The following is a 57,671-nucleotide window of genomic DNA, read 5'->3' on the forward strand; positions in this document are numbered from 1 at the left end:
GGTGGTTACAGAAGTATTCGGTGGAGCGGTAGTTCAGTCGGTTAGAATACCTGCCTGTCACGCAGGGGGTCGCGGGTTCGAGTCCCGTCCGTTCCGCCACTTATTAAAAGCCCTGAGCTAACGCTCAGGGCTTTTTTCTTATCTGTCATTTGATTGTTGCGAAATTAGCAAAAATCCTCTGCGTTTTACGATCTTTTTCGTCATAACAACTACAGCGATAATCTTCCTCAGTTTACGAACATAACGATTGAGGAATCATATGACTATCCCTGCACTGGGTCTGGGCACTTTTCGCCTGAAAGACGATGTTGTTATTGCATCTGTTAAAACCGCACTCGAGTTGGGCTATCGTGCTATTGATACGGCGCAGATTTATGATAACGAAGCTGCCGTAGGCCAGGCCATCGAAGAGAGTGGCGTACCGCGCGACGAACTTTTCGTCACCACTAAAATCTGGATTGAGAATCTCAGCAAAGACAAGCTGATCCCAAGCCTGAAGGAAAGTCTGAAAAAGCTGCGTACTGATTATGTTGATCTGACGCTGATCCACTGGCCATCTCCTGATGATGCCGTCTCTGTGGAAGAGTTTATGCAAGCGCTGCTGGAAGCAAAAGAGCAAGGCTTAACGCGTGAAATTGGCATCTCTAACTTCACCATCCCGTTGATGGAAAGGGCCATCGCCGCAGTGGGTAAAGAGAATATTGCTACCAACCAAATTGAACTCTCTCCTTACCTGCAAAACCGCAAAGTCGTGGACTGGGCGAAACAGCATAGTATTCACATCACCTCGTACATGACGCTGGCATATGGTAAGGCGCTGAAAGATGAAGTGATTGCGCGCATCGCTGAGAAACACAATGCGACAGCCGCACAGGTGATCCTGGCATGGGCGATGGGTGAGGGCTATGCCGTGATCCCGTCTTCAACCAAACGTGAAAACCTGGCAAGTAACCTGTTAGCGCGGGATCTCCAGCTTGATGATGAAGATAAAAACGCGATCGCTGCACTGGAATGCAACGATCGTCTTGTCAGCCCGGAAGGGTTAGCACCAGACTGGGATTAATAAAAACCCTCCCTCTGTACCTTTAAACCCTCACACAGCTCCTCCGGGAGCTGTTTTTATATGTTCGCTAAGGAAGTCGATAAAAGCGCGTATGCGCGTACTTACCGCTCTGTCACTGTAATACACTGCGCTAAAAGGCATCTCTACAGGTAAGCGTTTGTCAGCCATCAGTTCTACAAGCTGACCCGCAGCTATTTCCTTATCAATCATATAGTCTGATAAACAGGCGATCCCATTTCCTTCAAGACAAAGCTGTTTCAGCGTTTCTCCGCTATTAGACGAAAGTCCGCAGGTGATCTCATGAAGTTGTCCGTCATGACAGGCTACGGGCCAGGTGTTCAGCGAGACAGGTTCCGTAAAGCCCAGGCACAGGTGCTGCTTCAGCTCCTCAACGGTCTCCGGTTTGCCATGCTCTGCAATATATTGCGGTGACGCGATCATTTTGCGATAGCTGGTGAACAGAGGGCGAGCGCGTAAGCTTGAATCCGTCAGGGTTCCGGCGCGGATCGCCACATCCACTTTACGCTCAATAAGATTGATAAACGTTTCCGAGGAGACCAGAGACAGGGTCATCTCCGGGTAGCGCTCACGAAAGGGCTTAATCAGCGGCATCAAAAAATGAAGCACGACCGGCGTAGCCGCATCGATGCGCAGCAATCCGCGCGGAGTGCTACGCGTCTCCATTATTTCCGTCTCAGCTGCCGCCATCTCCTGCAAAACGGATTGTACGCGGCGAAAATAACGTTCGCCTTCTTCCGTCAGGCTGAGTTGCCGCGTTGTTCTGTTGAGCAGACTCACTCCGAGCTTCATCTCCAGCTTTTTCACCGAGCGGCTGATGGCGGAGTTCGCCTGCCCGAGCTGTTCGGCCGCACGGCTGAAGCTGCCGCTTTCAACAACGGCAACAAAGATAGTCAGCTCTTCCGATGTGGCTTTCATTATTGCATCATCCGCAAAATTCTATTGAGATTCTAACCATTTTTGTTATTTAAACACTGGCGCATACTGCCTGTCATCTTAATCCTGAAGAGATGGAGTATTTATGCCACTGGCGCTTCTTGCCCTGACGATCAGTGCCTTCGCAATTGGCACGACCGAATTTGTTATTGTAGGACTTGTTCCCACCATTGCTGAACAACTCGCCATTTCGCTGCCTTCTGCCGGGCTGCTGGTATCTATTTACGCGTTAGGCGTCGCTGTTGGGGCGCCTGTGCTGACCGCACTGACTGGGCGCTTTGCGCGTAAAAAACTGTTAGTTGCCCTGATGGTGCTCTTCACCGCCGGCAATATTCTGGCGTGGCAGGCTCCGGACTACACCACGCTGGTCATCGCCCGTTTGCTGACTGGCCTCGCGCACGGTGTCTTCTTCTCCATCGGTTCCACGATTGCAACCAGCCTGGTGCCAAAAGAGAAAGCGGCGTCAGCCATTGCGATTATGTTTGGCGGCTTAACCGTTGCGCTGGTCACCGGCGTGCCGTTAGGAACGTTTATTGGGCAACATTTTGGCTGGCGAGAAACCTTCCTCGCGGTATCGCTGTTGGGCGTGATTGCTCTGGTAGCCAGCCTGCTGCTGGTACCCTCCAGTATTCCGGGGCGCGCGAGCGCCAGCCTGAGCGATCAGGTTAAGGTTCTCACACACCCGCGCCTGCTGCTGATCTATGCCGTTACGGCTCTGGGTTATGGAGGTGTGTTCACTGCGTTCACTTTCCTTGCACCGATGATGCAGGAACTGGCTGGTTTTTCTCCGGGCGCAGTGAGCTGGATTTTACTGGGCTACGGTATCTCCGTCGCAATCGGCAATATCTGGGGCGGCAAACTTGCGGATAAGCATGGTGCGGTACCGGCGCTGAAATTCATTTTCGCCGCGCTGGTTGTCCTGCTGATGATTTTCCAGTTCACCGCGTCGATACAATACGCCGCGCTGGTAACCGTGTTGGTTATGGGAATATTCGCGTTTGGTAACGTACCGGGATTGCAGGTCTATGTTGTACAGAAAGCCGAACGCTATACGCCCAATGCGGTGGATGTCGCATCCGGCCTGAATATCGCCGCATTCAATATCGGCATCGCACTCGGATCGGTTATCGGCGGGCAGACGGTTGAACACGTTGGATTAACCCAAACGCCATGGATTGGTGCGGTAATTGTGCTTGTCGCTTTCCTCCTTATTGGTCTGAGTGGACGGCTTGATAAACCCGCTCGTGTCGCGCTTGGGTAAGTATCAGTAAGTGCTTGCTTACAAAACTGGAAAGCGGTTTCTCAGTAATTGCGTTGAAAGTGTGACCTAAAATCCCTATAACATTAGAACCAGTCCGTTTTCCGGGCTGGTTCATGTTACAGAGGCCGTTTCCAAAAGTGCGAAAAAATACCTATGCCATGCGTTATGTTGCCGGAATGCCCGCGGAGAGGATCTTGCCTCCGGGGTCGTTTGCGAGCCTGGGTCAGGCATTACCAGCGGGTACGCCATTAAGCAGTGACGAAAAAATTCGCGTACTGGTGTGGAACATCTTTAAACAACAGCGTGCGGAGTGGTTATCCGTACTTCAAAATTTTGGTAAAGATGCGCATCTGGTTCTGTTACAGGAGGCGCAAACCACGCCTGAGCTGGTCAGGTTTGCAACGACAAACTATCTTGCAGCCGATCAGGTGCCTGCCTTTGTTCTGCCACAGCATCCTTCTGGGGTGATGACCCTTTCAGCCGCACATCCGGTCTATTGCTGCCCGCTGCGTGAACGTGAGCCGATCCTGCGTCTGGCAAAATCGGCGCTGGTCACAGTCTATCCGTTGCCCGACACCCGTCTGCTGATGGTGGTAAACATTCATGCGGTGAACTTCAGCCTCGGTGTTGATGTGTACAGTAAGCAGTTACTTCCCATTGGCGATCAGATTGCTCATCACAGTGGGCCGATCATTATGGCAGGGGACTTCAATGCCTGGAGCCGTCCGCGTATGAACGCGTTGTACCGCTTCGCGCGTGAAATGTCGCTGCGTGAAGTTCGTTTTAACGATGACCAGCGCAAGAAAGCGTTTGGTCGTCCTCTCGATTTTGTCTTCTATCGGGGTTTAAGCGTGCACGACGCCTCCGTTCTGGTGACGCGCGCCTCCGATCATAATCCTCTACTAGTTGAATTCAGTCCCGGCAAACCTGATAAATAATGGTGCGTCAGGTCTGCCGTGGGGCAGGCCTGTGCGGGTGCTGCCCTTTATTTTTTAACCCATAAAAGGACAGCAACATGACAACAACACACTCCCATCATGACAACGTCGAAAAACAGTTTGGTTCGCAGGCAAGTGCCTACCTGAGCAGCGCCGTGCACGCCTCTGGCCGCGACCTGGTGCGTCTCGGCGAGCGGCTCGCCGCGTTTCCTGACGCGCACGTGCTGGACTTAGGCTGCGGGGCAGGGCATGCCAGTTTTACCGCCGCAGAGCAGGTTGCTCAGGTGACGGCGTATGACTTATCGAGCCAGATGCTCGATGTGGTCGCTGAAGCGGCGAAAGCGAAAGGACTGAATAACGTCACGACGCGCCAGGGCTACGCTGAATCATTACCCTTTGAGGATGCATCGTTTGAGGTTGTGATTAGCCGTTACTCTGCACACCACTGGCATGATGTGGGGCAGGCATTACGGGAAGTGAAACGCGTACTCAAACCGGGCGGAATCTTCATCATCATGGACGTGATGTCTCCCGGACATCCGGTACGAAATATCTGGCTCCAGACGGTTGAAGCGCTGCGTGATACCTCGCACGTGCAAAACTACTCCAGTGGAGAGTGGCTTACGTTTATCACCGAAGCCGGCTTGATTTCACGCTCATTGATAACCGACCGTTTGCCGCTGGAGTTTGCGTCATGGATTGCGCGGATGCGCACCCCCGAGGCATTAACTCAGGCGATCCGATTGTACCAGGAGAGCGCCTCTGCTGATGTGAAGGCGTACTTTGAGCTGCATGACGATGGTTCGTTTACTAGCGACACCATTATGGCTGAAGCGCAAAAAGCAGGATAAACAAAAAAGGCACCGAGGGGAATCGGTGCCTTTTTAACAAGCGAACGTACTATCAGGAATCTGGCGTAGCGCTGTTTTTCACAAACAACGTCAGCTGGTCGCCAGGTTGCAGGTTGTCAGTATCGTTGTTCCAGCGCATCACATCTTTGATGTTTACGCCGTGACGCTTAGCAATACTGGACAGCGAGTCGCCTTTACGTACGCGATAGGTAATGCTATCGCTGTTTTTAGCGAGACGCTGTGCGCTGCTACCTGCACCTACGTTCAGCGTTTGACCCACTTTCAGACCAGATCCGCGCAGATTATTCCACTGCTGGAGATCTTTCGCATTCACGCCAAGACGTGATGCAATACCTGAAAGCGTATCACCTGAACGCACCTTATAGCTGCGGCTGCTTACAGGCGACGTATCAGCGATCAGCGTGGACTGAACGGCTGCGATTTCACCCGAAGCTAAAGACTCTCGTAACTGTTCCGCATGTTTCTGCGGAACCATCACATAGCGTGGGCCACTAGCACCCAGCGTGGAGCCTTTAACACCTGCATTAAAGGTTTTAAGCTTACTTACCGACATACCCGTCATATCGGCAACCTGTTGAATATCAACCGGGCTGCTGAGGCGGACACGCGCCAGTGCACGACTTTCGTCTGGTGTTGGCAGTTGTACACCGTAACGTTTGCTGTTCTTGAGAATGTCACTCAGTGCCAGCATTTTCGGTACGTAAATCTTTGTTTCCTGTGGCAGTGAGAGCGACCAGAAGTCTGTGGATTTTCCACGCGCTTTATTCGCTTTCATTGCCTTCAGTACACGACCTTCACCACTGTTATACGCCGCGACAGTCAATAACCAGTCGCCGTCAAACATCTTGTTCAGACGTTGCATCATGTCGAGAGCGGCTGTCGTTGAAGCGACAACATCACGACGCGCATCGTAGTTGCGGGTCTGCTTTAAACCATAATTTCGCCCTGTGCTCGGAATGATCTGCCAGATGCCTGCTGCATTGGCGCCAGACGTCGCGTGCGGGTCAAAAGCGCTCTCCACTATGGGTAGTAGTACCAGTTCCATAGGCATGTTACGTTTCTTAACTTGCCCGGCTATCCAGTACATATACGGCTCTGCCCGTAATGTTACATCGTGGAGATAGCTCTTATTTCTCAAATACTTCTGTTTCTGTTCGCGAATCCGGCTGTTTTCCGAAATTCCCATCTTTAGCTCGTCGCCAATAGAGGCCCACAAGTCTTGTTCCTGCGCGAAGGATGTCCCATCGTCCAACCATCGCGCCTGACTCGTAAACTTCCCTGCTTCCCCTTGACCAGCCGCAGAAAGGCTCTGTGCGTGCTGTTGTACGTTGCTGCCGTTTTGTGACTGGCAACCTACAAGCAGGACAGAGGCGAGTAATATCGCTTTTGCCTTCATGTGTGTGTCAATAGTTGCTTAAAAGACGAGCGATGATAACGGCGAAATTTTGAAAAGGCAACCCGCAATTATCTGAAGTTATCTTTCTTTGACCTTAACCATGCAAATCGCGCTTCAGGTTGTAACAAATTTGTTTCTTGATTAATTTTATTAATTAAATCAACATCATCAGTTCTTAAAAATAAATTAATTTGTCGTTCATTTTTCAGAATTACGGGGAGTGTTTTTTGGTTTTTTGCACGTAACTCCTTCACTTTCAGGTAATAATCCTGAATCGCCCGATCCTCAGGCAGCACGCTTGCAGCAAACTTCATATTCCCTAATGTATACTCATGTGCGCAACAAATTACGGTGTCGGCTGGAAGCGCATTAATTTTTTGTAAAGATTGATACATCTGTTCTGGCGTGCCTTCAAACAGCCTTCCACAGCCGCCAGAAAACAGCGTGTCGCCACAAAAAAGATAAGGTTTGCTGTAGAAACAGAGATGACCGGAAGTGTGACCTGGCGTAGCAAATACGGAAAACTCCCACCCGAGGATGAGGATACTTTCGCCTTCTTCGACAAATTGCGTCGTACCCTTATCCTGTGTCTCTGCCGGTCCGTAGACGGGAAGATGAGGATAGCGCGCAAGGAGATCGGGAACACCGCCGACATGATCGTGATGGTGATGGGTAAGTAGGATCGCTTCAGGCTGCCAGCCGTTTTCTTTTATCGCGTGCAGGATCGGTGCGGATTCGCCTGGATCAACAATGATGCATCTGCGATCGTCGTCGACTAAAACCCAGATGTAATTGTCCTGAAAGGCGGAAATACTGATAAGATTCATGCATTACCTCTTATAGCGTGGCGGGTGTTTTGATGAAACCGGCAAGGATACCTCAGACTGTCGCACCACCGGAACGTTGGGCAGAGTTGCCCTGGGGTGAATATTATCGCGAGGCCTTAGAACTTCAGCTTAAACCCTGGCTCGCGAAAATGTATGGTTTTCACCTGCTTAAGATTGGCAATCTGAGCGCAGAAATCAATACCGAAAGCTGCGCTATCTCGCATCAGGTTAGCGTATCGCTTAATGGCTCCCCGGTTCAGGTGAAAGCGGATCCGCTGCATTTGCCGTTTGCGGAAAAATCCATTGATGCCTGTCTGCTCGCCCATACGCTGCCCTGGTGCAGCGATCCCCATCGTCTGCTGCGGGAAGCCGACCGCGTTTTGATTGATGACGGCTGGCTGATCCTGAGCGGTTTTAATCCGCTGAGTCTGATGGGGCTACGTAAACTGACGCCCGTTCTGCGCCGCACGCCGCCCTATAACAGCAGGATGTTTACCATGATGCGCCAGCTGGACTGGCTTTCACTGTTAAATTTCGAAGTGCTGAGCTATGGGGGTTTTCAGGTCATTCCCTGGACGCGTAAAGGCGGGGTCTTATTAAGCACCCATTTACCCGCGCTGGGCTGCATGCAATTTATTGTCGCGCGTAAGAGGACGATCCCCCTTACGCTCAACCCAATGAAGCAAAGCAAATCAAAAACGCGGATCCGCCAGACCGTGGGGGCCACGCGGCAGTACAAAAAACCGTGATCAGGATTCAGGTTGATAACCTGCATCCTCATGGGTTGGGTTGGATGCCGCCGCGCGAGCCAGCTCGTCACAGCGTTCGTTTTCAGGATGACCGGCGTGCCCCTTTACCCACTCCCATTTGATTTCGTGCTGACCGAGGGCGGCATCAAGACGCTTCCAGAGATCGACATTCTTGACCGGTTTTTTCTCTGCCGTTTTCCAGCCGCGTTTTTTCCAGTTGTGGATCCATTGGGTAATGCCCTGGCGGACATACTGGCTGTCGGTACTCAGCACCACGTCGCAATGTTCTTTTAACGCTTCCAGCGCCACGATGGCCGCCATCAACTCCATGCGGTTGTTGGTGGTCAGGAAATAGCCTTCACTAAAGGTTTTTTCATGCTGGCGATAGCGCATAATGGCACCATAGCCGCCGGGCCCTGGGTTACCGAGACAAGATCCATCGGTGAAAATTTCTACCTGTTTACGCATCTCTGGTAGACTTCCTGTATTTGAAACGTTCAGTAAAACGATAAGTCTGACATAAATGACCGCTATGAGCACTGCAATTACTCGCCAGATTGTTCTCGATACCGAAACCACCGGTATGAACCAGATTGGCGCCCACTACGAAGGGCATAAAATCATTGAGATTGGTGCCGTTGAAGTGGTGAACCGTCGCCTTACGGGCAACAACTTCCACGTTTACCTTAAACCCGATCGGCTGGTGGACCCGGAAGCGTTCGGCGTTCACGGAATTGCCGATGAGTTTTTGCTGGATAAGCCCACCTTTGCCGACGTCGCAGATGAATTTCTCGACTACATCAGAGGTGCGGAACTTGTCATTCATAACGCGTCGTTCGATATCGGCTTTATGGACTATGAGTTCAGCAAGCTCAACCGTGATATTCCGAAGACGAATACGTTCTGTAAAGTCACGGATAGCCTGGCGCTGGCAAGGAAGATGTTCCCCGGCAAGCGTAACAGCCTTGATGCCCTGTGCTCTCGCTATGAGATAGACAACACCAAGCGAACGCTGCACGGCGCGTTGCTCGATGCCCAGATCCTGGCCGATGTCTACCTGACCATGACCGGCGGGCAAACGTCGATGAAATTCAGTATGGAAAATGAATCCCAGCAGACGCGAGATGAAGGGGGAATTCAGCGCATTGTGCGTCAGGCGAATCGCTTACGGGTCGTTTTAGCCAGTGATGAAGAGTTGATGAATCACGAGTCTCGTCTTGATTTGGTGCAGAAGAAGGGCGGGAGCTGTCTGTGGCGCGCCTGAAAAGGTGCCGAAACGTTTGTTAATTCATCGTTTGGGTGATTTTTGCAGCAAACGATTCAAAAGTTAAGAAAAAGCGTTGACGAGTTCAGAGTCAAACCGTAATATTCGCCTCGTTCCCCACACGGGAACAGTGGAGCGGTAGTTCAGTCGGTTAGAATACCTGCCTGTCACGCAGGGGGTCGCGGGTTCGAGTCCCGTCCGTTCCGCCACTATTCAGGCCCACGTTACTTGTAACGTGGGCCTTTTTGTTTTTCCTCTTTCTCATGTTTTCCTTAATTTCTGCTCTGGCACATCTGCTGAAAATCATATTTATACCATTCTGTTTTTTGTATTTAATCAATTCTAATCCGCTTAAAAATAGTGTAGGTTAATTACATCATTTCCCTCCTCTTATAATTCTGTTTTCACGTCATTCTTAATAACCCTCTGGTGTTAACTATTCTTAATCCTGCGTAGATTCTCTCGTGGTTTTTTCCTACCTCTATAAAGAAACCAGTCATGCTATTTTTGAGCATCATGTCAATAGACTCTATGGGCGTGAATTATGTAAGGAAGGCATAAGAGCATGGCACTAAAGGATGTATTCACGCCGATGTGCATATGTCCTTAATTTAGCATTGAATTTCACCAAGGACTTTAAGTATGACTGAAAATAAGGTCATTTTAGCGGTCAACAACGGAGACGGTAAAACGCGGTTGTTGACAGCAGATGCAGGCCGTACGGTTAAGGTAAAGCTTATCCCCGGCAATAAATATTTGCTGAAAAATGTGAATGACGACTTTGCGCCAGAAAATATTACGCTTCAACGCGTTGGCAAAGCGTTACATATTATTCAGGAAGGCGACACACAGCCCAGCATTATTATTGAAAATTATTTTGACGGCGATTCGAAAAACCCAACCCTGATGGGTATGGCCGAAGATGGATTGCTTTATGCCTATATCCCTTTGTCTGGTGAAAGCTACGATAATGGCTATCTCATGGCTGAAGGTGGTCTGGCTCCGGTTGCCCTGGGCGGTGAACCGTTAGGCGCCGGTGGGCCTCTTTTGTCTGCCCCGGACGACGAAAATGACATGCTGTTTGGCATGTTAGGGTGGTTTGCGCTTGCGGCGGCAGGTGTTGGCGCTGCGTTTGCTCTGTCCGAACTGGACAAGGATGAAAGCGATAGCCAGCCCGCCCCCGAAAAACCGAGCATTGGCAAGGCTGTGGATGATGAAGGCTCGATTAAAGGACCGCTTAAGTCCGGAGACGTGACTGATGACTCAACGCCTTCATTAATCGGTAAAGGCAAGCCGGGCGATACCATCCATATCATCGATAATGATAAGGAAATTGGCTCCGTCATCGTCGACGACGAAGGCGAATGGAGCTATACGCCGGATAAGCCGCTGGGCGACGGTGAACATGACCTCTCCGTTGTGGTTGAAGATCCGGACGGCAACATGAGCCCGCCGTCTGACCCCATTACCATCGTGGTTGATACCGTTGCGCCAGATGCGCCAACGATTGAGCACATCATGGATAAAGTGGGTAAAGTCACCGGCGAGATCCTTGAAGACGCTTACACCGACGATCCAAAACCGGAGATGAGCGGTACCGGTGAAGCGGGCGCGACGATTACCATTTACGATAACGGTAAAAAGATCGGCGAAACCAGCGTTAACGACGACGGTCGTTGGTATTTCAAACCTTCAGAAAACCTGACTGACGGCAACCACAGCATCACGGTTAGCCAGACGGATAAAGCGGGTAACGTCAGCGAGCCTTCTGATGAACGTGATTTTATTGTTCTTACGGAACCTCCGGGGAAAGCAGAAACGCCGTCAGTTATTGACGACAACGGTCCGGTAACGGGTCCGCTTAAGCCGGGTGACGTGACGGATGACACTAAACCTTCATTCAGCGGTGAAGGCACGCCGGGCAATACCATCGTTATCAAGGATAACGACAAAGAGATCGGCTCCGTTATCGTCGATGACGAAGGGAAGTGGACCTACACGCCTGAGAAAGATCTCAGCGAGGGTGAGCATAACGTTGAGGTGATTGAAGAAGATCCGCTGGCTAATGTCGGCCAACCCTCCGATCCGATCCAGATCATTGTCGATACCACGCCGCCGGCAAGACCGGACAGGGTCGATGCTGAAGATAATACCGGTCCGATTACCGGCCAGCTGAAGGGCGGCGACGTCACTGACGAAACGCGTCCGGTATTCAGCGGTAAAGGTGAACCGGGCGACACCGTGACCATTTATGATGGTGATGAAGTTCTGGGCTCTACCGTCATCGATGACGAAGGCAACTGGTCGCTGAAACCGGAGAAACCGCTGGGCGAAGGCGATCACAGCATCACCGTTACGCAAACGGATAAGGCGGGCAATACCAGCGACCCCTCGGAAGCGCTGGAGTTTGAAGTTGACACTACCGCGCCTGATGCTTCAGCAGATGTTCTGAAAATTACCGCCGTAGCGGATGACGTAGGCGATCGTCAGGGCAACGTTGCCAGCGGTGAAATCACCGATGACAGCAAGCCGCTCATTAGCGGTATCGGCGAAGCGGGCAATACCGTCTATGTCTATACCACCGACGCCTCCGGTAAACACCTGATTGGTTCAGCGGTTGTGGGTAGCGATGGCACCTGGAGCCTGACGCCTGAAACCCCACTGACGGAAGGTTTGAACCAGCTGACGCTGGAGACACAGGATCCGGCGGGTAACCGCGTTGCGGGCGATGCACCGTCTTACGACATCAACCTCCTGATCCCGATCAGCACTCAGCCGTCCATCAACAGCGTGGTGGACAATTCAGAACCACACGTTGGCCCGCTGCAAAAAGGCGACGCCACCAACGATACCACGCCAACCCTGAGCGGCAGCGCTGCGCCGGGTGACATCGTGTCGATCCTCGACAACGGTAAGGTGATTGGCTCCGTCACGGCGGACAGCAACGGCAAGTGGACGTTCACTCCGGACGCCGCGCTGGCTTATGGCAAGCACACCTTCACCGTCACTGCGACTGACGCAGCGGGCAACTCGCGCACCAGCGGCAGCTTCCCGATCGTGATTGACACTGCGGCACCATCTCCGGCAGAAAATATCGTTATCAATGATAACGTGGGCGACAAGCAGGGACCGGTAGGTTCAGGCGACACCACAGACGATCAGTCCCCGACCCTGAGTGGCGAAGCCGAGCCGGGCAGCGTGGTGGACATCTATGATAACGACGAGAAGATCGGTTCCGTCATCGTTGATGACGAAGGTAAATGGTCCTATACGCCAGACAAACCGCTGGATAAAGGCGATCATGAGATCACCACTACCGTAACCGATCCGTCTGGCAACACCAGTGAACCGTCGCCGGGGATCTCCTTCACCGTCGACCCTGATCCAAACCAGGTTACCGTGGGTGAAGTGGTGGATGATCAGGGCCCGATCGTGGGCAACCTAAAGCCGGGCACCGTGACCGATGATGTTCGCCCTGAACTGAGCGGTAAAGGTAAGCCAGGCAGCACCGTGACCATTAAAGATGGCGACGACGTGCTGGGCTCCACCGTGGTGGATCCGGACGGCAACTGGACGTTCACGCCAGAGCAGGATCTGGCTGACGGCAATCACAGCCTGACCGTGGTGTCCAAAGATCCGGCGGGTAACGAGGTGACCTCACCGTCCTTCGATATCACCGTCGATGCGACCGCGCCGGAAAAACCTGTGCTGGGATCCGCAACGGATGACGTGGGCACTATTCGCGGCGATCTGAGCAACGGCAGCACCACCGACGACGCAAACCCAACCTTCAACGGCTCTGCAGAGCCGGGCAGCCGTGTCGATATTTACGACAACGGTGAGCATATTGGTTCGACGATTGCGGACGATAAAGGCGCCTGGCAGTTCACGCCAACTACGCCTCTGCCAGAAGGTGAGCACCATATCACCACTACCGCAACGGATGAAGCGGGCAACACCGGTCCGGAATCGGATGATTTTGTGCTGGTGACCGACTACACCCCACCTGTAGCAACCGGCGATGTGCTGAACATTACGTCCGTAATGGATGATGTCGGCGGCCGTCAGGGTAACGTGGCCAGCGGTGAAATCACCGATGACAGCAAACCGGTTATCAATGGTATTGGTGAAGCGGGAAGCACCGTCTTTGTTTACAGCACGGATGCTAACGGCAAACATCTGCTGGGCTCAGCCGTAGTCAACAGTGAAGGCACCTGGACGCTGGCGCTGGATACACCGCTGGTGGAAGGGCTTAATCAGCTGACGCTCGAAACGCAGGATGCCGTTGGTAACCGCGTGGCGGGTGAAGCACCGTCTTATGATATTACCGTTCTGATCCCGGTCAGCACCGAGCCGTCCATCAACAGCGTGGTGGACAACGCCGAGCCGCACGTCGGCCCAATGCAGAAAGGCGAAACCACCAACGACACCACCCCAACCCTGAGCGGCAGCGCTGCACCGGGCGACGTTGTGTCTATCCTCGACAACGGGAAAGTGATTGGCACCGTCAAGGCGGATAGCAGCGGTAAGTGGTCGTTCACCCCGGATACCGCGCTGGCGGATGGTCAGCACACCTTCACCGTCACGGCGACTGACGCAGCGGGCAACGCGCGCACCAGCGGTACCTTCCCGATCGTGATCGATACTGCGGCACCGTCTCCGGCAGAAAATATCGTTATCAATGATAACGTGGGCGACAAGCAGGGGCCGGTAGGCGACGGTGACACCACCGACGACCAGTCTCCAACCCTGAGCGGTGAAGCCGAGCCGGGCAGCGTGGTGGACATCTACGACAACGACGAGAAGATCGGTTCCGTCATCGTTGATGACGAAGGTAAATGGTCCTATACGCCAGACAAGCCTCTGGCTAAAGGCGATCATGAGATCACCACTACCGTGACCGATCCGTCTGGCAACACCAGCGAACCGTCACCGGGGATCTCCTTCACCGTCGATCCTGATCCAAACCAGGTCACCGTGGGCGAAGTGGTGGACGATCAGGGGCCGATCGTGGGTAACCTGAGGCCGGGCAACGTGACCGATGATGCGCGTCCGGAACTGGGCGGTAAAGGCAAGCCGGGCAGCACCGTAACCATCATGGATGGCGACGATGTACTGGGCTCCACCGTGGTGGATCCGGACGGCAACTGGACGTTCACCCCAGAGCAGGATCTGGCCGATGGCGATCACAGCCTGACCGTGATTTCCAAAGACCCGGCCGGAAACGACGTGACCTCTCCGTCCTTTGATATCTCTGTCGATACCGTGGCACCGGAAAAACCGGTTGTCGGCCTTGCGACAGATGACGTGGGTTCCAGCCGTGGCGATCTGAGCAGCGGCAGCACCACCGACGATGCGAACCCAACCTTCAAAGGTTCCGCAGAGCCGGGCAGCCGTGTCGATATCTATGATAACGGGGAGCTGATTGGTTCTACCGTGGTGGACGAAAATGGCGGCTGGCAATTTACGCCAACCACCGCGCTGCCAGAGGGTGAGCACCATATCACCACTACCGCAACCGATAAGGCCGGTAACACGGGTCCGGAATCAGATGATTTTGTACTGATCACCGACTACACCGCGCCTGACGCGAGCAAAGTGGCGATCACCGAAGTCTACGACGACGTGAACACCGCAGGCGTGATTGCCTCCGGCGAAGAAACCGACGATAACCGTCCGCTGATCAAGGGTACCGGCGCAGAGCCGGGCAACACCATCACCGTCTACAACGGCGACAAGGTGATTGGCACCGCGAAGGTGCAGGCCGACGGCACCTGGTCCCTGGAGCCGACCACGCCGCTGCCGGACGGCAGGTACACCCTGACGGCGAAAGAGACCGACGGCGTGGGCAACGTCTCCGGTCCGTCCGGCGAGTACATCATCAACGTGGCCACCGTGCCGCCGCAGGCACCGACGCTGGACACCGTCTATGACGACGTGGCACCGCACGCGGACTACCTGCAGAAGGGCGACGTCACCAACGACACCACTCCGACCCTGAGCGGCAGCAGCGGCGTGATCGGCGGCACCATCAGCATCTACGATAACGGCCGCCTGATCGGCACCGCCACCGTGGGCAGCAACGGCAGCTGGAGCTTCACGCCGGATACGGCGCTGGCTGACGGCAGCCACAGCTTCACCGCCACCGTCACCGACGGCGTGGGGCGCACCAGTGAGCCAACCGGCGGCTTCGGTATCGTTATCGATACAAAAGCACCGGACGCAGCCTCTGACCTGCTGGTCACCGACAACGTCGGTGCGTACCAGGGCCCGGTCGTGAGCGGCGACACCACCGATGACAACACCCCGACCCTGAGCGGCAGGGCCGAGCCGGGCAGCACGGTGAACATCATCGACAACGGCCAGGTTATCGGCTCCACGAAGGTGAACCCGGACGGTACATGGAGCTTCACCCCGGATCAGGCGCTCTCCAACGGCGAGCACGACCTGACCACCACCGTCACCGATCCGTCAGGCAACACCGGGCCGGAAGGGTCGCACGTGGTCATCACCGTTGACGTGGTCCCGGGCAAGGTGGAAATCACCGGCGTGACCGACGACGCCGGCAGCGTGACCGGCAGCCTGTCCCAGAACGCGGTCACCGACGACACCCGTCCGCAAATCAGCGGCACGGCGAAGGCGGGCAGCACCGTAACCATCATGGACGACAGCAACGTGCTGGGCACCACCACCGCGGGCGCGGACGGCGCCTGGAGCTTCACGCCGAGCGTGGATCTGGGCCGCGGCGAGCACACCTTCACCGCCACGGCGAAGGATCCGATGGGTAATGAGTCAGCCAGCAGCAGCTGGACCGTGACCATCGATACCGATGCGCCGGTGAAGCCGACCATCGACGCGGCGCTGGACGACGTGGGCAGCGTGCAGGCTAACCTGGCGAACGGCGGCACCACCGACGATCCGACCCCGACCCTGAGCGGCAAGGCGGAAGCGGGCAGCACCGTGAAGATCTACGATCAGAACGGCCTGCTGGGCGAAGTGACGGCGAAGGCCGACGGCACCTGGAGCTTCTCACCGACGGCGAAACTGCCGGAAGGTGAGCACCGCTTCCACGTGACGGCGACGGACAGGGCGGGTAATACCAGCGCAGCGTCCGACGATTTCGTGCTGAACCTGGACTACACCGCACCAGAAGCAAGCAAAGTGAGCATCACTGACGTGGTGGATGACTTTGGTTCTGTGACCGGCTCCGTGACGTCAGGCGGTAAGACTGACGATAACACGCCGCTGATCAAAGGCACTGGCGCGGAAGCGGGCAACACCATCACCGTGTACAACGGCGACAAGGTGATTGGCACCGCCAAAGTACAGGCTGACGGCACCTGGGAGCTTCAGGTCACGAAAGCCCTGCCTGACGGGACTTACAACCTGACGGTGAAAGAGACCGACAGCGTGGGTAACACCACGGCGGCTTCACCGGAATACATTATTCAGATCGATGCAGGCGGTCAGCCGCTGCCACCGACCCTGAGCAGTGTCGAAGATGACGTCGCGCCGCATACCGGTCCATTGCAGAAGGATGCGACAACCAACGACAACACCCTGCTTCTGACCGGTACTGCGGAAGCCAACGTGACGGTTCGCATTTATGGCGGCCCGAACGGTACCACCCTGCTGGGTGAAACCAAGGCCGATGCCCAGGGCAAATGGAGCTTCAACACGCCGAAACTGGCGGACGGCGTTCATACGTTTGTCGCGGAAGCGATTAACGACATTGGTCAGGTAAGCCCGCAGACTGGCGGCTTCCCAATCACGGTTGATACCAGCGCGCCGGGTGAGGTCACAGGCTTTATCGTGAGCGATAACGAAGGTCCGAAGACCGGCGTATTGGCTAATGGCGACACCACTGACGATGCGACGCCGACCATCAGCGGTAAGGCAGAGCCAGGCAGCGTTGTTCACGTCTACGTGAACGGCCAGGAAAACGGTACTGCGGTTGCAGACGCGAACGGTAACTGGACCTACACCACCGGTTCTCTGGCGGATGGAGAATACACCTTCACCGCGCGTGCTGAAGATTCAGCAGGCAATCTGGGAGCTGAAAATGCCGGTGTTACCGTCACGCTTGATACCTCCAGCGTTCCGGTCACCATCGTTCGCGTGATGGACGATAAAGGCAGCGTCACGGGTGAAATGAAGGCGAACGACGTCACTGACGACGCGCGTCCGGAAATTATCGGTAAGGCGAAAGCAGGCAGCACTGTCACCATCATGGATGGCAACGTGGTGTTGGGCAGCGTCAAGGCCGATGCCAGCGGCAACTGGGTATTTACGCCTACCAGCGATCTGGGCGATGGCGTACACAACATTACGGCAACCGCGAAAGATCTGACGGGTAAAGAGGATACCTCCAGCACCTTCAGCTTCGAAATTGACAGTAAAGCACCGAATCGTCCGAGCATTGATTACGCGGAGGATCAGGTGGGTACCGTTAAGGACGACCTGAACAGCAACGATGTCACTGACGATCCGCAGCCGATCCTGCACGGTACGGCTGAAGCGGGCAGCACCGTCAATATTTACACCGTTGACGGCACCCTGCTGGGTTCAGTCACCGCGAACAGCAACGGGGCATGGAACTTCAAGCCGGGCAGCAAGTTACCTGAAGGGAAAAACACCTTCTACGTGACGGCCACGGATGAAGCCGGCAACGTCAGCGACAAGTCTGCGGACTTTATTCTGACTACCGACTACACCGCGCCGGATGCGAGCAAAGTGACCATTGATTCCGTCACGGATAACGTGGGTAACGTTCAGGGGATTGTTGCAGATGGCGGCGTTCTGGACGATTCACGTCCGGTAATTCGCGGCTCTGGTGCGGAAGTAGGCAACGTTATTACCGTGTACACCACGGATAAAGACGGCAACACCAAAGTACTGGGCACCACCACGGTCGATCAGAACGGCAAATGGGAACTGACGCCATCTGAATCGCTGTACGGTGATTCCATCAACCAACTGACCGTGACGGAAACCGATCGCGTTGGCAACGTGGCGAAACCGGCTGACAGCTATGACGTCATTATGTCCGACACGCCGGATGCGCCAGCGATCCTTAACGTTCTGGACGATACCGGCACAACCGTTATCAACCTGGCCAACAATGCGTTGACCAAAGACGATACGCCAACCCTGAAAGGAACGGCGGACGGTGCTGCGGGCGATACTATCACCATTTACAACGGCAGTCAGGTTGTAGGTAAAACAACGCTGAACAGCGATGGCACCTGGAGCTTCACGCCATCTCCGGCACTGGCTGACGGTAGCTACACCTTTACGGTGACCAATACCAACAGCGCGGGTCAGGAGAGCGATCGCAGCGGTTCGTTTACGGTAACCATTGATTCAACAGCGCCGAATCCGGTTTCCGGACTGCAGGTGTCTGACGATCAGGGTGCCTGGAAAGGTCAGTTGACCGACGGTATGACCACCGACGACAACAAGCCAACCTTCACCGGTAAAGCGGAGCAGGGCAGCACGGTTACTATCTATGATAATGGCCAGGCGATGGGTACCGTCACCGTCACCAACCCAGACGGTAGCTGGCAGTTCACGCCGTCCACGCCGCTGGTTGATGGCGAACACCAGTTCGCGACCCAGGTAACGGATCCGGCAGGTAACGCCAGCGCGATCGTTGACGATATCACCGTTAACGTCTCTACGGGCGCAAGCTATCTGCAGCTGCTGCAGGTGGTGGATGATGTCCAGGAAGCGGGTGGTTCTCGCGTGCTTCGCGATGGTGAAGTCACCAACGACAGCCAGGTACAGCTGGTCGGTAAGGCGACGGCGGGCAGTACCATTATCATCACCGACGTGGGTGGCGTTCAGCTGGGCACCGTGAAAGCGGATGCCAACGGTAACTGGGAATTCACGCCGACGAGCAGCCTGAGTGATGGCGCGCACACGCTGCGCATCACCGGGACCGACCCGTCCAATAACCCGCTCACGCCGATCGACTTTGATCTGGTTGTGGATACGGTTGCGCCTGTCGCACCGGCTATCACCGATGTGCTGGACGACGTCAACCCGGTTCAGGGTTCCGTTGCTCACGGCAAGCCGACCAACGACACCACGCCGGAAATCACCGGTACGGCAGAGAAGGGAAGCACGGTGAATGTGTACCATCAGGTGGATGCGACAACCCGCATTCTGCTGGGTACCGCCGTTGCCGATAGCACAACGGGTCAGTGGACGCTACAAATCACTGACGCGAACAAGCTGGCTGAAGGCACCTGGAATCTGGTCGCAACCTCCACGGACGCGGCGGGCAACGTCAGTACGCCGAGCAACACCTGGACAATTGTTGTCGATACCACCGTGTCTGACGCGGTTATCAACATCAGCTCTGTCTCGGAAGACCGTGGCGCTTCAGATACTGACTTCATTACCAGCGATAACACGCTGTTGATTAACGGTGAGCTGAACAAAGCCCTGCAGGCGGACGAGTGGGTTGAGATTAGCCTCGACAACGGTGTGACCTGGACGCGTGCCTCAACGGTAACCGGCACATCCTGGACTGTGGATATGCAGAGCACGCCGCTGAACGATGGTGCTTACACCATTCAGGCGCGCGTGGTGGATAACGCCGGTAACGTCGGCAGCACCGATTCTCAGGCGCTGCAGGTGGCATCGGGCGGCAGTGACATGAACGGTCTGTCTACGACAACCAAAGTGACTACCGATACCAGCCATGGTCTGACGACCGGGGATCACTTCAGCCACGCGGCAACGGCAACCAACGGCGACATGGTCACCCGTGACCGTACGGTGACCATCAGCGGCAACCTGAGCGCGGCGCTGCAGGCGGGCGAACATCTGCAGATCTCTCTGGATAACGGAAAGACCTGGAAAACGCTGGCGCTCAACGGCCAGAGCTGGAGCTATGAACTGCCGGAAGCGACGGCAAGCACCACCCACAGCTTCAAGCTGCAGGTGATTGACGTTGCGGGTAACCCGGGTACGAACACGAACTTTGCCGATAGCTACAACGTGGTTATCGATCTGGATTCTCCGAACGGTATTACCGGGGCGCCAGATGTGCCGCAGCACACCACCACAGGAGATTCGTTCACCTTCTCCAGCGGTCAATACGGTCGTGTTGAAGCGGGGGCGATTATCTCGCTGGTGAGTGACGTCAACAACAACGGGACATATCAGGAAGGTCTGGATCAGGTCATTGGCTTCGTGAAGGCTAACGCTGACGGCTCCTGGAGTCTGAATACGTCGCTGCCTTCTGGCGCACATAACCTGGCCTTTGTGGTCTGGGATGAAGCGGGTAACCGCTCAAGCATGAGCGCCAGCACCAGTACAGGTGTCACCGAAGGTGGCGGCAGTACGCTGATTGAACAAACCTGGGGGGGAACGACCGATGCGGATAGCCGCGGTTTGAACGCCGCTGCGGTGACCATCAGTCAGGACGGTTTGTGGTCATTCTTCCAGAGTGCTCGCGGCACTTCTGGTACAGCAACCGCTAACGCCGGACGTGTCTATGACTCCGTCACGCGTGAAGACTACGATTCAACGTACCTTGCCCAACCGTCAACTGAAAACGGTGCGGGTTACGACGTAGATAGCACGTCATACAGCCGTTATGTTAACTCCGCAGCCTTTGCGGACATTAACCGCGATGGCTATGCCGACGTCATGTCTCAGATCAGTAGCTATAGTAACGCGGGTCGTACCGCCTACTGGCTGCAGAACGCAGACGGTAGTTACTCCGCGAAGGCGCTGGATCAGGGCACCCTGAACCACCTCGGCGGCGTGATTTCCTATGACCGTGAAGGTGATGGCTATCTGGACTTTGTGCTGGGTGACTCCGAAGCAGACTCCATTTCGTTCATCAAAAATACGCAGGGCACGCTGAGTTACGAGGATAATTCCGGCTTCTCTGACGGACATCCTGGCGGGGCACTGCCAACGTCGCTGAGTGTGCTGCACGAAGTAGGGGCTGTGGATATCGATAACAACGGTACCGTAGATATTACGGCACATATCGACTACAACGGCGCTGGCAACCTCGTCGGCAACAACTCCCGCGGTCTGGGTATCTTGTATAACCAGACTACCGGGACGTCGAAGACCAACTTCGGTGAAGTTGGCTACTACGCGAACGTGTTCCGTGACGATGGCCATGAAGACTACGGTAACTTGTCTATCTCCATGACCTATGCGGATTACAACAACGATGGTTGGCTGGATCTGTTCCTGAGCCGTGGTTCGAAGGGGGGCAGTAACAGCGACGAGAGCCGTATCTATCTGAACGATGGTACCGGTAAGCTCAATGCAACGGACAGCCAGGCGCAGTGGTTTGGCGATAACGTTGATGGCGGCACGTCGCTGGCAGTGGACTGGAACCACGACGGTAAGATGGACATCATCGAAGTGCCACGCTCTGGCGTGACTGGCTCGCCAATGTTGTATACCAATACCGGTAGTAACAACTGGGGCGCCAATAAAGTCAGCCTGACAGGTAGCACGACGTTCAACAACATGACGGGTGCCGTCGCACTCGACTATGACTGGGACGGTTCGATGGACCTGGTGCTGTACCGCTCTGGCGCGGATGCTGATGTCGTGGCAAGAGACGACGCGGGACGCACGATGCTGGTGAAAAACACCAATATCGCGGCGGACGGCACGAGCCTGCAGATCCGTATTGTTGACGGCAACGGCATCAATACCTTCTACAGCAACACCGTGAAGTTATACAACTCAGCGGGCGAGCTTGTGGCAACCCAGTTGATTAACCCGCAGTCCTCTGGTTCAAGCAACAGCATGGGTCTGGTGAGCTTCTTCGGGCTGGATCCGAATGAAGTTTACTCCGTGCAGATGCTGCGCATTACCGACGGTGAAGCGGATCACGTTGGCGCAACGAGCAGCATTGGTGGTTACACCAACGGTACGGTAAATGAGAGCTGGGGTGGCCTGACAACAGGTAAAGCCCATGACTCCTACGTACTGACGGCGGAAAGCGGCAATGCGGCAAACAACACCTCTGGCAACAGCGGGATCGTCGGGACGGGCTATAACGACACCTTCTTCGGTTCTGCAGGCAACGACACCTACAACGGTGGCGGCGGCTGGAACCAGATTGTGAGCGGTAAGCCGGTCTGGAGCGAAACTGCCGGTATGGACGTTGTTGACTATAGCCGTTCAACTACTGCGATCAACGCGAACCTGTGGACAGGTACTGCAACCGGTAACGGCACCGATAAACTCCTCAATATCGAGGGTCTCTTAGGTTCCAGCCAGCAGGATACGTTTACGGATAACTCCGCAAATAACCTGTTCGATGGTCGCGGTGGCAATGACGCCTTCTACCTGGTCAACGGCGGTAACGACACGCTGATGTACAACGTGCTGGAAGGAATGACCAACGACAGCACCGGCGGCAACGGGCACGACACTATCCACGGCTTCAAGGTGGGTAATCTGGTGAAAGACAGTGATGCAGACCTGCTCGATATGAGCGAGCTGCTTGACTATAAGGGCTCTATCTCCTTCTTCGAGGACGATGGAAAACTGGAGCTGGATTACTCCTCCCGCGGCGTGCTGGATTACGTCAAGGTGGAAGTTGTCGGAAGCGATACCGTGATCAGTATCGACCGTGACGGTCAGGGCGGACAGCATGGATTTACTCAGGTTGTCACGCTGGCTGATGTTCAAACCGATCTGGTTACGCTGCTGCAGAATAACCAAATAATGATGTAACCCAGTAAAACCCGCCATCTTCGGATGGCGGGATTTCTGCGCATCTCTGTTGTTTTACGATCAATCACTGGGTTAATCGGGAATTTGATAAATGAAAGTAACCCCTCGGAATTTTAAAAAAATTAATCTGGCGTTCTGTGTCGCTGCTGCCTTAAGTGCATTTATGGCTAATCCCGCTTATTCAGCCGAAAAAGTGGAAAAGGCCATCGATTTACCGGTAGTGATTAAACCAGCGCCAAAAAATACGGCACCGCAGCCTTATCGTCCGGTAGCTGGCGTAACGCCTGAACTGGCGCAGGTTGTCGTCTATTATCCGCAGGGCACCGTTCCTGCGACAGTCTATGTGGACCGCGAGCTGCAGTCGGTGCTGTTGCCAGGCCAGTTTACCGTCCTGTGTGCCGCACCCGGTGCGCACACGGTGGAATCCTGGTTCAACGACCAGCCGACCTATCAGGGCAAACAAAACCCGCAGCAGCAGCTCAATACCGAAAGTGCTCAAACCTATTTTATTCAGGTGAACCCAGGCACTACGGGAAATACGGCGGCGCTGGAGGAACGCGCGCGCGCGGAATCACTTCTGAAAAATATGCATAAGCAGACCAGGATTATTAATCGAGCCTCGCAGGTCAAACCCTGTGATTACGTTAATAATACCGGCATAGTGCTTATTCAGGAGCAGGTACTGTTCCGCTTTGCCGCAAGCAACACGGTGGGCATTTTTGCGGAATCTCGCCAGAAGTTGGATGAGGTAGTGAAATTTATCCGCCAGGCGAATAACGTTCGTGAAATTCAGATTATTGGTTATACCGATGCGATTGGTAGCCGTGAAGCCAACCAGCGTCTCTCTGAAGCGCGTGCGAATACGGTTCGTTCGTTATTGATTGAGAAAGGTATTAAGCCAGAGCTTATTAATAACACAGTTGGACAGGGGGTAGCACAAACCGCTGAAGGTTGTGGAACCAGTGCCACCCAGCAAGCGGCGGGTTGTAACGTTAATAGCCGTCGTGTAGAAATTTTAGTGAAAAGCCACTAATTATGCCTAAAGAAAATACGGATCGCAGCGATGCTTTCCGTATTTTTTTGCAGAAGCGAGGAAGGGTTAACGGCGATTATGCACACTGGGGTTCGAAAGCAAGAGGGCTGGCGCTGCTGTAGTATTTTTTCTTCTCCCTGATAATCTCGTTCTCGATTGACTCCCGGATGATCTCGCCACAGGAATATATTTTTTTCAACGAGTTAAAACCCAGTTGCTTCATAATATTATTGGTATAGGTGTAGGTTGTTTTAGGTTTAATGTTGTGCACGAGGCTAATGTCATCAATGGTGTAACCCGCAATCATCAGCTTCAACACACAAAACTCCATATGCGTCAGTTCGATGTATTTGTTAACTACCTTGCTTTTGCTGGGGTGACGCTGGGCATGCATTTTTTTGATGATCTCATCGTTCGTAAGATTATTTATGTTTACAAGACGATGCCTGAAATGGGAACAAATGCAGGAAAACAGTGTGGGAAAAATATCCGAATGATAGGCGATAATAACTTCTGATATGGTTGCATTATGCGCTTTTTTTCGAAGAGAGATCAGCCAGTGGAAGTAAATGATATTACTGTATATCGAGTCAGGTAAAACTAAATATAGGGTAAAAAAAGAGCCCCTCCTGACCTCTTTAGTCCAGGAAAAAAGATTCTGTTGATTGTCAAAAGAGATGACTTTCTCTTTCCTGAATGTTTCTGAAAGCAAATGATGTAGACCGATATTGCTAAACTGACATCGTGATAAAATAACTTTAGACGTATCCATTGGTATTCCTTTGGTTAACTTGAATGGAAGGAGTCCATCTTCGTAATGTTGCATACCGACAGACAGGTACTACGGTATGAATATATTTATATTTTACACGACATGAATAAACTATTAATTAAGAACACTCCTTCAGTAAATGGGAATTGTTAACCTCGCAGGAATGTAATTTCACGCTGACATTAATGTAAGAAAGCGATGTTTTCAACCAGGAATAATCCACATATCCAGGACAGGCAAAACATGTGATGGTTATAATTTTATAAATAATGGCTTGCTGGATTTCTTCCTTACGGGAAGCATGTCGTTTGGCCGATTAATTAAAGAGAGTGTCGTTGTACAGGGATGACATTGTGAAAAGCATGAAAAAAATCGCGGTTCTGTTTATTTTAAGTTCTACCTTACTTCTTGCCGGCTGCCAGATCGCGCCGGGCAGCCATATCGATACCTCCGGAAAAAAAGTGGTTCATTCGCAGGAGAATAAGCAGAGCGAGCTGGATATTCATGTTTATCCCGTCACACCTGCGCTGATAGCGCAGCTGCGGGAAAACGTGGCTGTTGCCCAGGGCAATGCAGAGCTAAACAAGCGCCTGGAGGCGTATGAATACCGTATTGGTGTTGGCGACATTATTATGGTGACCGTTTGGGAACATCCGGAACTCACCACTCCATCAGGACAGTATCGAAGCGCCAGCGATACGGGAAACTGGGTACATTCAGACGGAACTATTTTTTATCCCTACATCGGGAAAGTTGTCGTGAAGGATAAAACGGTGACGGAAGTCAGAGAGATGATTACCGGGCATCTGGCGAAATATATTGAGTCTCCTCAGGTGGAAGTGGGGATTGCTGCGTTCCGTTCACAGAAGGTCACGGTATCGGGTGAGGTAAACCAGTCTGGCCAGCAGCCTATTACTAACGTGCCGCTGACGATTATTGATGCAGTAAACCAGGCCGGTGGCCTGACGGAAAATGCCGACTGGAGCAATGTGGTATTAACCCAGGGGGGCAAAAAGTCGACAATTTCGCTTCAGGCCCTCATGCAGTATGGCGATTTACAGCAGAATAAATTGCTTTATCCGGGCGATATTCTCTATGTCCCACGCAATGACGATTTAAAAGTGTTTGTCATGGGGGATGTTGTTAAGCAGAGCACCATGAAAATGGATCGCTCAGGCATGACGCTGACGGAAGCGCTGGGGAATGCTGAGGGGATGAATCAGCTAACCAGCGATGCCAGCGGGATATTCGTGATCCGTTCTGAGGCCAAATCAGAAGACGTAAACGAGAAACGTGCGGCGATCTACCAGCTCGACGCGCGAGATGCTACTGCACTGGTACTTGGAACAGAATTTAAGCTCAAGCCTTACGACATTGTCTATGTGACATCCGCACCAGTTGCGCGCTGGAACAGGGTCATTAACCAGCTAATGCCGACCATTACGGGTATCTACAGCCTGACGGAAACGACTCGCTTTGTGAGAAACTGGGGAAATTAATCGTGAAGGGGCACTATAACGCCATCCTGGTGGTTTGCACGGGCAATATATGTCGTTCTCCGGCGGGAGAACGAATATTGCGTTCCTGCTTGCCGGAAATGACGGTGGACTCCGCCGGGATTTCAGCACTATCGGGTGAATGTGCCGATCCCGTTATTCTGCAAACCGCCCGGAATTATGGATTTTCTCTGGAAGGGCATATCGCACGTCAGCTCACCCCAGCGATGTGCCGTGAGTACGATCTTATCCTGACGATGGAGAAGAATCATATTGAAGCGGTAACCCGGATGGCCATGGAGGCCAGGGGGAAAACGTTTTTATTCGGCTACTGGCTTCAGCAGCTCGAAATTGCCGACCCGTACCGCCGGGGACGTGAAATATCAGATTTGATTTTTAAACAACTTTTATCCTCTGCTGAAGAATGGGTAAAGGTTTTTCAGCAGATTGAATAAGTAAGGCTGATTACCGTATGAATAACAGATACGTTAGCAACGATCCTCCCGATTATCTCCAGCGCGGGGAGGAGATTGATCTTGTCCATATCCTCAAGGTTTTATTTTATAGCAAAGTGTGGATAGCGGCCACGACTCTCCTGTTTATTGTGTGCGGCATTATTATTGCTAACACTTTGACGCCCATTTACAAAAGTGATGCGTTAATTCAGGTTGAGAAAAACCCTTCTCTGGGAATATTAAGCAAGCTGTCCCCTGTGCTACCTGAGGGGGCAGGGGTAAGTTCTGAATCAGAAGTGTCGTTAATAAAATCACGCCTGGTGATTGGAAAAACGGTGCGCGATTTAGGGCTGGATATCGTCACGACTGAAAAAACCTATCCTGTAGCCAACGGCCTATTGCAACGTCTGTTCGGTCATCAACCGGCGAAAATTGCGATTGCCTATCTTTCCGTACCGGAACCGTATATCAATCAGCCCCTGAAGCTGGACATGGTTCAGTCTGGAGGCTTCGTATTATATGTCGGAGAGTCCATTGTTGAGGGCAAAGTCGGTGTGCCTGTCCACACTGACGACGTTGATTTCCTGATTGACAGCGCTCAGCTCACTGAAAATACTTCATTTATTATTATAAAGCGCAACGAGTATTCTGTCATCGAAGAAATAAAGGAGAGACTCTCCATTGATACCAAATCGGGTGGGAACGGCATGTTACATTTGAGCATGACTGGCCCCGAACCGGTGATTATCAGCAAAATACTCGATAATATAGCACATAACTATCTGGCTCAGGACGTTGCGCGGAAGTCAGAAGAGGCCAGTAAAAGCCTGGCTTTTTTAAATAAACAGTTACTGCAAATCAAAAGTAATTTGATAGAGGCTGAAAGTAAACTTAATGAATTTCGGAAGAATAATGAGTCTGTTGACTTATCATTAGAAGCGAAATTTATTCTGGATAATGTTGTTGCTATTGACACTCAACTTAATGAACTGACGTTCAAGGAAGCAGAAATCTCCAAGCTGTATAAACGAACGCACCCTGCGTATAAAGCATTGTCAGAGAAAAAAGCGATTCTTGTTGCAGAAAAAGAGAAGCTCAACCAGCGAATTAGCGCGATGCCCAGCACGCAGCAAGAGATCCTGAGTATGACCCGCGATGTGCAGATGGGTAATGACATTTATCTGGTTTTACTGAATAAACAGCATGAATTAAATATCAGTAAGGCCAGTACGCTGGGCAACGTGCGTATTATCGATCGCGCGGTAACGCAGCTGAAGCCGGTCAAACCTAAAAAGCTGCTGATTGTTATTCTGTCAGCCATGCTCGGTTTCCTTTTCTCATCGGGGATCATCCTTGTTCGCAACATGCTGATAAAAGGGATCAGGCAGCCGGCGGAACTTGAGATGCGCGATATTCCAGTGTATGCGGTTGTTCCCCTCGCTCCGGAGTTGACGAAGCGCAGACGGTGCCGTGCGATCCCGACGTATCAGTCTGATGAGCTGCTGGCAAATTCAGCCCCAACGTCGCTTGCGATAGAGGCGCTGAGAGGGCTTCGTACCAGTCTCCATTTCGCCATGCTTAAAGCCGGTAATAACATATTAATGATCTCCGGCACCTCTCCTGGGGTAGGGAAGTCATTTGTCTGCTCCAACCTGGCTGTCCTGATGGCTCAGGCGGGAACACGGGCATTGTTGATTGACTGCGATTTACGCAGAGGATATTTGCATCGCATTTTCTCAAAGACCGAGAGCAGAGCCGGCCTGGCTGATTTCTTAACGGAAGGCGGCAATATCGAAAGCGTTATTCAGAAAACCGAATATTCAGGAGTGGATTTTATCGGCCGCGGGCGCATGGTCACTCACCCGGCGGAACTCATCATGACGGATAATTTTGCAGAGTTGATAAGGGCATGCTCAACGTTGTACGACGTGGTAATCGTTGATACCCCTCCCATCCTGAGCGTAACGGACGCAGCGATTATAGGAAGATATGCATCGACTTCCCTGATGGTGGTGCGGTTCGAACAAAACTCGATAAAAGAAGTGGAGGCGGGACTGCGCCGCTTTGAACAAAATGATGTTGCCATTCAGGGTACGATATTTAACGGTGTAGAAAAAAGGGCTGCTGAGTCTTACACCTATGGTGATTATTCTTATCAGGATTAGCGCATTGTTTTTAATAAAGGATGAGTCATTAAGGCAACAGGAAGTCTACTATTCCTAATGTCAAATGACTTGTTCCTAATCAAAAGTGCCGAATAAGTGGTGCAGTCTGAATGCCATTCCAGATCAAAAATGACAAAATTAATCTTAATTACGCGCTTGAGTCTAAATTAACGAAAAGGTAGGGAACCCCAGGAGGTCAATGATCATAGGAAGTGAAGATTTTATTTAGAGTGGCGAAATTATAATTCCTAGAGAATGTAATGATTCCGTAATAAAGAGTAGGTAATAATGAAAAGTAATAAGAATAATGTCTTTCAATTAGAACTGAAGTGGCACCCTGTTGCCGCTTCAGTTCTGCTCGCTCTGCCGTTTGTTGCGCACACTGCAGAGATCAGCATGAAGAACGGTGTCGTTTCTTCTGTCGGCAACGTGCCTGTTATCAACATTAATAAAGCCAACGATAAGGGGCTTTCACATAATGTGTATGACAAGCTAAACGTAGATAAGAACGGTCTTATCTTTAATAACAGCGTTGGGGGTGCGAATACAACCCTGGCGGGCCAGATTCAGGGGAACAGCAACCTGACCTCCGGTGCAGCAAAAGTTATTCTGAACGAAGTCACTTCTAAAAATGCCTCTGCAATTAACGGCATGATGGAAGTTGCGGGTGATAAAGCCGATTTAATCATTGCCAACCCGAACGGAATTACCGTTAACGGCGGTGGTTCTATTAACACCAGTAAGCTGACCCTGACTACCGGTACGCCAGATATTCAGAACGATGCGTTAGCCGGTTATTCTGTGAATGGTGGAACCATTACGCTGGGTAAACTGAACAACTCCAGCCCGACCGAAATTCTGTCCCGCAACGTTGTGGTGAACGGTAAAGTCACCGCCAACGAGCTGAACGTTGTTGCCGGCAATAACTACGTTGATGCAGCAGGCCAGGTGACCGGTTCGGTAACGGCCGCCGGAACGCGCAATGCTAACAGCATTGACGTTGCTGCTCTGGGCGGTATGTATGCCAATAAAATTAACCTCATCAGCACCGAGAGCGGTGTGGGCGTGCGTAACCAGGGCGTTATTGCTGGCGGCATCGGCGGCGTAAATATTGACGCTAACGGTCAGCTGCTGAACAACAATGCGCGCATTGAATCCTCTGGTCAGATCAATATTAAAACCAAGGGTGCACTGAACAACACCACCGGGGATATTACTTCCGTCGGTACCATTGCGCTGGACACCAATAAAAATAGCCTCAACAACAGCCGTTCGGGCAATATTTCGACCATGGCAGACCTCTATGTAAATAGCGGTGCTATCGACAATACCAACGGAAAGATTGCGGCTGCAGGCATGCTGGCGGTAGATACCAATAACAATACCTTAACCAACTATGGAAAAGGTGTTGCTGTAGGGATTGAAGCAGGAATTGTTGCGTTAAAAACCGGCACCCTGAATAACAGCAACGGTCAGATCCTCGGCGGATACGTTGGCCTTGAGTCTGCTTCGGTAAATAACAACAGCGGTATGGTTGACTCTCTGGGCGATGTGAACGTCGTCAGCGGCGGTAACGTTGATAACAACCGCGGCATGCTCCGTTCTGCCGGTGGTTTCACCAAGATTGCAGCCAAAGGTACCGTTAATAACGGTTCAACCAAAACGGCAGATACCGCCAGCGATGACTCTTTAGGCATTATTGCCGAGAAGGGCGTGCAGATTGCAGCGAACAGCATCAACAACAACGGTGGGCAGATGGCGTCGAATGGCGATATCTCCCTGGAAAGCGCCGGCGCTATTGATAACTACTCTGGCAAGCTTAACTCCAACAGCAAAGTGATTGCTAAAGCGGCCTCCCTGCGTAACGACAACGGCGGTGTTGCAGGCCGTACCGGCGTGAGCGCGGCGGTTGGCGGCAATATCACCAACTACATCGGCGTCTTCAGCTCTGAAGAAGGTGATGTTGCCCTGGCGTCGAATGCCCTGAACAACCGCGGTGGCTTCATTATGGGACAGAACGTCTCCATTAATACCAACGCTGGTGTGAACAACAACACGGCATTTATTGTAGCCAATAAGGTTCTGTCCGTAACGGCCGGCGACAATATTGAAAACCGCTACGCTGATGATTTCGGCACTGCCTTCGGTACCTACTTCGGTATGCCGCAGCAAAATGGTGGAATGGTCGGCAAGCAGGGCGTTTCGCTGTCTGGCAACTACATCTACAACAGCCAAAGCCGTATCGTTTCGGAGGACGGTCCGCTCACAATTCTGGCGAAAGGTACCATCGACAACAGCCGCGCGTTACTGGTGAGCGGTGGAGATGCAACCATCAAAGCTGGCGGTACGTTGAACAACAACTACTCGACCATCTACAGCATGGGTAATATGGCGATCGACGCCAACAGCCTGAGCAACTACAGCGATGGCGCGCTCGAAGATAACGATGCAACGGGCGTTATTGCGGCTGATAAAAACCTGACCATGAACGTGAAGGGCAGCCTGACCAACTACGGCTGGATCAGCAGTCTGGGTGATGCCATCGTCAACATTCTGAACGGCTCTTTCACTAACCGTAATACCGTTTCTGCCGAGAAATCACTGACGGTTTCCGCGCTGACCGGTATCGACAACCTGAAAGATATCGCTGCTGGCGAGCATCTGGTGGTGAACAGCCAGCGTGGCGTGACCAACAGCTCCAACAGCAACATGGTTGGCGATAAGGTTACGATCTCCGCGGGCTATGACATCAATAACCGTGGGAATATCGTTGCTGACAGCAGCCTGGCAATGAGCGCGAAAGGCAATATCTATAACGATCTGAATATGATCAGCTATGGCGATGCGACCTTAAGTGCCAATACCATTGATAACAACTCGCGCAAAATCAAAGCGGTCGGTGATTTAACGCTGACTGCCGCAGGGAATGTTAACAACAGCCGCGGTGAAATCAGCGCTGAGGCTGGCGACGTGACCATTACTGCTGGTGGTACGGTTGATAACTACTACGGTCAGATCCTGTCCGGTAGCGACATTGCCCTGAAAGCCAACCGACTGAACAACGATTACGGTCAGGTTGCCGCCTACGGCAATATCGATCTGGCTCTGACGGGTAATTTCGACAGCAACCGTGGCTCTGTCCTTTCTCAGACTGGTGACATCAAACTGGCTGCCAACACCGTTGACAACAATAACGGTTTGATTGCTGGTAAGAACGTTACCGTCGATGCAAAAGGCACCGTGTACAACAACACCGCCATGATCGTAGCTGATAAGAAGCTCTCTGTTACTGCGGCAGGGAATATTGAAAACCGTGACGGTAACAACTTTGTTCGTAATCACGGCGAAACCTTCGGTGTGACGGGCGATGTTGGCGGCATGATTGGTCGTCAAGGCGCGTCGCTTTCCGGTCAGAACGTCTACAACAACAACAGCAGCATCATCGCGGATGAAGGTGCGCTGAGCGTACTGTCTAATGGGACGCTGGATAATACGCGTGCAATGCTGGTGAGCGGCGCGGATGCCGTCATCAAAGCAGCGGGAACGTTCTATAACAACTATGCAACCACCTGGAGTGCGGGCAACCTTGACGTCACCGCAGGTACGCTGAATAACTACAGCGACGGCAGCATGGAGAACAACACCGCGACCGGCGTTATCGCGTCAGATAAGACTCTGAATCTGACCGTTGATAACAACGTCACCAACTATGGCTGGATCAGCGGTAAAGGCGATCTGAACTTCAACGTCCTGAAAGGTGCACTGACTAACCGCAATGCCATCTCTTCAGGTAATGCATTGGCAATTAATGCCGCAAACGGTGTTGAGAACTATAAAGACATCGTAGGCGTCACCAGCGCAAAAATTGATACTCAGCGTCATGTCACCAATAACGCCAACAGCAATATCCTCGCGCAGAATATCGCGATTAATGCCGGTACCGACATTAACAACCGCGGTAATATCGTGAGCGATTATACCCTGCTGGTGAAAACGGCAGGCAATATTTATAACTACCTGAATATGGTGAGTTATGGTGTTGCCGGTATCACCGTCAACAACTTGACTAACAGCGGTAGCAGCGCCGTGTTCGGCGGTCTGTCTGGTATGGAACTTAATGCAAATAAAGTCACTAATACCGGCGACGTTGTAGGTCTGTAATTTATAAGGTGTAACAAAAGGCAGCAGCTATCGCCTGATAGCGCAAAGTCAGAACGAGACCCTGCTGCCTTTTTTTCTGAGAAAGTTAATGGAATCGCGATTTAAATTTTTACCGCTATTGTTGCTGTTGAGTTTTCACGCCTTCGCTGAAGATGGCATAAACAATCTTATCAAACAGCAGCAAAATGCCGATCTGAATACTTTCAAAGAGCAAAAGGTTTATCGGCAGGACGTTTATTCCAGCACCGAGCGTAAAGTATTCAGGCTGAATGATTTACCGCAAGAAGAGAACTGCTTTACGATTACGTCGCTCGTTCTTAAAAATGATTTTCTACAGCGTAAGACCGACAGGGCCATTAAAAAAGAGATCCTGGGCCGCTGTGTAGGCAGTATTGGCGTGGTAAAAATTGCCGCGGCGCTGCAGGACTTTTATATTGATGCGGGTTACATCACGACCCGAATTACGATCCCAACGCAAAACATTTCGTCCGGCACGCTGAAGCTTGACGTGAGCGCAGGGAAAATTGAAAAGATTATTGTCGACAGTAGCGACATTAATCCGTGGATGCTGCCTTTTGCGAAAGAAGACATCCTGAATATTCGCGATATCGAGCAAGGGCTGGAAAACCTCCAGCAGGAGCCGGGCGTTGACGTCAAAATCAACATCGAACCGGGTACAAGGCAGGGCTATAGCACGATTCACATCCGCACCAACCGCGTGAAAAACTGGAGCGTGCGCGCGAGCTATAACAACTGGGGGGTTAAAGAGACGGGGCAATACCTGACCTCTGCGGTGGGCTACCTGTATAACATCGCCCGGTTCAGTGACCTGTTTTATCTGGCGGGAACAAAAAGCACAAACGGCCGCTATGAAAGTGTGAGTGGTTACTACGCGCTGCCGGTAGGCTACTGGAACTATTCTCTGTTCTACAGCACCAGCAGGTCGCGTCAGACCATACCGCTTTTCTACACCAGCGTAGACTATGCGGGTAAAAGCGATTACGCAAACGTCAAAGCATCGCGCACGCTGTATCGGGATAAAACCCGTAAGGTGAGCGGCAGTGCAGAGCTGATACGCCGGAAATCAGGCTATACCGTTGATGGCGAAGCGCTGGTCTTACAGAAGCGTGATATGGATAACGTTAAGGTTGGCGTTAACTATAAGCAACAGTTAGTGAATGCTCACTGGGACTCCTCACTCTCCTGGCAGCGTTTTTTAACCTGGTTCGGGGCAGAACATACGCCCGATATGGTCTACGGCGACGTCAGTCCCGTTAGCCAGCTGGTGAACGTTGAAAGCAACTACACCCGCCAGCTCGGCAGCAGCGTGTATAGCGCCTTTTTTTTGGCGCAATACGCACCGCGTGAGCTGACGCTTCAGGATCAGATGACGATAGGCGATCGCTGGAGCGTGCGCGGGTTTGAAAACAGCGTTGGCCTTACCGGAAACAGCGGATACTTTCTGCAAAATACGTTTTATCATCCGGTGCGTGGAATTGACGCTAATTATTATTTAGGCGTTGACGCGGGTCACATAAGACGAGACAGCCAGTATGGCCAGGAAATTATCATCGGCAGCACGCTCGGTATTCAGGGGAACGTGAAGAGCCTGGCATATGATTCGTCCATCTCAATGCCGATAAAATTCCCCGGCAGCATGGACGTGAACAAATTTAATTTTAATCTGAATATTTCTTATCAGCTCTGAACAGGGAAGCATGACACATGCGTATCGGCACGGACATCGTGGAGGTTTCGCGAATAAAGCGGGCGATAACAAACTGGCAAAATGATTTTTTACAGCGCGTCTTTACCCAGCAGGAAAATATAAAAATTAACCGGGAAGATCCGAACTATGAACGCGCCTCGGGCTTCTGGGCGGCAAAAGAGGCGATGGTTAAAGCGCTTGGTTGTGGATATCGCGACGGGATTACGTTTAAAGATATTGAAATTAGCCATGACGAACTGGGCTGCCCCCATTTCATTTTTTCCGGGCGAGTCAAAGAGATGCTTGACGACAAGCAGCTCAAGAATGCCTCGCTCAGTATTTCGCATTGTCAGAATTATGCGACTGCCGTTGTCATACTTTATTAACCTAATTATTTGTGAATATTATGTATCAATATAACGATCTGAAGGCAAAGACGGTTCTGGTTACCGGAGCCAGCGGTGATATTGGTCTGGCGATCTGTGCGAAGTTTCTCGATCAGGACTGCGATGTGTATGCGCTGTACAAATCGAATGCCGTGCAGTTAACGGAGCTGAAAGAGACGCATCCTGCCGGGAACAAGCTGTCGATTATTCAGTGCGATCTTGCCGATCCGCAGAGCGTTTCTGCGCTCTGTGCTCATCTGACGCAAGCTGCCGGAAAGCTGGACGTGCTGGTCAACAATGCCGGCATTGTCAAAGACAGCCTCTTCGCCTCGATGAGCTTTGATGATTTTAGTCAGGTAGTAGACACCAACCTGTTCAGTATTTTCCGCCTGACCAAAGAGGCACTAATGCTGCTGCGTTCGGCGGAAAGCCCGGCCATCATCAACGTGGCGTCCATTGCGGCCATTATCCCAAGCGTCGGGCAGGCGAACTACAGTGCCTCAAAAGGGGCGATCCTCGGATTTACCCGTACGCTGGCAGCCGAGCTGGCGCCGTACGGCGTGCGCGTTAACGCCATTGCGCCGGGAATGATTGAATCCAAAATGGTCAAAAAAGTTTCCCGCACGGTAGTGCGCGGCGTTACCGCGTCTATTCCATTGCGCCGGCTGGGTAAATGCGACGAGGTGGCGAACACCGTCGTTTACTTAGGATCGACAGCGTCCAGTTACATTGTGGGCCAAACCATCGTTATCGATGGCGGCCTGGTGATGCGGTGAGTTATGTCTAAATACGTTATCCCCTCGAAGATCTTTCTGGAAATGGGCGGCTGGCGTCAGCCGCTGCTGATGGTCGACAGAATTGATGACTTCAAATACGGCGAAAATGGCTTTGTGAAGGTGACGAAGCACATCACCTATAACGAACCTTATCTGCTCGGGCACTTCCCGGACGATCCGATCATGCCCGGGGTGATTATTTCTGAAATCTTTGGGCAGGCCAGCGAATACCTCTCGTTCCTCACCGATATCTGCGACATCTACGGCGAGACGTACGGTGGCGAACTCAAATCGTTACGCGATATCCATGCGCTCATTCAGCGTGATGAAATGCGGGAGATCATCCGCACCCGCCGCGCGCAGGTGCGCGGCGTACTGGCTGCCCAGAATTTAAAATTTAAGGATATTGCCTACCCTGGCGACTCGATTGAAGTCACCAGCAAGCTGGCATTTTCTGATGCTCATGGCTTTAAGCACTACTCCGTGACGGCAAACGTCGGAAAGCGATTAATCAGCCACGGCACAATTATTAATTACCGCGAAAGTAAGTAAACCCCTGAGAGAGTTAATACCATGTCTACAATGAAAAACGAAATTGACCAGCGCAAGGATGTGCTGATAACAATTAAAACTGAGATTATTCAGCGTTTGAATATTCAGCGCGATGAATCTCAAATTGATGATGATACTGCCCTGTTTGGTAATGGCTTAAAACTGGATTCCGTTGATGCAACGGAAATCGTGGTCATGCTGGATAAAGTTTTCGATATTAAAGTCAGCGAAAGCGACGATCCTTCTTATATGAGAAGTATCAACAATCTGGCAACATTTATCATCCAGAAGAAAAAAGCGTAATTCACCATTGCGAATAACAGGATCCCGTTATGACGTCTCTTTATGATTTTCATTTGAAAAACAATGCGAAAATGGGCATTTATAACAATGCCAACGTGCCTTCTGCCTACCACGACCCGATGGTGGAATATAAAGCCGTGCGTGAAAATGCTCTGCTGGTGGACTATTCCCACATGTCCATCGTCAGCGTGATGGGCGATGATGCCTGGGCTCTGGTGAATTACTATGTCTCTGCGGACGTTTCTATTATCCGTGACGAGCAGGGGATTTACTCTCTGGTACTGAATGAAGACGGTACCGTGCGCGGTGACGTGTATGTCCTTTGCGCTTCAGACGGCTACTACATCATGTCTGAAAACATTCCGGCAGCGGAAATTATCGCTGGCCTGAATGCCCTTCTGGTAAAAGCGGACGAACTGGATATTCAGGAAACCCCGGACATTGCTGATATGCGCGAGCAGAACTGGGGGGCCATCATGGTTGAAGGGCCATACTCCTGGGAACTGATGTCTGAGATCCACGGTTTCGACGTTATCGGCCTGCCTTACTATGAGTATATGAATACCGACGACGAGCTGATGGTATTCCGCTGCGGCAAGCACGGCGAGTTCGCCTATATGGTTGTGGGCCAGCAGGAACAGCTGCTGGAGCAGTGGCAGCAGCTGCTGGAGCAGGGGGATAAATATCAGCTGAAGACCGGCGGTCTGGACTACCAGAAAATCGTGCGTATCGAAAACCCTGGCTGGGACGAGGCGCTGTGGGCTGGCTACCGCCTCAACCCGGTAGAGCTCCAGATGCAGTGGGCCGTACAGTACGACAAAGAAGGCTTTGTGGGTAAAGAGGCAGCGGAAGCGTTGTCCCATAGCGAAGGCTCTCGCAAGGTAATCGGCATGATTGTCGAAGGGGAATGTGCGGGTATTGCCTCAGGCGACAGCGTACTGGTTGACGGTCAGGAAGTCGGTAAAGTGGCGAAGGCTATTTTCTCTCCAGCCCTGCAGTGCGTTATTGCGCTGGCACTGATTGAGAATGAATTTGCCTGGTCTGATATTAGCGGCTTTGATATTCAAACCGCTTCTGAAAACGTCGCCGCGAAAACCAAAGGGATGCCTTTCATCTATAACCTGAGCATGCTGGTTAATCCGACCGAGAACAGCTTTGTTGATGCATCTAAAGCAAAAAGCGCGCTGTAGTTAATTATTCACTGAAACAGTGAGGGATAGTCGTGGATTAATTAATGCCACGGCTCCTCTCATGCTGTTACTTGTCTGTACACGGTGGTACATAGTTATGAAGACAAACCGGAAACGCGTTGTTATTACCGGGATTGGGATCCTCTCCTCGCTGGCGGATAACCTGCAGGATTTCAGAGACGCATTATTAAATAAAAAAAATGGCGTGACCGACAGCGTGCGTTTTTCAAAATGGTTTGAAAACGCCAGAGCGGCTGAAGTTTTGCATGATATTGATTATTCAGAATTGCCTGATGATGTGATTGCATCTCTGGATAATGCTGCACTCTGGGCCTACAAGGTCGGAAAAGATGCGCTGAACCAGGCGGGCTTGGCCGAAAATAAGGCTCACCTGAAAGACACCGGCCTGATTGTGGGCGTTTCTTCCGCCGGCACCGAGGCGTTCTTACCGCTGTTCGAACAACGTATGGAAGATTTCTCCCTGCGTAAAGCCTTATTCTCAGGCGGTTTCTCTTCCTGCTGTTCCAGCGTTTCTACGCTGCTCGGGCTGCAGGGCGGGGTTGAGCTGGTGGCGACCGCCTGTACGGCCAGCCCGAATGCGGTCGGGATGGCGTTTGACTATATCCAGAACGGCAAAAGCAAAACGATGCTGGCCGTTGGGACAGAGCCAATCTACCTGCCAACCTTCGCTGGGTTTTACGCCCTCAACGTGATGCATCCCGAAGCCTGCACGCCGTTTTCCGGCAACTCCGGCATGTCGATTGGCGAAGGCGCGGGTGCCGTGGTGCTGGAAGAATATGAGCACGCCGTTGCGCGCGGTGCCACCATTTACGGTGAAATTCTCTCCTATGCCACCTCCTGCGATGCGTTCCATGAAACCGGACCGGATCCGCGCGCCAGCGGCGCTGTGCAGGTAATGCATAAGGCGATGGAAAACGCGGGCGTCACCCCAGAGCAGATTGAGTACGTCAACGCCCACGGTACCGGCACTGAAGCGAACGACCGCATCGAAACGCTGGCGATGAAAAAGGTGTTCGCTAACAACGAAAAGCTGCTGGTTAGCTCTACCAAGTCTTACTTCGGCCACAACATCGGTGCGGCGGGGATCGTCGAACTGATCGCCTGCCTGGTTACGCTACCGGATAACCGCGTGCTGCCGACGCTGAACTTCAATAACGCGCGTCCTAACTGCGATCTGGACTACGTGCCGAACGACTTCCGCGATCGGAAAATCAACCTCTTCATGAAGAACAATTATGCGTTCGGCGGTAATAACTGCAGCATGATTATCAGCATGGATCCGTGTTCCGTTCCGGTCAGCGTCTACGACGAAAAGCGCGTCGCGATCTCCGGTCTCGGTGCCGTCTCCGCGATTGGCCACACCGTTAACGAGATCCTCGACAACGTCTGGAAGCAAAGCCAAAGCGTAGAGCTGGGGGGCGTCACCTTCCCGGAAGACACGCTGGCAGAAGCGAAAGAGCTGCTGGATGTTCTCGAAACGACCCGTCAGTTTGAGGACCTGTTCGGTGAAGCGTTTAGCGATCTCACGGCAACCCGTCCGGAAGCGAACGAGCACTTCAAAACCTTCCAGGTCACCGGCCTTGAGCCGCGTAAACATCTGCGTCGCTTCGATCCGCGAAAAGCCACCCGTGGCGGTACGTTTGCGCTAATCGCGTTGTCCGAAGCGCTGGAGCAGGCGAAGCGTAAAATTAAACGTGATGGCGATGCGCTGGGTATGGTGATGGGAATGTCCAGCGGCCCGCAGGAAACCACCTACAAATATCTGCAAAGCCTGAAGCCCGATCCGCGCAAGGTCAGAACCTCTGAATTCCCGGGCTCGCTGATGAACTCTATCCCAACGTTCTGCGGCATTTCCGAAGGGATCAAGGGCTATACCACCACGCTGGCGACCGGGGAAAACGCGGCACTCGGCGCATTAACCTACGGCTACGAAATTGTGCGTCAGGATCTGCAGCCGCAGGTGCTGGTGGGCGGTGCGGACGAGTATTTCCCCTCAATGTCTCTCTACATGGATGCGGTCACCCGGAAGCTCCATATGACCTCTGACGCGCGGGATTATCACATCTACGGTAACGATCCGAAGGGTTATATCCCAGGCGAAGGTGCGTGCATGCTGCTGCTGGAAGATCCGCAGCGCGCGGCGGAGCGTGGCGCCGAGGTGCTGGCAGAAGTGGTTGGTTACGGCAAATCCTGTAGCAATAGCTATTTTGACGCCTCACAGCAGGGCGAGAAATCTGCCTCTATGGCGCTGGCCATCGCCCGCGCGCTGAAGGATGCCGGCATGACGGCGCAGGAGATCGACCTGGTCTGCGGCACCAGCAAAGGCAGCGATGAAAGTTCACGCATTGAAATCGATGCGATCGCTGAAGCCTTCGCGCAGGCAAAACCGGACGTGCCTGTGGTGAACTATAACGCCTGCTTTGGTTTTGTCGCGTCTGCTGCCGGGCTGCTTAACCTGGCGGTCATCATTGACTGTATTAAGAAGCAGGCGGTTCCCGCTATTCCTCATACCGTTGAGTTCTTCGATAAGCGAATTAACTTCGTTCGTGAACCGTTGAAATTGGCCCTTAAGCACGTGCTGCTGGTGGGCGCGACGGAAGGCGGCAACTACTACGCGTTTGTGATTAAAGGATAATATTGTGGATAATGCCGCTATTATTTCGGGGTTCAGTTCCTGCCTGCCGTTTGCCGAAGACAGCCTTCAGCTTATGCAAAACCTGAAGCTGGGCAAACGCGTTGAAAGAAAGCCCTGGTTTAAATCCGACGACGAGGCAATTAAGTGTGGGTTCGATGGCAATAAGCATATTGCCACGCTGGATCATACGGATGATAGCGCATTAGATCTGCTTTATCGTCTGATTGACGATGCACTCGCCCAGGCCGGGCTGGATGTCCAGTGGCTGGGCGGGTGTAACGCTCGCGTTTATTTAACCGGCATCGGCCCTCGGGTCGATGGTATGGCCTTCAAGAATTTTTATAACAAAAATGATGTTGAAGATATTTATCTTTCAAAATCATTAATGACGCTGCACGTCGACAATATGTCGCAGGACAAGATTGCAGGACATATTGCGCGTAAATATCACCTGCAGTATCTCCCCCCCAATATGAACTGCACCAGTAATTCAGCGATGACGGCGGTGCATTTAGGCTGTCAGGCCATCGAGCATGGCGGCGTTGATATTGTGCTGGTGGTGAATTGCTCAAAAATTAAAACCCAGGATATCTGGTTCCTCGATACCCAATCGATGCTGGATACGCACCTGGTTCAGCCTTTCGGTGAGAACAGTAAAGGTGTTCTTTTTGCGGAAGGATACAGCGCGATTCTGCTCGAAAATGCGCGTCACCGCCGCGCAAGGAAGGCAGGCTCCGGCGTGCGGCTGCAAACCACCTACACGCAGATTAGCGCCGGAAGAAGCAATGACAGCTCATGGCTCAGCACCAATATCCTGAAGGTGATGCAGGCTGCGATGAAAAAAGCGGACCTGAGTGCGGAAGAACTGTGCGCAATCATGCCGCACGGTAACGGCTCATCCATCAGTGACAAAGCGGAAGCTAAAGCAATAGCGGTCTTCGCTGAGGAAAATACCATTCCGGTTCTCGCCTACAAAGGCCAGATTGGCTATACCGCCACCGGTTCAGGAATTGTCGATTTAATTATTGGACACCATACGTTATCGCAGCAAGAGCTTATTTCCCCGGTGGGGAATGACACCATTATTGAAAGCGTTGCGCAGCATGTCCTTATTGACCAGGGCATTATTGGGCACCACAAAAAACATCTTCTTAAAGTCGGCGTTGGCGTGGATGGTTCAATCATTGGTGCCGTGATGTCTGATATTCACCGGGGCCTTTGAAGGAGCGTGGAGAGCCATATGTATTTATCCTCATTTTCGCTTGTTGAGCCGGAAGATAAATTTTATTTCTATCAACCCAGCTGGTTAAACGCCTGGGAAGCACATTTATTTAATAAGGCGCTTAAATCTACCCACGCCAATGGATGGGGATTAAAACGTTTTGGTACGCAGCCGGACCTCTACCCGGGAGAGATGATCCGTAACCCTCACTATCAAAAATATCTTGAGGCGATGGAGAAGGCGGCTGATGACGCGCTGATGGCGCTGCCGACCAAAGAGCGTATGAAGCTATTAAAGCAGCGTACGGCATTTATCTACGTCGATTCCTGGGGCGAATCCGGGCCGTTTGAGAATATTTCCAGCGCGTTGCACATATCAACGATCGATACGCTGCCGAAAAACCTGGTCAAGAAATTCTCGGTTAACGCACCTACGTTCAAGCTGCGAAGCGAGAAGCAATCTTTCGTGCAGGCCATCGCTCTGGCGAACGATTACCTGAGCTGGGATGTTTTTGATTTTGTGGTGATTTGTACGGCTTACCGGGCGATCCCCATCCTGGTGTTTTCTGATGAAGATATTTCCCTAAAGTGGGGGGAGAAACGCAGGGACAAGGCCGAAGACGTGAATTTAACGGTTGAACGCGCCGGATGTTTCATCTTCAGCCAGCAGGAGAGCGCTATTCGGGTGAAGGGGGGGCAATACGTCATGGCCGATGCCATCGAGCACACCCAGGTTCCTGAACAGATTGCGTTTTCGGGCCTGCGCAAAGACCTGCTGTCTCGCTCGGCGCTGCCCGCGAATAACACGCTGTGTCTGGTTGATCTCTACGGTGCCAGCGGCTGCCTGACTCCAGCGTTAAGTTTCGCCTGGCTCAAACAACATGCTGATTTTTCGGGGCGATTAAGAACCATCGTTCCCGACAAGCAGTTTGGCTACAGCTATTTCGACATTGAATATTGCAAGGAATAACGACATCTCCATGAGCGGAATAATTAAAGAACTCCCAATGATATCGTTGAACAATATCTATAAGAGTTATGGCTCGGGCGAAGGCAAAGTCGATGCCCTGAAAAATATCAATCTGGAAATAGAAAAAGGTGAATTTCTGGCGCTTTGCGGCCCGTCCGGCAGCGGTAAAAGTACCTTGTTAAATATCCTCTCGGGAATTGATAAACCCACCGTGGGAACGGTGATGTTTCTGAAAAAATTACTCAACCATCTGCCGGAAGAACAGCTCGCGGCGATCCGCGGTAGACACCTGGGTTTTATTTTTCAGTTTTTCAATCTGATACCCGTATTGAGCGTATTCGATAACGTCTTTTTCCCGCTGGTGTTAAACGGCCATGTCGGAAAAAAAGAAGCCAGAGAGCGGGCGCTGCATTTTATTGAGAGCGTGGGGCTTGCGGGATTTACCGAACGTAAACCGGGCCAGCTTTCGGGCGGGCAGCAGCAGCGCGTGGCCATCGCCCGGGCGCTGGCACACGACCCGCAGGTTGTCATTGCCGATGAACCGACCGGAAATCTCGATCTGGTCACCGGGGAAGCCATTCTGGATCTCCTGCTGAAAATTAATCAGGAGACACGCACCACTTTTATTATTTCCACGCACTCCAGCCAGCTTAAAGAGCGTGCACGGCGCGTGGTTGAAATTAAGGACGGAGTTTTAGTTCATGATTCACAAACGTAATTTTTTCCTTCTCTGCTGGTTTCTGCTGTGCCTGGCCTATGCCGGAAACATCAAAGCTGCACCGGCACCGGTAGCCGAGCACGTCATAAAAAGCGGTTTCCCGATGGAGGCAGACATGCTCGCCGAGATGACGCAGTCGCTCTTCAAGGAATACAAAGCCAACGACAATCCTCTGTCTCTGGTTTTCTATGCCTACGGTACGCTGCGTCAGGCCGACTATTTCCTTAAAACCAATGACTTTATTCGGGCATCTGAGTTCGGCAAAACGGGTTTTTTCTACCTGGATGAGGCGGTCGATCTCTATGCAGAGAACCCGCTGGTGCGCTACATGCGCGCGCGAGTCGATGCGTATTTGCCTGCGGCTATCGGACGCTGTGTGGTGACGTTAAACGATACGGAACAGATGCTGAAAACCCCTGGCATATTCAATGCCGGTTTAGTGGAACACATTAACGAAATGCGCTATCGCGCGCTGTTGAGTTGTAAACGCAAGAAGCAGGCGGACGCGTTACTGGCTGAAATAGAGCTGCGTAATGCCAGTACCGCATCGTCTCTGGCATCGGGCAATGCGCCAGAGTGGGATATCAACGAAGTGACAGAAGTCCTGTTACCGCTGGTGAAAGGGAAATAAATGTCCGGGGAAATGGTGTTCGCGATAAGCGTTGTTGTGTTGATCCTGCTTTTTGTCCTCTGGTGTGTATTATTTCGTTCGCGGGACGTAAAGTTTGCTTTCTTAAATCTGTTTCGCCACAAAAGGCGCTCGTTTTCAACGATTGCCGCCATTATGTTAGGTGGCGTGTCGATTTTTCTGTACGGCGGTTTTATTGATTACTCCTTTTGGATCCTGAAAGAGCAAACCATCCGTACTAACATTGGTCATGTTCAGATTTATAATAAAAACTATTTCGAAACATCCAATAAAAACAAAAGTCTGATCGAAGATTACCCGGCATTAAAGAAAGCGATCCTCAACGATCCGACTCTGGCCGAGAGTATCTCGACGCTCTCCGGCCAGCTGGAGTTCACCGGTGTTATTTCGCAGTATGAGAGCGAAACCTCCAGCTATTTCTCCGCGCTGGGCGTAGAGCCGCTGCCGGCACTGAAGCTGGGCTCGTTTGATAAATTAATCATCGGCAGCGATCTGTCCCGCATCCGTACGGATGAAATCACGCTTGGGAGCGGGCTGGCGAAAACGCTCAATGCCCACTATGACGACTGGCTGGACGTGCTGGTGGTCAACACGCAGGGCGGACAGGGCGCGCTGTCAATGAAGCTTCGCGGCATCTTTGAATCGGGCATCAAAGATTACGATGACGTAGCGATGAAAATTCCGCTGGATACTGCGCAACGTATTATGGGCACCGCTAGCGTGAGTAAGGTGCTGATCCTGTTAAAAGAGGACGATACTGCCGCGTTCACGGCGAAACTGCGTCAATTTATTGCCGACCACAAATTACCGTTAATCGTCAAAGACTGGAAAGAGGCCTCGATATTTTATCAGCAGGTCGAGGGGCTTTTATCAGGGATCTACTTCTTCATTAAGCTCATCGTTGGTCTGATTGTCATCTTTATGATCGGTAACTCGATGACGATGAATATTATCGAGCGCACCCGGGAAATTACCACGCTCAGGGCGATTGGCCTGAAGCCGCTACACGTGACTCGCCTGTTTTTGCTGGAGGGCATGTTCATCGGCATTATCGGCGCGTTGGGCAGCCTGGCGATTGGTTATGCCATTGCTGCCGTGATTAACCTCTACGGTATCGCGATGCCGCCGTCGCCAGGGCAATCGCAGGGCTACACGGCATTTATCAAAACCGACAGCGCCGCGCTTAACTGGATAACCCTGGTATTGCCGATCCTGGCCGCGACGGGAGCTTCAGTACTGCCCGCGCTGCGTGCTTCACGTCTCAATATTTCGGATGCATTTAAATTCTCGTAAGGAAACGATATGAAAGTTCGTGTTATTGCTCATCTCCTGATGGGGGCGTGCCTCTTTTCAGCAGCGGCTTATTCTGCCGCGGCTGACGAACGCGCGCTGGAAATTATTCGCCGTGCGGATGAAGTCCGTTCGCCAAATAAGCCGTTTCGCTACACCCTCACTATTCATGAATTTAAAGCGGGCGCCACACGGCCCGAAAATAAACAGGTGCTGGATATTTCCATGCGCTTTATGAAACCAGAGGGGGAAATCAAAGCGGATGCCCGCTCCCTGGCGCGCTTTGTTTATCCCCCGCGCGACAAGGGCAAAGTGCTGCTCTCAGACTGGTACGATCTATGGTTCTACACCCCTGAACTGCGCCGTCCGGTTCCCGTCTCACGCCAGCAGCGGCTGATTGGGCAAATATCCAATGGCGACGTGATTGTCACCAACTTTGAATATGCCTACGACGCCTCGCTTAAGGGAGAAACTGCCTGCGGTGAGGCGCGGTGTTACGTGCTGGAGCTGGTCCGCAAATCTGCGGAGGTCACCTGGCCGAAGGTGATGTATTACGTCGAAAGCGTGGGAGATAACCGTCCGTATAAGGCGGCCTATTTCTCTCTGGATAATAAGTTAATTAAAGAAGTTTTATATCAGGATTTCCAAATGGTATTAGGCAAGATGCGGCCGATGAAAATTACAGTGAAAGAGGTGCGTCACGGTAACAGTTATTCCGTCATGGAGTACAGCGACGTCCGTCTGGAGTCGTTACCTGAATCGGCGTTCACTCGCGAGTCTATTCAGCGAGGTGTGAAATGAAGCGCACGTTGACCGGATTAACCCTCGTGCTTTCTGCTCTGCCGGTAAGCGTGTTTGCTGACTGCCTCTCGGGTAATGACGTCGCAAAAAACACGTCCGTGACGTTATATGAGCAGGTGTCCGCCGTTAAAAAACAGATTTCAGACTGGCGAATCAATGGTCGAAACCCATATACCAGACACAATATCTATAACGATGCCGGAGTGAATGTTTCAAGTCGCTGCTCGTTGATTGATAATGCGCTTGATCTGGACTTTTCCGTCTATGGGCTGACCTGGTACACGCCGCGCAAGCTCGGGGCATTTGAAGAGGACGATCGCCGCTCGCGTCTGCTAATTGAGCGGCTCAAGCTTGCCTATACCGTGTCGGACAGCCTGCAGCTTGAGGTTGGCAAACTCCAGGCCAGGCAAGGGCTCTTCTTCCTGCGCTCGCCTTCCGATCTCACGCCGCATTATTACGACGGAGCAAAACCAACGCGGATTTACGATCCCGAGCTCCGTACGGCTTATCAGTCCTCTTCATGGGCGGCAACGCTGTCGATGGACAACCGGGATGAGTCGTTCTCGCTGACGGTGATTCCGAAGCTGGCCTCAATTGATAAATATTATCTGACCTCCGGAAACTGGTCTGCAAACCAGCGCGGCAACAGCAGTGAGTCATGGCTGCTGGGCTATACCTCTCACGCCTTCCGTGACCATACGCCGGGTATGCGCGTTCTGATGGGCGATTCGCATTCGGTTGCGCTTTCAGACAGTTACCACTACACCCCGCAGCTCACCATCAGTGCCGAAGTGGCGTGGCATGCGGAGCAGCGCTGGCGCCATCTGTCGGACGAAAAAACTGCTGAGCTGGCGCGATATGAATTCCCCGACTCGCTGTATGAAACAGAGGATAAACAGGGCGTGGAGGTGGCCGTTGGTGCGCAATACACCTCCGATACCTTCAACGTGTTTGGACTGGAATATTACTACCAGAGCGAAGGCTATTCGCGCTCTGAGTGGAATAAACAGCGTGACCTGATGACCTTTTTGAACACCGCGACAGGCTATGCGCCGCTCGACAGGGCATTTGATTCCTACAAGTACCTGATGGCCTCCGAGATAAGCAATACGGGCAATAAAGGCATGCTGCAGGGGAAACACTATCTCAACGCCTGGTCCAGCGTGCAGTTCACGCATCAGATCGCCGCGCAACCCTATTTGATCCTCAACCTGATGGATCAAAGCACCCTGACGGGGCTACACCTCAGCGCACCGCTGACCTTTATTGATGACCAGCTGGAGGCCTATACCGGCGTCTATTCAGCACTGGGTAGCGCAAATTCTGAGTTTGCCTTCTTCGGCGATGTCGCCGGTGGCTATGTTGGCTTTAAGTATTATTTATAAGGAAATGACAATGACGCTTAATAACGCATCGCAGCCTGTCGTGCTGCTGTTTTCCGGGCAAGGGAATCCAGTGATTGGGATGGGTAGCGATCTCTGGGATCTGAATTCAACGACGAAACAGATTTGGGATTGTGCCAGCGATATTTCTGGGCTTGATTTGCGCCGACTCTGCCTAAAGGGGCCGATGAACAGACTGATTCAGACTACAGTGCAACAGCTGGCCGTCACGGCAATTAACGTATCGCTGTATACCCTTTGCCGCGAGCGTTTTCCGGCGCTTCGGGTGACGGGAGCCTGTGGCCACAGCGTGGGGGAATACAGTGCGCTTTACGCTGCGGGTGCGATCTCGCTGGAGACGCTTTTCCGCACCCTCCATTTTCGCGCCAGCACCATGGATGCGGTCAGCAAAAGGCAGAAGGGCGCGATGATTGCGCTGAAGGGGGCGGATTTTGCCGCCCTGAGCAACATCATCACCCGCTACGGGTTTGAGCTGGATATTAGCTGTGATAATACCCCGCGTCAGCAAGTTATCGGCGGGACACCGGCTGCGCTTAGCGAGTTCGCTAAGGTGCTGGTGGACGAAGGCTATGAGCCGATTAAGCTCGGCGTCAGCGGCGCGTGGCACACGCGTTTGATGGAAGAGGGCGTACAGCTGATGCGCGATTTTCTCGCCGGACAGCCTTTCACCTCACCCGCGTACGACGTGCTGATGAACGTGACGGGCAAAATAGAAATCGTTCCGGAGGCCATTAAGGAAAACCTCTCGCTGCACCTGACCCACACGGTCAAATGGCGTGAATCCATGACGCGGTTTATCGAACAGCCAGGCAGCCCGCTGTTCCTGGAGATGAGTAACAAACCTTATCTTGGCCAAATGCTGAATGATTTCGTCGGTTTTAATGCCGAACGCGTTCTGCACTGTAGAAAAGCATTAGAGATGTAAAGGTCGAGATATGATTCCAGATTATTTAACGTTCATTCGCTTTCAGGATAAAAGGAACCTTCTTTTTATCTATATCGTGACGTTTGTGCTGCTGGGCTTTTACTGGAAAAATGCCGGGTTCTCCTTTACCCGACAGGATGTCTGGCTGGCGAGCGCTATTTTTGCGCTGATACTGTATAGCTTCACTGCCGACCTCAAGGCGTTCTGGGCGTACAAGTGCGTGGTTAAGAATGTCGACTTGTCCATTTTTCTCAAGAAAGAGGCCCGGCCGACGGCTCCGATTGTTTACGATCCTCTCGTTGCTATGGTTATCGCCACGCTGGTTTTCGCTGGCATTAGTGCACTGATGCTTACCCTGGCTCAGCCGGACATCGTGCTGCTGACGCTGACCATCGTTGCCCCGCTGATTATCTGGGGAATGTTCGCCGCGATGCGCACGATCTACATTCGACAGGTCATCGCATCGACAAGGGATAAAGGGAAATATAAGCGTTTGTCCCAGTATCTGGCCATCGCCATTACCCTGTCCATCGTGATGAACCTGCTGACAATAAGTCCCTTACGTAACAGTGAGCAATTTGAGCGCTATGGCCGGTACTTCACCCTCGAGTCCATCATTACCATGCTGGTGCTTTGTGCGGTGGTGCTGGCAATAAATCTTCTGTTTTTACGGTTCACGAAGCGATATATCTTTTTGGGGCACCTTTTCCTTAACGAGATCGATCTCTTTTTCTCTCCGGCGATCCCCTGGCGGGCTTTGTCTGAGAAACCGCTGTGGCTGAGGCTGGTGATGCTGTTGGGTGTGGAGTTTGCCTGGTCGGCGATTGTCGGATTGCTGCTTACCCTGCTCGGATGGAAGGTATGGTTTGAAGTGTACTTCCTGCTCAGCTACCTCCCTTGCCTGGCCTATTACGCTCTCCATACGTGGTGGAAATGGCATAACGATTTCATGATGTCGAGCGATATGTATCTGCGCTGGGCGGAGATCGATAAAGAAAACCCGCTGTGGTAAGACGTCAGAGGCAATAAAAAAGCCAGACCGTCATTACTGACGGTCTGGCTTTTTATCAGGTCGATACGATTCAGGTTATTCGCATCCAGGACAGCATCATCGCGGCGCTGGCAATAACATTTACGTTGGAAATGTATCCGTCATAGCGATTATTAATGGCGGAGAGCTGGTTGTTAAAGTGGTCGTTTTCAGCGGTCAAAACGTCAAGCAGCGTTCGTTTGCCCAGGTGATACCACTGCTGGTAGAACATCTGACGCACGCGGTCTGTTTCGCCTGAGAGACGATCGTAGTCATCGGCGCGCAGGAATGACGAATCACGGACCTGCACCTGATAGTTGATTTGATACTCCAGGTCGCGGTAACTCACCTCATACTGCTGCTGCGCGACGTTAGCTTTGGCGCGGGCCGTCATCTGAGCGGCACGCTGAGAGCCGCCGCTAAACGCTTCCCATTCGACGTTAAGGCCGGTATACCAGCCGCTTTCGTTGCCGTTGCTGTCTTTGGCTGTGCTTTTAGATACCACCCAGTTGACCTGCGGCAGCGCCGCGGCCTTAATGCTCTCCGCTTCATATTCCGCAGCGCGGACTTTTGCTTGCAGGTTCAGCATCATCGGGTTCTTATCCAGCGACGCAATGGCGACCGATGCCGGAATAATCGTATCCTGCCAGTTGAGATCGTCTGGTAGCGATGGCTCTGCGCCAAGCAGGCGCACCAGCTTAATTTTACTCGCGCTCAGCTGATGTTCGATATTGTCCATGCTCGCTTGTGCAGACATCAGTTTCGCTTTTGCCTGTACCAGTTCGCTCTCTCTGCCGCGGTCCGCCTGGGTAATTTGCGACAGCATATTAACCAGCTCTTTCATCCGACCAACGTAATGCTTCGCCACTATTCGGCTTTGCTCATAGCGGCTCATATTCATCAGTTCAGACACGGTGTTATAGGCCAGCTGCTCCCGGGAATACTCTTTTGAATAACGAGCGGCCTTGGCCGTCTCCAGCGAGTTATCCACCTGATTACCGATCCTGCCCCAGTCGATGATCGGGGTATTGACGGATACGGTTCCGCTGGAGTCGCTAAAATGCGTGTTGTTGGAAGAAGCCTGCCGATCTCCGCCCATCGTCGTCAACGGCGAGGTTACGCCCAGCCGCACCTGGGGCAAACGCTGGCCTTTGACCTGATCCACCATATAATCCGAGGCCAGAACCTCAGAGGAGGCTGCACGAAGTTCGGGGCTGTACGCCAGCGCTCTTGCGACCATGCTGCGAAGAAACTCCCGCGAATCACTGGTGCTGGTGCCGTTGAAGTTGCCTTGCACCATGCCGCTGGTGGCGCGACTATTTGCCGACGCGCTGTGGCGACGAACTGTGGCATAGGCCGGATCGGGCTCATAGTATTCGGTGACGGCCGGGAAGAAGTCGTAATTCTTTTTCAGTGCTGCCCTGTTACCCGCCGTGCTTTGCGGCTTCGACATTGGCGCTGCGGCCTGCTGTGCGGTGGCATAACGCTCAGGTTGCGGCGCGGAGAAGGCCCGAGTCGGCACGGCTTTGGACGTACTGGCATATTGCGACTGCGTGCGCATAGAAGGCAAGGATGTGGCAGGCGCGGCATTCTGAGAACGCGCGCGTGCTACCGGCTGCGTTTGCGATGCGCGGTTTAGTTCTGACTGCGTGCGCATAGGTGGCAGCGAGGCCGGGATGTTTTTGATCTGCGCCGCGTCAGCCGCGTGAAGCGGGGTGACAAAAGAAGAGCAGGGCAAACAGAGTGCAACCGCGGCTGCAACCCTGGCCCAACGGCGCTCTTTACGTGCCTTAACCATAAAATTATCTCTCCCTGAATGCTTCACGCGCTTTCAGTATTGGTTTGAGGATGTAAGACAAAATTGTCTTCTCCCCGGTTCTGATTTCAACGTTTGCCACCATCCCCGGAATGATCGGGAACGCTTTATCTTTAACCTGTAGCGCCGCCCGGTTTGTACGGACAAAGACCCGGTAATAGGTCGAATCACCACGTCCCTGACGGGCTTTCTCTTCATCAATTAGCGTGTCTGAACTCAGGTGTTCGACGACGCCGGTCAGGCCGCCGTAAATGGCGTAGTCGTAGGCGGTAATTTTTACCGTCGCGGGAAGACCCGGATGAATAAATGCCACATCAGAGGGTTTAATTTTGGCTTCGACCAGCAGGTTATCTTCGAGCGGAATAATGGTCATGATCTCCGCTCCCTGCTGTATAACTCCGCCGCGCGTGGTCACGCGGATATTGTTTACCGTGCCGCGCACGGGGGCGACAACGGTAGTACGGTTCATCACGTCCTGACGTCCGCGCAGGATCTCCTCCGCCTGCGCCAGTTCAGATTCCAGACGGTTTAGCTCGCTGTTGGCATCAGAGCGGAAGCGGTTGGTCCGTTCGGCAATTTGCAGGCTGAACTCGTTGGCCTGACGCTTGAGGCGCAGGATCTCCACATCGGACATCAGCCCTTTGCGAGCCAGCGGCTCGGAAAGGCTGACCTCGTTTTGCGCCAGTGCCAGGCTGCGCTGCAATGCCTGTACGCTTTCATTCAGGGTTTTGAGGCGCGCGTTATAGGCCTGCGTCTCATCACGCACGATGGACTCAATTCCTGCAATTTCCGGCGGGAAGGTCAGGGGAGTGTCATAGGCTTCAGCCCTGAGACGAGCAATGCTGCCCTTCAGCCCCTGAACTTTTGAAAGCGATTCACCGTAGCTGGCGCCGGCACGCGTGGGGTCGATTTTCAGCAGGATTTGTCCTTTCTCGACAATATCGCCCTCCTGAACGTTCAGCTCCTCAAGAATGCCCCCCTCCAGGCTCTGAATAAGCTGCTCACGGCTGGCCGGGATGACTTTTCCATCGCCACGCGTAATCTCTTCAACGCGAGCGAAATGTGCCCACACCAGCGCGACGACGACAACCATCGTGATGGTATAGAGCATGATCATGCTGAAAGGGGTTTTCTGCGCGATCAGGGCGCCCTGCAGGTCATGCATGAATTTCAGATCGTCCGCTTTTACCTTTCCTGTCGGCTGCGGTTTTTGCACCGCCAGCGCTGTTTTTCCGGCGCCGCCCTCAATTTTTCTCAACGCCGTGGAGGAAGCTCCCGCTCCGCTATCGGCCTCTCCTTTTGAGGCGTTCTGATTCACATCGTCCTCGTTCATCATCCCTTCACACCTTGTTCCTGTTGCTTTTCTTCAACCGAATGCATCGTTTGTTTTTTCTTCAGCACGTTCTCATTCAGGCTTTCCATGACCCGATCTTTTGCCCCGTCTTTCACAACGTGCCCGTCTTCCAGCACAATCAGGCGTTCAACCAGACTGAGTACGGACATGCGATGCGTGACAATGATCAGCGTTTGCCCCTTTGTGGCCTCTTTTAACCGCCGCAGGAATAACGTCTCCGTCATCGCATCCATGGAGCTGGTCGGTTCATCCATCAGTAAAATCTTCGGCCTTAGCAACAGGCAGCGGGCCAGTGCAACGAGCTGCTTTTGTCCACCCGACAGGCAGTTCCCCATTTCACCAATGGGCATGTCAAAACCCAGCGGGTGTCTGGCTGCGACCTGATCCAGCCCGGTCAGGCGAACCACGCGCAGAAACTCTTCCGTGCTTACGCCCGGGTTGCCAATAATGATGTTATGACGCAGCGTGCCGTAAAAAAGACGGCAGTCTTGCCCGACATAGCCTACGGCCGCACGCCAGTCCGCCGGATCAACCTGGGTTGCATCAACGTCATCAATGAATATCTGCCCGCTGCTCTGCTGATACAGGCGCGCCATCACCCGCAGCAGGGTAGACTTCCCGCTGCCGATCCTGCCCAGAATCGCAATCTGCTCACCGGCTTCAATATTGATATTGATATTCTCGAGAATGCGCGGGGCTACCATCATTCCCGGCACTGGATAGGTGAACCCCACTTTGTGCAGGCGCATGCTGCCCGTGAAATTCGGCGTTGGTAGATAGGTAATTAAGGAATCGCGTTCAGTGGGGGTATCCATCAGCTGGTTAAGCGATTTCAGGGCCGTTTTGGCATGCTGATAACGCAACGCCAGCCCGACAACGGATGCCAGCGGGGCGAGAGAACGGCTGGAAAGGATCACTACGCCAATCATGGCGCCCATCGTGAGCTCGCCCGCGTGGATCAAATACACACCCAGCACAACAATACAGACCGTGGTAATTTGCTGAACGAAGGAGACAAAATTGGTTGTCAGCATGGAAAGGTTGCGGGTTTTCATGGAGGAAGCGGCAGCCAGCGCGCTGAAATCATCCCAGCGCTTTTGCATAACGCCTTCACCCTGCGCAGCTTTCAGGGCTTCCAGTCCCTCAATGCTTTCAATCAGCAGGCCTTGCTTGAGCGAAATCTCGCGAACGTTTTCTTCCATATAGCGACCCAGCGGCCACTGAATAACGATGCTGGCAATTAAAATGAGCGGCATTGCCACCAGGGGCACCACGGCAAGCGGACCGCCAATCATATAAATGATGAACATGAACAGCACGCAGAAGGGCAGGTCGGACAGCGTGGCGAGCGTCGCAGAGGTAATAAAATCCCGTACTGCCTCAAAATCGCGCAGCTGGTTAGCGAAGGTCCCGGAAGACTGTGGTTTATATTCCATGCGCATAGACATCACCTGGCGAAAAAGCTTCGCGCCCAGGATCAGGTCTGCCTTTTTCCCCGCGATATCGATCAGGTATGCGCGGATCTGGCGGCTGGAAAACTCAAATATATTGGCAATCACGACGCCAATAGCCAGCGACCAGAGGGTGACATAGGCCTGCGTCGGGATCACCCGGTCATAGACGTTCATCGTAAAGAAGGTGCCAGCCAGCGTAAGTATATTTGCCAGCAGTGCCGCCAGCGCAGCGCTGTAAAAATAGTGGCGGTAGCGCCACAGCGTAGAATAAAGCCAGTGACCTTCATTCTGCGCTTTCGGTAAGAGAAGATCGTCGGCACGCGCATCCAGACTGGGTTTTGGCGTGGTGACAAGGGCATAGCCGCCGTAAACTTCCAGCAAATCAGCCGCTGAAACGGTAAGTATTCCTTCGTTTTCAGGCACCACGATCTGATAGGTGAATTGTCCGCGTTTACCGTTACGCGCGGTAATAATGCAATACGTTCCATCTTTGCGGGCGATCAGCAGCGGAAAGAGCCAGGACGATATTGAATTAAGATCGCGTTTTACCCAGCCAGCAGATATCCCCATCTGGTCGAGCATACGCAAAGCCATTTCCGGCTCAAGCTTGTCGCTTTTCGGCAAGCCAGCGTAAAGAACTTCTTTGCTGGCATACTTAGCGTGATGTGCACAAAGCCATTCAACACCCCACAGAAGAGAATCTTTTCTGGGTTCTTCAATATTATTGAAATCGTGCTCTGAATTAACTTTTACGGTGGAAAGATGCGTATTCATTATCGAATCCAGACCTGTAGTTACGTTCCTTACTTTAAAAATAAAGTGAAGGCATGCTATTAAAATTGACCAAGAACATCCGTAAGTACGAAGTTTATGGCTGATGGTTATAGTGAAATTACAAGCGCTGGCAATATCGTAGTGTAAAGTTAGCCGTATATGTACACAATAAAGATAAACCACTGCATGATTAAGAATATTATATGTGGATTGATCCAGGTTTATGTTTTTTCAGGTTTTTTGAACTGAGGGTTAACTGGCGAGCCTTGAAATAGGTACGCCCAGCTTGTTCTCGATTCTTATCTTCATGGCGTAAATGTTTTTAACATTTGTAGCATTCTTCATGGCTATCTTTTTCGGGAGTTGTCCCTTATACAATTCAGAAAACAGGGCGTATTCATTTGCACTAAGTTTGGCTTTCTTCTCCGAAGGTCGCGTTATCTTGCCAAGGAACGACTGGCGAATTTTAAATTTTATATCATCAATAATATCATCATGAAAAATGACGGTGCTGATTATTGTTTCGCTTGTGTCGTTATAAAACCAGTAATGGGCAATCGCGGCCATCTTTTTATCAGTTATCAGGATCAGTCTTGCGTTTTTAAAACGATCTAACCAGCTGTTTGTTAAGAAAAAATTTATATTCTTATAGTTAAAATCAATGACTACAATGGGTTGAGAAATGATTTTAACCGTAATGTTCTTAAAGTATTGTAATATACCTTCTATCAAAAAAGAGTTATTTTCAGGCCAGATATAAAATTCAGAACCATTACACTCGCCCTGTTGTTCAGTACGAAAAGAAGGAAAAACACATTTATTCATACACCCATAGCAGCGCATAGTGTTGTCGTTGTGCTCAATATGTCTAATAGTAACGATATCCATGTGATAAAACTCTATGCGTTAAAATTATAAATGTTAAATCTACTATAATATATCAATATTTATATTAATAATGCATTAAGGAAAAAAACGAGTTGTGATGAGATAAAGCATCGTTTATCCAGGAATTTTCTACAGAAATTAATCCCCATCCGTGATTGTCGATTTTTTTACGCAATACCATTTAAGGCTAATTCACCAGGCGGGTGATAGAAACTCCCAGTTTGCGCTCAATTCTGTTTTTCATGGCATAGGTGTTTTTGACGCTAGTACCGTTCTGATACGCGATTTTTTTAGGTGTCCATCCATTGAACAAGAACGAAAAAAGGCTGAATTCATTCTGGCTCAGTTTTGGCCTACTCCCGGATGGTTTGATCGTTTTTGCCAGGAACGTTTTCTTCAGTTTCGTGGCAACCTCCTCAGCGGAATCATCATAAAAGATAATAGAGCTGATGGTGGTCTCTAACGTATCGTTATAGAACCAGTAATGGGCAATCGCCGTCATCTTTTTGTCAGTGACGAGGATAAGGCGCATATTTTTGAATTGTTCGAGCCAGCTATCGTTCAGAAAATAGGTGATATTTTTATGGCTAAAATCAATAATCACGACTGGCTGAGAAATATATTTGTCGCTCACACATTCAAAATAGTGCCTGATACCTTCTACAAGGTAAGAATTGTTATCAGGCCAAATATAGCATTCAAGTCCTGTGCAGGTTTTACGAGCGCACGCTTCAGCGTCACCAAACAGGCATTTTTTCACACAACCATAGCAATGCATCGACGGCGTGTGGCTCACCTGCTGACCATCATTATGAGATAAATAAATAGAGTTATTAGTGTGAAATAACATATTACACCTTATACGCGATGATTAAGCACGATATTAGTTTTGGACGAAGCATCAACCTCGTCGTTTGATGTGAGGCATCATACTGAATACCTGGTATAAGTCTTAATTAAATAGTCTGAACACATCTTTTCAGGCTGCATTTAAGATTTAAGTCTATATTTTTCAAGTGCTTACATGTTTTCTTAAATGGCCGATTTACGGGTTTTTGGGTTATTGTTCTTCTGTTTTGTTAATGGGTGGTTATTTGTTTTCACTTGGTAATGCTATTGCAATTAACATAATGTTAAACATTGAAGGACTAAACTTTATAAGGTTGGAATAGAATGTTTCGATAAAAAGAAAAGAGGGGGTGGGCGGGAACGTCAGATTCAGTGTGAATGTAAATATTGCTTATTTACCAGGTCGCGCATTAGGTTCTCGTACGACCTGGCTAAAGTAAACGACGATGTCCTTTATTTATTTTCTATGCTAAAACGATCGGCATCCTGCCAGGCCGGAAACTTCTCCCGATACTCCTTTAACGCCGTTAACGAGATCTCAGCGTCAATTCGTGTTGCCTGATGCGGCTCGGCGGTGGCAATAATCTCACCCTGCGGACTGATCACCCGGCTGTCACCGCGATAATGGTGTCCGTTACCATCCGTGCCTACGCGGTTACATCCCACAATATAAGCCTGGTTTTCAATTGCCCGCGCCGTTAATAACGCCTGCCAGTGAAGTGAACGTGGCGCAGGCCAGTTGGCAACATACAGCGCCAGGTCGTAATCGTTGCGGTTGCGGGACCAGACGGGGAAGCGCAGGTCATAACAGACCAGCGGCAGAA

General features: G+C 52.0%; 39 protein-coding genes and 2 tRNA genes (1 of these 41 running past the window's edge). 30 read left to right on the forward strand and 11 right to left on the reverse strand.

The features are described from left to right. Positions 1–22: 22 nt before the first annotated feature. Positions 23–99, forward strand: a tRNA-Asp gene (locus ACOTX1_RS19900). A 160-nt stretch (positions 100–259) separates the two neighbouring features. After that, a complete protein-coding gene (gene dkgB / locus ACOTX1_RS19905; protein WP_023315437.1) occupies positions 260–1,063 on the forward strand; it encodes a 2,5-didehydrogluconate reductase DkgB in 804 nt (267 codons plus the stop codon). Between the two features lie 30 nt (positions 1,064–1,093). Here dkgB and yafC read toward each other — a convergent pair whose 3' ends face one another. Further along, positions 1,094–1,999 carry a DNA-binding transcriptional regulator YafC gene (gene yafC, locus ACOTX1_RS19910; RefSeq protein WP_023315438.1) on the reverse strand — a complete coding sequence of 302 codons (906 nt, stop codon included), beginning with the start codon at positions 1,997–1,999 and terminating at the stop codon, positions 1,094–1,096. Between the two features lie 103 nt (positions 2,000–2,102). Between yafC and ACOTX1_RS19915 the strand changes: the two genes are divergently transcribed. From ACOTX1_RS19915 to ACOTX1_RS19925, 3 genes are all read left to right on the forward strand, one after another. Continuing rightward, positions 2,103–3,278, forward strand: a complete 1,176-nt coding sequence (locus tag ACOTX1_RS19915) for an MFS transporter (RefSeq protein WP_003863248.1) — start codon at positions 2,103–2,105, stop codon at positions 3,276–3,278. Between the two features lie 137 nt (positions 3,279–3,415). After that, entirely contained in the window at positions 3,416–4,216 is an 801-nt protein-coding gene (locus tag ACOTX1_RS19920) for an endonuclease/exonuclease/phosphatase family protein (RefSeq protein ID WP_003863247.1), read from the forward strand. A 77-nt stretch (positions 4,217–4,293) separates the two neighbouring features. Next, positions 4,294–5,067 carry a class I SAM-dependent methyltransferase gene (locus ACOTX1_RS19925; protein WP_003863245.1) on the forward strand — a complete coding sequence of 258 codons (774 nt, stop codon included), beginning with the start codon at positions 4,294–4,296 and terminating at the stop codon, positions 5,065–5,067. Positions 5,068–5,119: 52 nt separating this feature from the next. On the opposite strand, the gene mltD is transcribed toward ACOTX1_RS19925, so the two are convergent. Next, the gene (gene mltD, locus ACOTX1_RS19930) at positions 5,120–6,484 is read right to left on the reverse strand and encodes a murein transglycosylase D (RefSeq protein ID WP_023315440.1); all 1,365 of its coding nucleotides are present in this window, start codon (positions 6,482–6,484) and stop codon (positions 5,120–5,122) included. Positions 6,485–6,552: 68 nt separating this feature from the next. Next, positions 6,553–7,311 carry a hydroxyacylglutathione hydrolase gene (gene gloB / locus ACOTX1_RS19935; RefSeq protein ID WP_023315441.1) on the reverse strand — a complete coding sequence of 253 codons (759 nt, stop codon included), beginning with the start codon at positions 7,309–7,311 and terminating at the stop codon, positions 6,553–6,555. Positions 7,312–7,343: 32 nt separating this feature from the next. Between gloB and ACOTX1_RS19940 the strand changes: the two genes are divergently transcribed. After that, positions 7,344–8,060, forward strand: a complete 717-nt coding sequence (locus ACOTX1_RS19940; protein WP_017383714.1) for a class I SAM-dependent methyltransferase — start codon at positions 7,344–7,346, stop codon at positions 8,058–8,060. On the opposite strand, the gene rnhA is transcribed toward ACOTX1_RS19940, so the two are convergent. Beyond that, a complete protein-coding gene (gene rnhA, locus ACOTX1_RS19945; protein WP_160840538.1) occupies positions 8,061–8,639 on the reverse strand; it encodes a ribonuclease HI in 579 nt (192 codons plus the stop codon). Between rnhA and dnaQ the strand changes: the two genes are divergently transcribed. The 4 genes from dnaQ to ACOTX1_RS19965 all read left to right on the forward strand — a co-directional run bounded on the left by dnaQ (position 8,593) and on the right by ACOTX1_RS19965 (position 24,085). Beyond that, positions 8,593–9,324, forward strand: coding sequence for a DNA polymerase III subunit epsilon (gene dnaQ, locus ACOTX1_RS19950; protein ID WP_057979995.1), 732 nt, complete (start codon positions 8,593–8,595; stop codon positions 9,322–9,324). The genes rnhA and dnaQ overlap by 47 nt on opposite strands. Before the next feature lie 132 nt (positions 9,325–9,456). After that, a tRNA-Asp gene (locus ACOTX1_RS19955) sits at positions 9,457–9,533 on the forward strand. A 433-nt stretch (positions 9,534–9,966) separates the two neighbouring features. Beyond that, complete coding sequence (locus ACOTX1_RS19960) at positions 9,967–23,052, forward strand: Ig-like domain-containing protein (RefSeq protein ID WP_421766865.1); 13,086 nt, start codon at positions 9,967–9,969, stop codon at positions 23,050–23,052. 163 nt (positions 23,053–23,215) lie between these two features. After that, positions 23,216–24,085: an OmpA family protein gene (locus ACOTX1_RS19965; protein ID WP_223237575.1), complete on the forward strand. Its 870-nt coding sequence runs from the start codon at positions 23,216–23,218 to the stop codon at positions 24,083–24,085. Positions 24,086–24,161: 76 nt separating this feature from the next. On the opposite strand, the gene ACOTX1_RS19970 is transcribed toward ACOTX1_RS19965, so the two are convergent. Continuing rightward, entirely contained in the window at positions 24,162–24,857 is a 696-nt protein-coding gene (locus ACOTX1_RS19970; RefSeq protein WP_023315445.1) for a helix-turn-helix transcriptional regulator, read from the reverse strand. Between the two features lie 362 nt (positions 24,858–25,219). Between ACOTX1_RS19970 and ACOTX1_RS19975 the strand changes: the two genes are divergently transcribed. The 20 genes from ACOTX1_RS19975 to ACOTX1_RS20070 all read left to right on the forward strand — a co-directional run bounded on the left by ACOTX1_RS19975 (position 25,220) and on the right by ACOTX1_RS20070 (position 49,694). Further along, positions 25,220–26,356, forward strand: a complete 1,137-nt coding sequence (locus ACOTX1_RS19975) for a polysaccharide export protein (RefSeq protein WP_023315446.1) — start codon at positions 25,220–25,222, stop codon at positions 26,354–26,356. A 2-nt stretch (positions 26,357–26,358) separates the two neighbouring features. Then, positions 26,359–26,808 (forward strand): protein-tyrosine-phosphatase, encoded by a 450-nt coding sequence (locus ACOTX1_RS19980; RefSeq protein WP_023315447.1) that lies wholly within the window; start codon positions 26,359–26,361, stop codon positions 26,806–26,808. 17 nt (positions 26,809–26,825) lie between these two features. Next, positions 26,826–28,973: a polysaccharide biosynthesis tyrosine autokinase gene (locus tag ACOTX1_RS19985; RefSeq protein WP_032608588.1), complete on the forward strand. Its 2,148-nt coding sequence runs from the start codon at positions 26,826–26,828 to the stop codon at positions 28,971–28,973. A gap of 288 nt (positions 28,974–29,261) precedes the next feature. Then, positions 29,262–33,134, forward strand: a complete 3,873-nt coding sequence (locus tag ACOTX1_RS19990; protein ID WP_023315449.1) for a filamentous hemagglutinin N-terminal domain-containing protein — start codon at positions 29,262–29,264, stop codon at positions 33,132–33,134. Between the two features lie 88 nt (positions 33,135–33,222). Further along, positions 33,223–34,842: a ShlB/FhaC/HecB family hemolysin secretion/activation protein gene (locus tag ACOTX1_RS19995; protein WP_023315450.1), complete on the forward strand. Its 1,620-nt coding sequence runs from the start codon at positions 33,223–33,225 to the stop codon at positions 34,840–34,842. Positions 34,843–34,859: 17 nt separating this feature from the next. Further along, positions 34,860–35,228, forward strand: coding sequence for a holo-ACP synthase (gene acpS / locus ACOTX1_RS20000; protein ID WP_023315451.1), 369 nt, complete (start codon positions 34,860–34,862; stop codon positions 35,226–35,228). A gap of 20 nt (positions 35,229–35,248) precedes the next feature. Beyond that, on the forward strand, positions 35,249–36,004 hold the full coding sequence (locus tag ACOTX1_RS20005) for an SDR family oxidoreductase (RefSeq protein WP_023315452.1): 756 nt from the start codon (positions 35,249–35,251) through the stop codon (positions 36,002–36,004). Between the two features lie 3 nt (positions 36,005–36,007). Next, positions 36,008–36,556, forward strand: coding sequence for a 3-hydroxyacyl-ACP dehydratase FabZ family protein (locus ACOTX1_RS20010; protein WP_023315453.1), 549 nt, complete (start codon positions 36,008–36,010; stop codon positions 36,554–36,556). Positions 36,557–36,577: 21 nt separating this feature from the next. Then, positions 36,578–36,859 (forward strand): acyl carrier protein, encoded by a 282-nt coding sequence (locus ACOTX1_RS20015; protein WP_023315454.1) that lies wholly within the window; start codon positions 36,578–36,580, stop codon positions 36,857–36,859. Between the two features lie 29 nt (positions 36,860–36,888). Continuing rightward, the gene (locus ACOTX1_RS20020) at positions 36,889–38,049 is read left to right on the forward strand and encodes an aminomethyltransferase family protein (protein WP_023315455.1); all 1,161 of its coding nucleotides are present in this window, start codon (positions 36,889–36,891) and stop codon (positions 38,047–38,049) included. Positions 38,050–38,146: 97 nt separating this feature from the next. Beyond that, on the forward strand, positions 38,147–40,705 hold the full coding sequence (locus tag ACOTX1_RS20025; RefSeq protein WP_023315456.1) for a beta-ketoacyl-[acyl-carrier-protein] synthase family protein: 2,559 nt from the start codon (positions 38,147–38,149) through the stop codon (positions 40,703–40,705). Positions 40,706–40,709: 4 nt separating this feature from the next. Then, on the forward strand, positions 40,710–41,927 hold the full coding sequence (locus tag ACOTX1_RS20030; RefSeq protein ID WP_023315457.1) for a beta-ketoacyl synthase: 1,218 nt from the start codon (positions 40,710–40,712) through the stop codon (positions 41,925–41,927). Positions 41,928–41,945: 18 nt separating this feature from the next. Continuing rightward, positions 41,946–42,896: a hypothetical protein gene (locus ACOTX1_RS20035; RefSeq protein WP_023315458.1), complete on the forward strand. Its 951-nt coding sequence runs from the start codon at positions 41,946–41,948 to the stop codon at positions 42,894–42,896. Between the two features lie 10 nt (positions 42,897–42,906). Then, the gene (locus ACOTX1_RS20040; RefSeq protein WP_023315459.1) at positions 42,907–43,614 is read left to right on the forward strand and encodes an ABC transporter ATP-binding protein; all 708 of its coding nucleotides are present in this window, start codon (positions 42,907–42,909) and stop codon (positions 43,612–43,614) included. Beyond that, entirely contained in the window at positions 43,598–44,245 is a 648-nt protein-coding gene (locus ACOTX1_RS20045; RefSeq protein WP_023315460.1) for a hypothetical protein, read from the forward strand. Before ACOTX1_RS20040 ends, ACOTX1_RS20045 begins: the two co-directional genes overlap by 17 nt. Continuing rightward, positions 44,246–45,556, forward strand: coding sequence for an ABC transporter permease (locus ACOTX1_RS20050; protein ID WP_023315461.1), 1,311 nt, complete (start codon positions 44,246–44,248; stop codon positions 45,554–45,556). It abuts the gene before it with no gap. Positions 45,557–45,595: 39 nt separating this feature from the next. Continuing rightward, complete coding sequence (locus ACOTX1_RS20055; RefSeq protein ID WP_032610179.1) at positions 45,596–46,354, forward strand: outer membrane lipoprotein-sorting protein; 759 nt, start codon at positions 45,596–45,598, stop codon at positions 46,352–46,354. After that, positions 46,351–47,739 carry a hypothetical protein gene (locus tag ACOTX1_RS20060; RefSeq protein WP_023315463.1) on the forward strand — a complete coding sequence of 463 codons (1,389 nt, stop codon included), beginning with the start codon at positions 46,351–46,353 and terminating at the stop codon, positions 47,737–47,739. The genes ACOTX1_RS20055 and ACOTX1_RS20060 overlap by 4 nt, the downstream gene beginning before the upstream one ends. Before the next feature lie 10 nt (positions 47,740–47,749). Continuing rightward, positions 47,750–48,682, forward strand: a complete 933-nt coding sequence (locus tag ACOTX1_RS20065) for an ACP S-malonyltransferase (RefSeq protein WP_023315464.1) — start codon at positions 47,750–47,752, stop codon at positions 48,680–48,682. Between the two features lie 10 nt (positions 48,683–48,692). Then, complete coding sequence (locus ACOTX1_RS20070; protein WP_023315465.1) at positions 48,693–49,694, forward strand: hypothetical protein; 1,002 nt, start codon at positions 48,693–48,695, stop codon at positions 49,692–49,694. 70 nt (positions 49,695–49,764) lie between these two features. Here the strand turns inward: ACOTX1_RS20070 and ACOTX1_RS20075 are convergent, their stop codons facing one another. The 6 genes from ACOTX1_RS20075 to ACOTX1_RS20100 all read right to left on the reverse strand — a co-directional run. Beyond that, on the reverse strand, positions 49,765–51,510 hold the full coding sequence (locus ACOTX1_RS20075) for a TolC family protein (protein ID WP_023315466.1): 1,746 nt from the start codon (positions 51,508–51,510) through the stop codon (positions 49,765–49,767). 4 nt (positions 51,511–51,514) lie between these two features. Beyond that, positions 51,515–52,864: an HlyD family type I secretion periplasmic adaptor subunit gene (locus ACOTX1_RS20080; protein WP_023315467.1), complete on the reverse strand. Its 1,350-nt coding sequence runs from the start codon at positions 52,862–52,864 to the stop codon at positions 51,515–51,517. Next, on the reverse strand, positions 52,861–55,110 hold the full coding sequence (locus tag ACOTX1_RS20085) for a type I secretion system permease/ATPase (RefSeq protein WP_023315468.1): 2,250 nt from the start codon (positions 55,108–55,110) through the stop codon (positions 52,861–52,863). The genes ACOTX1_RS20080 and ACOTX1_RS20085 overlap by 4 nt, the downstream gene beginning before the upstream one ends. Positions 55,111–55,362: 252 nt before the next feature. Next, positions 55,363–55,998: a hypothetical protein gene (locus ACOTX1_RS20090; protein ID WP_023315469.1), complete on the reverse strand. Its 636-nt coding sequence runs from the start codon at positions 55,996–55,998 to the stop codon at positions 55,363–55,365. Between the two features lie 187 nt (positions 55,999–56,185). Further along, positions 56,186–56,848 carry a helix-turn-helix transcriptional regulator gene (locus tag ACOTX1_RS20095; protein WP_023315470.1) on the reverse strand — a complete coding sequence of 221 codons (663 nt, stop codon included), beginning with the start codon at positions 56,846–56,848 and terminating at the stop codon, positions 56,186–56,188. A gap of 452 nt (positions 56,849–57,300) precedes the next feature. Beyond that, a protein-coding gene (locus tag ACOTX1_RS20100; protein ID WP_023315471.1) for an amidohydrolase crosses the window boundary here: on the reverse strand, positions 57,301–57,671 show its final stretch. 406 nt of this gene lie beyond the right edge of the window; the window shows 371 of its 777 coding nt (coding positions 407–777); the start codon falls outside the window, past its right edge; it ends in the stop codon at positions 57,301–57,303.

The sequence above is a fragment of the Enterobacter cloacae complex sp. IR5401 genome, assembly GCF_049238425.1.
Classification (GTDB): domain Bacteria; phylum Pseudomonadota; class Gammaproteobacteria; order Enterobacterales; family Enterobacteriaceae; genus Enterobacter; species Enterobacter hormaechei_C.

Excerpts from the sequence above, each read along its gene's own strand:
- dkgB (WP_023315437.1), top strand. The coding sequence starts at position 260 with ATGACTATCCCTGCACTGGGTCTGGGCACTTTTCGCCTGAAAGACGAT.
- yafC (WP_023315438.1), bottom strand. The coding sequence starts at position 1,999 with ATGAAAGCCACATCGGAAGAGCTGACTATCTTTGTTGCCGTTGTTGAA.
- ACOTX1_RS19915 (WP_003863248.1), top strand. The coding sequence starts at position 2,103 with ATGCCACTGGCGCTTCTTGCCCTGACGATCAGTGCCTTCGCAATTGGC.
- ACOTX1_RS19925 (WP_003863245.1), top strand. The coding sequence starts at position 4,294 with ATGACAACAACACACTCCCATCATGACAACGTCGAAAAACAGTTTGGT.
- mltD (WP_023315440.1), bottom strand. The coding sequence starts at position 6,484 with ATGAAGGCAAAAGCGATATTACTCGCCTCTGTCCTGCTTGTAGGTTGC.
- gloB (WP_023315441.1), bottom strand. The coding sequence starts at position 7,311 with ATGAATCTTATCAGTATTTCCGCCTTTCAGGACAATTACATCTGGGTT.
- ACOTX1_RS19940 (WP_017383714.1), top strand. The coding sequence starts at position 7,344 with ATGAAACCGGCAAGGATACCTCAGACTGTCGCACCACCGGAACGTTGG.
- dnaQ (WP_057979995.1), top strand. The coding sequence starts at position 8,593 with ATGAGCACTGCAATTACTCGCCAGATTGTTCTCGATACCGAAACCACC.
- ACOTX1_RS19960 (WP_421766865.1), top strand. The coding sequence starts at position 9,967 with ATGACTGAAAATAAGGTCATTTTAGCGGTCAACAACGGAGACGGTAAA.
- ACOTX1_RS19965 (WP_223237575.1), top strand. The coding sequence starts at position 23,216 with ATGGCTAATCCCGCTTATTCAGCCGAAAAAGTGGAAAAGGCCATCGAT.
- ACOTX1_RS19970 (WP_023315445.1), bottom strand. The coding sequence starts at position 24,857 with ATGGATACGTCTAAAGTTATTTTATCACGATGTCAGTTTAGCAATATC.
- ACOTX1_RS19975 (WP_023315446.1), top strand. The coding sequence starts at position 25,220 with ATGAAAAAAATCGCGGTTCTGTTTATTTTAAGTTCTACCTTACTTCTT.
- ACOTX1_RS19985 (WP_032608588.1), top strand. The coding sequence starts at position 26,826 with ATGAATAACAGATACGTTAGCAACGATCCTCCCGATTATCTCCAGCGC.
- ACOTX1_RS19990 (WP_023315449.1), top strand. The coding sequence starts at position 29,262 with ATGAAAAGTAATAAGAATAATGTCTTTCAATTAGAACTGAAGTGGCAC.
- ACOTX1_RS19995 (WP_023315450.1), top strand. The coding sequence starts at position 33,223 with ATGGAATCGCGATTTAAATTTTTACCGCTATTGTTGCTGTTGAGTTTT.
- acpS (WP_023315451.1), top strand. The coding sequence starts at position 34,860 with ATGCGTATCGGCACGGACATCGTGGAGGTTTCGCGAATAAAGCGGGCG.
- ACOTX1_RS20005 (WP_023315452.1), top strand. The coding sequence starts at position 35,249 with ATGTATCAATATAACGATCTGAAGGCAAAGACGGTTCTGGTTACCGGA.
- ACOTX1_RS20010 (WP_023315453.1), top strand. The coding sequence starts at position 36,008 with ATGTCTAAATACGTTATCCCCTCGAAGATCTTTCTGGAAATGGGCGGC.
- ACOTX1_RS20015 (WP_023315454.1), top strand. The coding sequence starts at position 36,578 with ATGTCTACAATGAAAAACGAAATTGACCAGCGCAAGGATGTGCTGATA.
- ACOTX1_RS20020 (WP_023315455.1), top strand. The coding sequence starts at position 36,889 with ATGACGTCTCTTTATGATTTTCATTTGAAAAACAATGCGAAAATGGGC.
- ACOTX1_RS20025 (WP_023315456.1), top strand. The coding sequence starts at position 38,147 with ATGAAGACAAACCGGAAACGCGTTGTTATTACCGGGATTGGGATCCTC.
- ACOTX1_RS20035 (WP_023315458.1), top strand. The coding sequence starts at position 41,946 with ATGTATTTATCCTCATTTTCGCTTGTTGAGCCGGAAGATAAATTTTAT.
- ACOTX1_RS20040 (WP_023315459.1), top strand. The coding sequence starts at position 42,907 with ATGAGCGGAATAATTAAAGAACTCCCAATGATATCGTTGAACAATATC.
- ACOTX1_RS20045 (WP_023315460.1), top strand. The coding sequence starts at position 43,598 with ATGATTCACAAACGTAATTTTTTCCTTCTCTGCTGGTTTCTGCTGTGC.
- ACOTX1_RS20050 (WP_023315461.1), top strand. The coding sequence starts at position 44,246 with ATGTCCGGGGAAATGGTGTTCGCGATAAGCGTTGTTGTGTTGATCCTG.
- ACOTX1_RS20055 (WP_032610179.1), top strand. The coding sequence starts at position 45,596 with ATGGGGGCGTGCCTCTTTTCAGCAGCGGCTTATTCTGCCGCGGCTGAC.
- ACOTX1_RS20060 (WP_023315463.1), top strand. The coding sequence starts at position 46,351 with ATGAAGCGCACGTTGACCGGATTAACCCTCGTGCTTTCTGCTCTGCCG.
- ACOTX1_RS20065 (WP_023315464.1), top strand. The coding sequence starts at position 47,750 with ATGACGCTTAATAACGCATCGCAGCCTGTCGTGCTGCTGTTTTCCGGG.
- ACOTX1_RS20070 (WP_023315465.1), top strand. The coding sequence starts at position 48,693 with ATGATTCCAGATTATTTAACGTTCATTCGCTTTCAGGATAAAAGGAAC.
- ACOTX1_RS20075 (WP_023315466.1), bottom strand. The coding sequence starts at position 51,510 with ATGGTTAAGGCACGTAAAGAGCGCCGTTGGGCCAGGGTTGCAGCCGCG.
- ACOTX1_RS20080 (WP_023315467.1), bottom strand. The coding sequence starts at position 52,864 with ATGATGAACGAGGACGATGTGAATCAGAACGCCTCAAAAGGAGAGGCC.
- ACOTX1_RS20085 (WP_023315468.1), bottom strand. The coding sequence starts at position 55,110 with ATGAATACGCATCTTTCCACCGTAAAAGTTAATTCAGAGCACGATTTC.
- ACOTX1_RS20090 (WP_023315469.1), bottom strand. The coding sequence starts at position 55,998 with ATGGATATCGTTACTATTAGACATATTGAGCACAACGACAACACTATG.
- ACOTX1_RS20095 (WP_023315470.1), bottom strand. The coding sequence starts at position 56,848 with ATGTTATTTCACACTAATAACTCTATTTATTTATCTCATAATGATGGT.